Here is a 56,415-nt window from a genome sequence, read left to right as displayed (position 1 = left end):
GCTGGACAGGAGAACGAAAGCGGCAGTCGCGAGAAAACGCTTGGTCATAGCAAATATCCGGCAAGGGTTGAAAACGGTTCGACCGGCGCCAATGCTCCCTTGGGAGGCACGCCGACCGCTTCATGCGCCGGTTGTTTGACGGAGTTGTTACGGTTCTTCGTCAGTTCCGTGAAATCGTGAATGCTAAAATGCGGCGCGCCGAACCCGTGTCTATCCGACCGTTCGGCGAGCTCGATGGTATATTCTAGATATCGAGGTTTTCGGCGAAGGCTGCGCGATCCTGGATGAAGCGGAAGCGGGCTTCCGGCTTGGTGCCCATCAGATCGTCGACGGCGGCGCGGGTGCCTTCGAAATCCACCTCGTCGATCAGCACCTTCAGCAGGGTGCGCTTGGACGGATCCATCGTGGTTTCCTTAAGCTGGGCGGGCATCATTTCGCCGAGGCCTTTGAAGCGGCTGATCTCGACCTTGGCCTTACCCTTGAACTCCGTCTGCATCAACTCGGCGCGATGATTGTCGTCGCGGGCATAGGCGGATTTCGCCCCTTGGGTGATCTTGTAAAGCGGCGGCACGGCAAGGAAGAGATGGCCGCCGCGCACCAGCTCCGGCATCTCCTGATAGAAGAAGGTGATGAGCAGCGAGGCGATGTGGGCGCCGTCGACGTCGGCATCGGTCATGACGATGATGCGTTCGTAGCGCAGGTCTTCGTCGCGGTATTTCGAGCGGGTGCCGCAGCCGAGAGCCTGGACGAGATCGGCGAGCTGCTGGTTGGCGCCGAGTTTTTCGCGGCCGGCGCTGGCAACGTTCAGGATCTTGCCGCGCAGCGGCAGAATTGCCTGGTTGGCGCGGTTGCGCGCCTGCTTGGCCGAACCGCCTGCCGAATCGCCCTCGACGATGAAGAGTTCAGCGCCCTCGGCGGTGTTCTGCGAGCAATCGGCGAGCTTGCCGGGCAGGCGCAATTTGCGCACAGCGCTCTTGCGGTTGACTTCCTTTTCCTTGCGGCGGCGCAGACGCTCCTCAGCGCGCTCGATCACCCAGTCGAGCAGCTTGGCCGACTCGTTCGGATTGTCCGCAAGGTAATGGTCGAAGGGATCGCGGAGCGCGTTCTCGACGATGCGCTGGGCCTCGACTGTCGCAAGCCTGTCCTTGGTCTGGCCGACGAATTCCGGCTCGCGGATGAAGACCGACAGCATGCCGACGGCCGAGATCATCACGTCGTCGGTGGTGATCTGCGCGGCGCGCTTGTTCTGCGTCAGCTCGGCATAGGCCTTCAGGCCCTTGGTCAGCGCAATGCGCAGCCCCGCTTCATGGGTGCCGCCTTCGGTCGTCGGGATGGTGTTGCAATAGGAATGCACCTGCGGATCGCCGCCATACCAGGTGATCGCCCATTCCATCGAGCCGTGGCCGCTCACCTTCTCCGTCTTGCCAGCGAAAATCTCGCGGGTGACGGTGAACTCCTTGCCCATCGTCGCCTGGAGATAGTCCTTGAGGCCGCCGGGGAAGTGGAACACGGCCTTGTCAGGGACCTCGGAACCTTCGGGCAGCACGCCCGCCTCGCAGCTCCAGCGGATCTCGACGCCGCCGAACAGATAGGCCTTCGAGCGCGCCATGCGGAAGACGCGGGCGGCGTCGAACCTCATGTGATCCCCAAAGATCTGGGGGTCGGGATGGAAGCGCACACGGGTGCCGCGGCGATTGTGGACGTCGCCCAACTCTTCGAGCCCGCCCTGCGGCAGGCCGCGGGAGAAGCGCTGGCGGTAGAGCTTGCGGTTTCGCGCCACCTCGACCTCGAGGTCGTCGGAGAGCGCGTTGACGACCGAAACGCCGACACCGTGCAGGCCGCCCGACGTCTCATAAGCCTTGCCGTCGAATTTGCCGCCGGCATGCAGCTTGGTCATGATGACTTCGAGCGTCGACTTGCCCGGCACTTGCGGATGGTTCTCGACCGGGATGCCGCGACCGTTGTCGGAGACGGTGAGATAACCCTCGAGGTCGAGATAAACCTCGATGAAATTGGCATGCCCGGCGACCGCCTCGTCCATCGCATTGTCGATGACTTCGGCAAAGAGGTGGTGCAGCGCCTTTTCATCGGTGCCGCCGATATACATGCCCGGGCGCATACGCACCGGCTCGAGGCCTTCGAGGACGCGGATCGACGAGGCGCCGTAATCATCGGAGTTCGAGGCGGTAGGCGCCGGGCGTGCGGAGGCTCCGGCAGCAGGGGGCGCTGCCGCTGCGGCGGGCGCAGCCGTCACCGGCGGCCGTTCGGCGGGCGCCGTAGGCTTCTGCGCCTCCTCACGTTTTTCAGAGAGGGGCATTCCGGAAAAAAGGTCGTTGCTATCGTCCATGGAGCCGTTCAGATCTTCATCCTGTCTTAGGTCTGGCTTGGGCGGGCATCCGCCGCCGACCCAAAATCACCGCATTTCATGCCACGTTTGCGAATCAGGCAGATTTTGCCAGAAAGCACCTCTATACGCGACACCGCCTGATTTGGCGGGATTTTCCCAAATGATTTGCGTTGCCGGGCGCAGAATGGCAAGCGGCGGCAGGCTTCAGGAACCATCCGAATGCGAATGTCCACAAGTCATTGCACCATCATCACTGCAATTGCGGCGTTTTTCTTGTCCGCGGCCATCCTGTCCGCTGTTGGTCCGGCAGAGGCGGCCGACGCTTTGCCGCCTTTCAAGGACGATCTGTTTTCCAAGCAGTCCGTGTTGGAGACAGGCGACGGCGGCGCCTTCGAGGTCATCGACTATGACGAGATGCGCGATATCAACGGCCGCGATCAGATCCCGCAAAAGCGGGTGCAGCAGAAATATGTGGCGCTCGCCATCCGCAAGGCGCAAGCGGACGAGACGCTGTCTCTCGACGGCATCAAGCTCGATGTCACCAGGGTGGGACCGGCCGGAAATGCCGCTTTCACGGTGATTTTCATCCATGGGCGCGATGGCGACCGGCGGCTCGGCGCCAACGATTACAGCTTCGGCGGCAATTTCAACCGCCTCAAGAACCTCGTCGCCGGCAATGGCGGCGTTTATTATTCGCCGACGGTCAAAAGCTTCGACAGCAGCGGCGTTGCGGCGATCAGCGGCCTCATCCGCTATGCCAGCGCGCAATCGCCCGGCCGGCCGATCATCCTTTCCTGCGCCTCGATGGGCAGCCAGGTTTGCTGGGGCGTTGCGCGCGACAGCGACAGCGTCAAGCGGCTGAAGGGCATGCTGATCATGAGCGGGGTCACCGATCGCGATTTCACCAAGAGCGCCTTCTACAAGGCGAAGCTGCCGCTGTGGTTCGCCCATGGCAGCCGCGACCCGGTCTATGCCGCCGCTAACCAGCAGGCGCTGTTCGAAAGCCTGCACAAGGCAAAGTATCCGGCGCGTTTCACGCTGTTTCAGACCGGCAATCACGGGACGCCGATCCGGATGATCGACTGGCGCAGGGTGTTGAACTGGATTCTCGCCGGCTAGAGTGCATCGAGCCGATGCGCGGATTCAAAATGCTACCTTGGCGTGTCTGAAAAGACGCGCAGCGCTGTAGCGGACGATTTTCGGCAGAAATATGCGCGGGATCGCAGAGATTCCCCTTACGTCAAGGGCATGATGCTTTTCTTTGCTGCAAGCTTTTGATATTGCCCAAGGCATAAGCAGATTGCGGAAGGCCAGCATGACACCTGATGTACGCCCGCTTGTGGCGGGAAACTGGAAAATGAATGGCATGCGTGCCTCGCTGGATCAGATCAAAGTGATCGCCGAGGGTGTTCGCCCGCCGCTGGCCGACAAGGTCGAAGCGCTGATCTGCCCGCCGGCGACGCTGCTCTATGTGGCGACGGCGCTGTGCACCGACAGCCCGCTGGCGATCGGCGCTCAAGACTGCCATCAGAACCCCTCCGGTGCGCATACCGGCGACATCTCGGCCGAGATGATTGCCGATTGTTTCGGCACCTATGTCATCGTCGGCCATTCCGAGCGGCGCACCGACCATGCCGAAACGGATCATCTGGTGCGCGCCAAGGCGGAGGCCGCCTTCGCCGCAGGGCTGACAGCGATCATCTGCATCGGCGAGACCGCGGATGAACGCCGGACAGGCCAGGCGCTCGACGTCATCAAGCGCCAGCTTTCCGCCTCGGTTCCGGACGGCGCCACCGCTGAGAGCACAGTCATCGCCTACGAGCCGATCTGGGCGATCGGCACAGGCGTGACGCCGACATCAGGTGATGTCGAAAAGGCGCATGCCTTCATGCGGGCAGAGCTTGTGGCCCGCTTCGGCGACGAAGGCCGCAAGATGCGTCTTCTCTATGGCGGCTCGGTCAAGCCGGCCAATGCCCATGAGCTGATGGGCATTGCCAATGTCGACGGCGCGCTGATCGGCGGAGCGAGCTTGAAAGCGGCCGACTTCCTCGCCATCTACCGGGCCTATGAGGCGCTGCTCGCCTGAGGCATTTTTTATTCCTGGGTTTATTCCCGAGTTTATTCCTGGCTGAAGGGCTTGGAATAGATGAAAGCCTCATGTAAAGAGCCGCCAGAATTCTTAACTTTGTCCGTCTCCAGGCGGGCAGGACTGGACCCATGCAGACCGTATTGATTGTCATCCATCTCATGATCGTGCTCGCCCTTGTCGGCGTCGTGCTCATCCAGCGCTCGGAAGGCGGCGGCCTCGGCATCGGCGGCGGTTCCGGCTTCATGTCGGCCCGCGGCACGGCCAATGCGCTAACGCGCACGACCGCGATCCTTGCGACCCTGTTTTTCCTGACCTCGCTCGGCCTCGGCATCCTGACGCGTTACGAGGGCCGTCCGAGCGACATCCTCGACCGCATTCCGGCAACCGGCGGCCAGGGCAACGGTATTCTCGATTCGCTCGGCGGCGCGCAGGCTCCGGCAACCCCGCCGGCCGGCAACGGTGTTCCGAGCAGCGGCGCGGCAGCACCCGCACCGCAGGCGCCAGCAACTGGGGCGCCGGCAACTGGCACTCAGGCCCCGGCGGCCACCGCGCCTTCAACGCCTGCTCCGGCAACGACTGCCCCGGCAACGCCCGCAGCTCCGGCCGCGCCGGCACCGGCTCAGCCCTCCGGCGTCCCGACGGGACAGTAAGCCGGTCTTCGACATAAACCGCCGGCAGGCCCTCGGGTCTGCCGGTTTTCTTTTGTTCAGATTCCTGCGCCACGCATCGAAAGTTCTGGAAAAGAATTTTTGGGCTGGTGGAATCGTTTTTGAAAAGGTATCCGGTGAATCCCATGGCGCGATACGTATTCATCACTGGCGGCGTGGTTTCCTCTCTCGGAAAAGGAATTGCGGCCGCGGCTCTCGGAGCGTTGCTGCAGGCCCGTGGATATCGGGTTCGGCTTCGCAAGCTTGACCCCTATCTGAACGTGGACCCGGGCACGATGAGCCCGACCCAGCACGGCGAGGTCTTCGTCACCGACGACGGCGCGGAAACCGATCTCGATCTCGGTCACTACGAGCGCTTCACGGGGCGTTCGGCGACCAAGACCGACAACATCACCACCGGCCGCATCTACAAGAACATCATCGACAAGGAACGGCGCGGCGACTATCTCGGCGCGACGGTGCAGGTCATCCCGCACGTCACCAACGAGATCAAGGATTTCGTCATCGAGGGCAATGACGACTACGACTTCGTCATCTGCGAGATCGGCGGCACGGTCGGCGACATCGAAGCGATGCCGTTCATGGAGGCGATCCGCCAGCTCGGAAACGACCTGCCGCGCGGCACCGCCGTCTACGTCCACCTGACGCTGATGCCCTATATCCCGGCGGCCGGCGAGCTTAAGACCAAGCCGACGCAGCATTCGGTGAAGGAACTGCAGGCACTCGGCATTCATCCCGATATCCTGCTGGTGCGGGCCGACCGCGAAATTCCGGAGGCCGAACGCCGCAAGCTCTCGTTGTTCTGCAACGTTCGCCCGTCCGCCGTCATCCAGGCGCTCGACGTCGCCAACATCTACGATGTGCCGATAGCCTACCACAAGGAAGGCCTCGACGACGAGGTGCTCGCGGCCTTTGGTATCGAGCCGGCGCCGAAGCCGCGGCTCGATCCGTGGGAAGAGGTCTGCAACCGTATCCGGACGCCGGAGGGCGAGGTGACAATCGCGATCGTCGGCAAATATACCGGCCTCAAGGATGCCTATAAGTCGCTGATCGAGGCGCTGCATCACGGCGGCATCGCCAATCGCGTCAAGGTCAATCTCGAATGGATCGAGTCCGAGGTCTTCGAAAAGGAAGATCCGGCACCCTATCTCGAAAAGGTGCACGGTATTCTCGTGCCCGGCGGCTTCGGTGAACGCGGTTCGGAAGGCAAGATCCACGCTGCCCGCTTTGCCCGCGAGCGCAAGGTGCCGTATTTCGGCATCTGCTTCGGCATGCAGATGGCGGTCATCGAGGCGGCGCGCAATCTCGCCGACGTGTCAGGTGCCTCCTCGACCGAATTCGGCCCGACGAAAGAGCCGGTGGTCGGCCTGATGACCGAATGGGTCAAGGGCAACGAGTTGCAGAAGCGTACGGCAGCCGGGGATCTCGGCGGCACGATGCGCCTCGGCGCCTACAAGGCGGCCCTGAAGAAGGGCACGAAGATCTCGGATATCTACGGTTCCACCGATATTTCCGAGCGTCACCGCCACCGCTACGAGGTCAATATCGACTACAAGGACCGGCTCGAGAACTGCGGCCTGGTCTTCTCCGGCATGTCGCCGGACGGCGTGCTGCCGGAGACGATCGAATATCCCGATCACCCCTGGTTCATCGGCGTGCAGTACCACCCGGAACTGAAGAGCCGGCCGCTCGACCCGCATCCGCTGTTTGCCAGCTTCATAGAAGCGGCGACGGAACAGAGCCGTCTCGTCTGACGACTGACAGCACCAGATCGCGTTGTTTGAGGCGCGATCTGGATAACATCCATGCCTGCGCTAACTTGCCGGCATGACCCCTTCACGCAGCACGACCGTCTCACGATTCATCGCAGCGCCGCGCGAGCGCATCTACCGCGCCTTCCTCGATGCAGATGCGGTCGCCACCTGGCTTCCGCCTGATACCATGAAGGGCATCGTCCATGCCTTCGAGGGCAGGGAAGGCGGCGCCTTCAGCATGTCGCTTGTCTATCCCGACGACGAGACATCGCAGCCGGGCAAGACCTCCGACAAGACAGACAGGTTCGAAGGCCGCTTTGCCAAGCTCGTGCCGGATGAACGAATCGTCTGGGCAACGGTCTTCAATTCCGAGGACGAAGGTTTTTCCGGCGAGATGACCGTCAGCACGATGTTGTCGCCTGCGGATGGAGGCACCGATGTTGCGATGGTCTGTGACAATATTCCGTCCGGGATCCGCCTCGAAGACAATGAGGAAGGGTGCCGCTCGACGCTCGACAAGCTGGCCGCTTTCGTCAGCGGTTGAGAATCGGCGGCAGGACATGCTGCCGCCGAATTCAACCTTCACGCAGCCGCTGGCAACGGCCCGATATAGACCGAGCGTGGCCGGATCAACCGGCCGTCGAGTGCCTGTTCGCGCGCATGCGCCAGCCATCCGACGGTGCGGCCGATCGCGAAGACGCCGGTGAAGGCCTCACGCGGAAAGGCGAGCGCTTCGAGCAGCAGCGCGGTATAAAACTCGACATTGACGTCAAGCGGCCGGTTCGGCTTGCGCGCCTTCAGGATCGCCAATGCAGCGACCTCCACGGCTTCCGCCAGCGCACTGCGGGCGCTGTTTACCTGTCCGGTTGATATCAGCGGCTTCAGCGCGCCCTTCAGCGCATCGGCGCGCGGATCGCGGACGCGATAGATACGGTGGCCGAAGCCCATCAACCTGTCGCCGCGATCAAGCGCTTCACCGAGCCAGTGGCCGGCATTCTCCGCGGTTCCGATCGCATCCAGCATGTCGAGTACAGGACCGGGCGCGCCGCCATGCAGCGGCCCTTTCAGCGCGCTCAGTGCGGCGAGCACGGACGAAGTGAGGCCAGCCTGCGTCGAGGCGATGACGCGCGATGCGAAGGTCGAGGCATTGAGGCCATGGTCCGATATCGTCACGAGATAGGTATCGAGTGCTGCTGTCTGCTCCCTGGTCGGCAATTTTCCGGTCAGCATACGCAGGATATCGGCCGCCTGCGGCAGCGAGGCGTCGGGCGCGATCGGTCTTTTGCCGCGTTGCTTGCGAAGGATCGCCGGCAGGAAAACTGCGGGCGCAGCCAGAAGCCTGAGCGCGGTATCGAAATCCTCGCCGTCGGGCAGCCGGGCAATCAGCGCCCGCATTGCATCGACCGGAGGCAAAGCGAGCAGGGCGGCGTCAGCGGCCTTGATATGGTCGAAAACCCTCGTTCGCGCCTGCGCCAGCCAGGCGCGCAATTCCGCTTCGTCGAAGCTCTTTTCCATCAGCCCATCGAGCAACAGGGCGGCGACGCCTTCATAGGTGCCGTCTGCAACCAGATGTTCCAGCGATACGCCGCGGATGACCAGTCGTCCCGCTTCGCCATCGACATCCGAAAGCTGCGTTTCGGCAGCAATGACATCTTCCAAGCCGTTTTTCATGTTGTTTTCTCCTTTACGACCGGGATGATCGAACCTAGTCTCATTGACGTCAATCTTGATGCAATTGATCAATGTGAGGTTCCGATGTCGTGGCTGACTGCCGAGGAGGCGTTGCGGGCGCTGAAGACCAAGCCGCAGACGCTCTACGCCAATGTCAGTCGCGGGCGCATCCGCGCCAAACCCGATCCCGCCGACCCGCGCCGCAGCCTCTACCAGGCTGCCGACGTACAGCGGCTTGCCGAACGCCATGCCGGCCGCCGCAAGACCGAAACGGTCGCCGCCGAGGCGATCCGCTGGGGCGATCCGGTTCTCTCCTCGGCAATCTCCACCATCATCGGCGGACGGCTTTTCTATCGCGGAAAAGATACGGCCGTTTTCGCTGAAGTCGCGACGCTGGAGCAGACGGCGTCACTGCTCTGGAACGGCGCGGAGCCACTTTCCTCCAGCAGCGGGACCCGCCATGCCTCTCCGCCGCTTCAGGCGGCATTCCTGGCGCTGGCGGGGCGTATAACATCGGATTTGCCGTCGCTCGGCCGCTCGCAGGCAGCACTTCGTCGCGAAGCAAGCGGGGTTCTCTACACAGTCGCCGATGCGCTGGCGCCTGGGACGTCGGACCGACCGCTGCATCTCAGGCTTGCGGCAAGCTGGCAGCGGCCGGACGCCGCCGATTGTCTGCGCCGCGCGCTGGTGCTGCTTGCCGATCACGAACTCAACGCCTCGGCCTTTGCGGCGCGGGTCACGGCATCGGCGGGTGCAGCCCTTTCGGCCGCCGTGCTGTCCGGTCTGGCGACGCTGACAGGGCCGTTGCATGGTGCCGCCTGGCAAGGCGTCGGCGCCTTGATCGAGACCGCTTCCGCGCTTGGGGCGGAGCAGGCGATCCGCCGCACGCTCGCCCAGGGCAATCGCCTGTCGGCCTTCGGCCATCCGCTCTATCCCGATGGCGATATCAGGGCCTTGGCGCTGCTGTCGCACTTCTCCCTGCCGCCACAATTTGCCGAGGTCCGGGAAACCGGCGAGGAGATGGTCGGCGAGAAGGTCAACGTCGATTTTGCGCTTGCCGCGATGTCCGCCGCCTTCGATCTCCCGAGGGAGGCGCCGATCATCATTTTCTCGCTTGCCCGTTCAGTCGGTTGGCTTGCCCATGCAATGGAACAGATCGACAGCGGCGAATTGATCCGGCCGCGGGCACGTTATACCGGACCGGCTCCTGAAACGGATAATAGAACGTAAGAATTCCGCCGGCGATTTGCTTTTTTGGTCTAGGGAAATATTTGAATTCGGTTATCATGCTTCATATTAGAAGACGGTTGGGAAGAAGACGGTTGGCGGGCGCTTTCGAAAAGAGCTGTTCCGCACGGTCAAAGGGACTTCCATGAATACGACGTTTCGCAGCCTTTTTGCCGCCGCACTCGCTGCCGGCCTCATTCCACATGGGGCGGCCTTTGCGCAGTCTGCCGGCTGTACGGTATCGCGTGATGCCGGCGCCCGCCAAGTGCTCAGTTGTCCCGGTGGCGTGACGGTGACGGCGGAGACCGGCGCGGCCTACAGCCTTGTCGACCGCAACCGTGACGGCAGCCCCGATTCGGCATCGCTGCGCCGCAAGGCCATTCTCGTCGATGTCGATAACACCCAGCACGCCGGCGGTTTCCAGGTCGTGACGCCGCAGGCGATCGCGGCCGTGCGCGGCACCCAATGGGCTGTCGATGTCGCAGGCGGCCAGACCTCGGTGCTGGTCGTCAGAGGCAGCGTCGCAGTTCGCCGGCCGGCCGGCGAGCCGGTGGTGCTGTCGCCGGGCGAGGGCGTCGACGTTACCGCCGGAACCGAACCCCTCGTCGTGCGTCGCTGGCCGGCGCCGCGCGCCGCTGCCCTTCTTGCCCGTCTCGGCCAATAAGTCCCATGAATCATCGCCTGCTGACAGTGATCGCGCTGCTGCTCGCCGGTCTTTGGGGAGCTGCGCTCGGCTATGTCAATCTCCATGCCGGAAGCGGCCTTCTCGACCGGATGGAGGCCTCGCTTGCCGATATCCGCAGCGCCATCGTCGGGGCGAAGACACCGCCTCCCGTCGTCTCGATCGTCGCGATCGACGACCGTACCGCTAGGGTACACGGCTATCCGCTCGATCGGGCGACACTTGCGCGCCTCGCCGACGCGATCACCGCGTTGAAGCCGAAGGCCCTGGCGATCGACATTCTGCTGGTCGATCCGGGGCCGGAGGCGGGTGATGCGGCGCTGACATCAGCCCTTCGCCAGGGGCCGAGCGTGATTGCGGCCGCGGCCACTTTCGCGCAAAGCAGCCAGCGGGTCACCGATGCCGCCGAGGATCCGTTTGCCGCCATCCCGGAGGCAAACCAGCTGCTGCTGCCGCTTCCTCGCTTTGCCGAGGCCGCCGCGGTCGGCATCGTCAACGTCGCAACCGACCAGACCGGCACGCCGCGCTTTATCCCGCTGATCTCGCGTGCCGCAGACCGCCTGGATCCGGCTTTTCCGCTGCGTGTCGCGTCGGTGGCGCTTGGCGTCGATCCCACCATCGAACGTGACGCCATCATGCTCGGAAAGCTGCGTATTCCCACAGATATCGGCCAGCGTCTGCCGGTGACCTTCTATGGCGGGCACGGCAGCATCGCCACCTTCAGCGCCGCCGATGCGTTGGATGGCAAGCTTTCGGCGGATGCGGTCGCAGGCCGCATCGTCGTCATCGGTTCGACCGTCACCGGCGGCGGCGACGTCTTCCCGACGCCGTTCGATCCCGTCATGCCCGGCGTCGAGGTGATGTCGACGGCGATCACCCATCTTGTTACCGGCGACGGCATGGTGCGCGACCGCAGGATGCGGCTGATCGATGCCGCCACCGCCATCGGACTGCCGATCGTGCTCGTGTCGCTGGTCGCCTGGCGGCGGAGTGCGGCAGGCTATGTCATCATCGTGCTGACGCTGATCGTCTGGGCGATGCTCAACCTGTCGGCCTTCGCACATGGCTACTGGCTGAGTGCGGCGCTGCCGATCGCCGCAGCGCTGCCGCCGGCGTTGGCTTATGGCGCGGCCGAACTCTGGCTCGACCGCGGCCGCGCCCGTCATTTCGCCGAGCAGAGCGCGCTCTTGCAGCGCATCGAGGCGCCCGGGCTCGGCGAGTGGCTGGCGCGCGATCCGAATTTCCTTGCCGCGCCGGTGCGCCAGAACGCCGCCGTCATCTTCATCGATCTCTCGGGTTTCACCGGCCTCAGCGAAAATGTCGGGCCGGTGGCGGTGAGCGAGATGCTGAGCGGCTTCTTCGAACTGGTCGACGAGGAGGCGCGCGCCCATGGCGGCGCCATCACCAGCTTCATGGGCGACGGGGCGATGATCCTGTTCGGCCTGCCGGAGCCTGCCGATGACGACGCCGCACGCGCCGCTGCCTGTGCGGTTAGCCTGTGCGAGCGCACAAGGGCCTGGCTTCAAGCGCATGCGGGCTTTGCCCAGAAGAAGATCGGCTTCAAAGTCGGCGCCCATTGCGGCCCGATCGTCGCCTCGCGGTTGGGCACCGGCGACCGGCAGCAGATCACCGCGGCAGGCGACACCATCAATGTCGGCAGCCGGCTGATGGAGGTCGCCGCCCGCCATGGTGTCGAGCTGGCGCTGAGCGCCGAAATCGTCCGCGCTGCAGGTCCCGATAGCGTGCTCACACAGTCCGGCCGGATGGAAGGACCGTTGGAAACGGCGCTGCGCGGCCGGGCAAGCCGCATCGACGCCTGGCTGTGGCGTAGCCGCACGCTTTGACAATCGCCGCGGGAGCGGCTAGGAACGGCGCAAATACCCCGCCGGCTGGCTCCGGCCATGGCGCAGCAACGCGCCTGACAGCTCCGAAAGATCGAACTCATGACAGAATTTAACGGCGTCGTTCCGGCGATCGCCAAGGCGTTGCAGAAGCGCGGTTACGCCGAACTCACCCCGGTGCAGAAGGCGATGCTCGATCCGGCGCTCGCCGCTTCCGACGCGCTGGTCTCGGCCCAGACCGGCTCCGGCAAGACCGTCGCCTTCGGCCTGGCGCTGGCGCCGACGCTGCTCGAAGGCAGGGAGCGCTTCGGCAATGCCGCCGCGCCGCTCGCCCTCGTCATTGCCCCGACGCGCGAGCTTGCCCTGCAGGTGAAGCGCGAGCTCGAATGGCTCTTTGAGATGACCGGCGCGGTGATCGTCAGCTGCGTCGGCGGCATGGACATCCGCAGCGAGCGCCGCTCGCTCGAACGCGGCGCCCATATCGTCGTCGGCACGCCCGGCCGGCTTTGCGACCATATCCGCCGCAGGGCGCTCGACATGTCGGAACTGAAGGCCGCCGTGCTCGACGAGGCCGACGAGATGCTCGATCTCGGCTTCCGTGAGGATCTCGAATTCATCCTCGATGCGGCGCCGGACGAACGCCGGACGCTGATGTTTTCGGCAACGGTGCCGGCGGCGATCGCTAAGCTTGCCAAGAGCTACCAGCGCGATGCCGTGCGCATCAGCACCGCGGCCGAGGAAAAGCAGCATATCGACATCGAATATCGCGCGCTGATGGTTGCCCCGAGCGACCGCGAGAATGCGATCATCAACGTGCTGCGCTATTACGAGGCGACCAATGCCATCGTGTTCTGCTCGACGCGTGCCGCCGTCAACCATCTGACGGCGCGGTTCAACAACCGCAATTTCGCCGTTGTGGCGCTTTCCGGCGAGCTGACGCAGAACGAGCGCACCCACGCGCTGCAGGCGATGCGCGACGGGCGCGCCCGCGTCTGCATCGCGACCGACGTTGCCGCCCGCGGCATCGACCTGCCGGGGCTCGATCTCGTCATCCATGCCGACCTGCCGACCAATCCGGACACGCTGCTGCACCGCAGCGGCCGAACCGGCCGGGCCGGACGCAAGGGCATCAGCGCCATGATCGTGCCGCTGAATGCACGGCGCAAGGCAGAGCGCCTGCTCGAGAATGCCGGTATTTCGGCTGCCTGGGCGCGGCCGCCCTCGGCCGAGGAAGTGAGCGAGCGCGACGACGAGCGGCTGCTCGCCGATCCGATCTTCAACGAAACGCCGCAGGAGGAAGAGCAGGGGCTGGTACAGCAGCTTCTCGCCAGCCACGGCGCCGAAAAGCTCGCCGCCGCTTTCTTACGTCTTTACCGCACCAATCATTCGGCGCCGGAAGATCTGATCGAAGTTACCGTGCAGGACGACCGCAGCCGCAAGCGCCGTGACAATGCCGAGCCCTACGAGCCGGCGCAGAAGGGACCGCGCGAGGATTTCGGCGCCAGCGTCTGGTTCTCCGTCTCGGTCGGACGCAAGCAGAATGCCGAGCCGCGCTGGCTGATCCCGATGCTTTGCCGCAACGGCAACGTGACGAAGCGCGAGATCGGTGCGATCAAGATGCAGCCCGAGGAAACTTTCGTGGAGATCGCCGCGGCGAGCGCCGAAAGCTTCCTGGCGGCGATCGGTCCGAACAAGGCGCTCGAACGCGGCATCCGCGTGACCAAGCTTTCCGGCACGCCGGATTTCAGCCGGGCGCCTGCGCCGAAGCCCTATGCCGGCAAGCCATCGCGCGACGAGCGGCCGGATGATTCGTTCCGCGGCGAGCGGCCGAAGAACAAGTTCGGCAAGGGTCCGGGCGGCGGATATGTCGCGGCCGACAATAGCGGCGGGGAAAGACGGGATAGCAAGCCCTGGAGCAAGAAGCCGGGCAAACCCCCTTTCGATGGGCCGAAGTCCGACAAGCCGAAATTCGAAGGCGCCAGATCCGAAGGCCCCAAATATGAGGGCAAGGGCGGCGGCGCACCGAAGAACAAGTTTTCAAAGAAGAAGCCCGGCTGAATTTGCCGGCAGCCCTTCGCTGGTCCGGCGGAGGGCTTTGGGCCGTATCCCTGAGGGAGGCAAGGATGGTGATGGAAACGGCGATCCTCAGCGTCCCGGTTTTCAGTACGCTCTGCAATGAGGCCTTCCGGCTGCGGCGCGCTATCTTCGTGCATGAGCAGAAGGTTCCCGAAGCCGAGGAATTCGATGCCGACGATCTCAACGCCCATCATCTTGTCGCCGTCACGGCGGGCGAAGTCTCCGGCACCCTGCGGGTCATTTACGCCGAGGAACATGTGAAGATCGGCCGGGTTGCGGTTGCCGGCCGATGGCGCGGCCGCGGCATGGCGGCTGATATGATCGGGCGGGCGATGGAACTGCATCGCGGCGCCCGCGGCAACCGCTTCTATCTCACTGCGCAGGCGGACAAGCTGCCGCTTTACCAGCGTTTCGGCTTCGTTGCCTATGGCGCGGAATTTCTTGACGGCGGCATGCCGCATCTTGCCATGAAGAATTACTGAGCTTCGTCGGCAGGAGCAGACCTCGATGAAACGCCCCTGTATGCCGACTCCCGACCCGACCGCCTTCATCAAGGCCAACCTGCCGATATCACCGGTTCCCTCCATCCCCGAGATCCTGCTCCATACGCCAGGGCCCGCGAGCGGGCTCTGGCGGCTTGCTGGTCGCAGAGAGCCCGATCCGCCGCCTTACTGGGCCTATCCCTGGGCCGGCGGCGCGGTGCTTGCCCGCCATCTGCTCGATCGACCGGAAATGGTGACCGGCCGCCGGGTGCTCGATCTCGGCGCCGGCTCAGGGCTCGTCGCCATCGCGGCGGCAAAGGCCGGAGCAGCCACGGTGGCGGCGGTCGACATCGATGCCAATGCCATTGCCGCGATCGGGCTCAATGCAGCGATCAACGGTGTGAACATCCTGGCCTGGGCCGCCGATATCATTGGGGAGCCACCGCCGGCGACCGACCTCCTCGTTGTCGGTGACCTGTTCTACAATCCCTCGCTTGCCTTGCGGGTCATGGCCTTTCTCCGGCGTTGCCAGTCGAGCGGCATCGAGGTGCTGATCGGCGATCCCGAGCGGGCCTATCTGCCGCAGGGCGAACTCAGCCGTATCGCCACCCACGCGGTTGCGGATTTCGGCGGGGGCACCAGCGGCGGGGGAGTGCCGGCAGGTGTCTTTGTGCTGGCTGGCAACGGCTGAACGTCGGATTATGTCAGAAGGTCCGGCCGCAACAGCATGACCGGGCAGGGCGCTCCGGCCGGCAGCTCCGGTGCATGCGGCGGGCGGATGACGAGACAGTCGGCTTCGGCGAAGACCTTCATCATCGAGGAATCCTGCTTGCCGAAGGGTTCGGCGAGCCAGTGGCCGGCGGCGGATCTCGAAAGTTTCGCCCTGATATAGTCCTGCCGGTGGTCGTTGGCACGCAGCGTGACGGCTGCCTCTACCGTTACCTCGCGCTGCACCGGTGGCAGGGAGGCGAGCTTGCGGATCAGCGGCTCCAGGAAGAGCAGCGAACAGACGAGGCTGGAGACCGGATTGCCGGGCAGGCCGAGCGCATGCGTCTCGCCAAAGCTGCCGACCATCAGCGGTTTGCCGGGGCGCATGGCGATGCGCCAGAAATCGAGCTGCATGCCGGCCTCGATCAGCGTGGCCTGCACCAGATCATGGTCGCCGACTGAAGCGCCGCCAAGCGTGACGATCACATCGACCTTGGCGTCCCGCGCTGTGTCGATCGCCGCGGTGATCTTGGCCTTGTCGTCAGGCACGATGCCGAGATCCAGCACATCGGCGCCGGCTTTGCGGGCAAGGGCTGCAATACCAAACGTATTGGATGCGATGATCTGCGAAGGGCCGGGCGTGCTTCCGGGCGGCAGCAGTTCGTCGCCGGTCGCGAGGATGGCGATCAGCGGGCGCCGCAGCACTTCTACATCTGGCCGGTTCATGCCGGCAGCAACCGTCAGCCGCGAGAAATCGAGCACGGCGCCGGCCGACAGCACCGCTTCGCCTTCGACGAAATCCTGGCCGCAGGGCCGCACATGCTGGCCCTGCCGCACAGGGAAATTGGTTCGGATGCCGCCCTCGATCTTCTCGGCATCCTCCTGCAGCAGGACGCTATCAGCGCCTGGCGGAACAGGCGCGCCGGTGAAGATACGGACGGCCTCGCCCTGGCCGACGCTTCCCTCGAAGCCGTGGCCGGCGGAAGAGGTGCCGATGACTTTCAGCTCGGCGCCCGGCTCCGGCGCGTCTTCACGGCGCAGTGCATAGCCATCCATGGCGGAGGCATTGAAGGGTGGCTGGGTGAGGCCGGCGGTCAGATCGACGGCCAGGACGCGGCCCTCAGCCTCGGCAAGCGGCAGCGTCTCGGACGCCACGACGGGCCTTGCGCGAGAGAGCAAGCGGTTCAGCGCCTCGGCGACCGGGAGAAGATTCATCTTGCCTCCGGATGACGGAAATCGCCGGATTTTCCGCCGGACTTTTCAAGAAGTCTGATGCCGGCGATCTCCATTGCCTTATCGGCCGCCTTGGCCATGTCGTAGATCGTCAGACAAGCGATCGAGACGGCGGTCAACGCCTCCATCTCCACACCGGTTTTGCCGGTGAGCTTGGCGGTTGCCGTAACGCGCAGGCCGGGCAGGGCGGTATCTTCCTCGATCTCGACCGTGACCTTCGTCAGCATCAGCGGATGGCAGAGCGGGATGAGATCGGCGGTGCGTTTTGCCGCCATGATGCCGGCAAGGCGCGCCGTGCCGATCACATCACCCTTCTTGGCATCGCCTTGGCGGATGAGAGCAAGCGTTTCCGGCGCCATCTTCACATGGCCCTCGGCAGTGGCGATGCGCACCGTCTCGGCCTTGTCGGAGACATCGACCATATGCGCCTCGCCGGAGGCACCGATATGCGTGAGGCCTGGCTTTTGGCCGCTCATATCATTCGGCCGCGATGGCGGCTTCGCCAAAGAGCAGCGCGCGGGTGGCGGCGGCGACGTCCTCCTTGCGCATCAGGCTTTCGCCGACAAGGAAGGTATTGATGTCAACGGCCTGCAGGCGCTTGCAATCGGCATGGGTGAAGATGCCGCTTTCGCCGACCAGCAGCCGGTCGTCAGGCACCATGGGGGCAAGCGCCTCGCTGACGCCGAGGCTGACCTCGAAGGTGCGCAGATTGCGGTTGTTGATGCCGATGAGCGGTGAGGAGAGTTTTAGCGCCCGCTCCATCTCCTCGGCGTCGTGGACCTCGACCAGCACGTCCATGCCGAGGCCGAAGGCCTCGTCCTGCAGGCGTTCGGCTTCATCGTCGGACAGCGAGGCCATGATCAAGAGGATGCAATCGGCGCCCCAGGCGCGGGCCTCGTGTACCTGATAGGTCTCGAACATGAAATCCTTGCGCAGCGCCGGCAGCGTGCAGGCAGTGCGGGCGGCTGTCAGAAATTCCGGCGCGCCCTGAAAGCTCGGCCTGTCGGTTAGCACCGAAAGGCAGGCGGCACCGCCGGCCTCATAGGCACTCGCCAGCGACGGCGGATCGAAATCCGGGCGAATGAGACCCTTCGAGGGGCTTGCCTTCTTGATCTCGGCGATCAGGCCGAAGCGGCCGGCATCACGCTTGGCAATGAGCGCCTTGTGGAAGCCGCGCGGCGCGGACTGGCCGGCCTGCATCGCCTTCAGATCGGCAAGCGACACTGCCGCCTTGGCAGCGGCGATCTCCTCGCGCTTGTAGAGTTCGATCTTCTTCAGGATATCGGTCATCGAACAATCCTAATCGATATCGTTGGAAACGGCGATGAGTTTGTCGAGGGCGAGCGCGGTCGCACCGCTATCCAGCGACTGCGTGGCCAGCGTCATGCCGTCGCGGATCGTTGCGACCTTGCCGGCGATGACGAGCGAGGCGGCGGCATTGGCGAGCGAGACATCGCGATAGGCATTCTTGGCGCCGCCGAGCACTTCGCGAAGGGCCGCGGCATTGGCGACACCGTCACCGCCCTTGATGTCGGCGAGCACGCAAGGGCTGACGCCGAAATCGGCGGGCGAAAGCTCGAAGGTACGGATCTTGCCGTCTTCGAGGGCCGCGACTTGTGTGATGCCGGTGGTGGTGATCTCGTCGAGGCCGTCGCCATGGACCACCCAGACGCATTCGGAGCCGAGATCGCGCATGACTTCGGCAAGCGGCACCAGCCATTGCGGCGAGAAGACGCCGAGCAGCTGGCGGCGGACGCCGGCCGGACTGGAGAGCGGCCCGAGCAGGTTGAAGATCGTCCGCGTGCCGAGCTCAACCCTTGAGGGGCCGACATGGCGCATGGCGGAATGATGCAGCTGCGCGAACATGAAGCCGACGCCGGCTTCGGCAATGCAGCGGGAGATGATCTCGGGACCGACGTCGAGCTTGACGCCGAGTGCCGCCAGGTTGTCGGCTGCGCCCGATTTCGAACTCAGCGCCCGGTTGCCGTGCTTGGCGACGGGAACACCGGCGCCGGCGACGATCAGCGCCGCCAGCGTCGAGATATTGTAGGTGCCGCTGGCATCGCCGCCGGTGCCGACGATGTCGATCGCATCGGCCGGCGCCTCGACGGTCAGCATTTTCGAGCGCATCGCGGTGACCGCGCCGACGATCTCATCGACGGTTTCGCCGCGCACGCGCAGCGCCATCAGGAAGCCGCCGATCTGCGAGGGCGTCGCCTGGCCCGACATCAGGATGTCGAAGGCGGCGCGGGCCTCGTCACGCGTCAGCGGCTCGCGGCTTGCGGCCTTGGCCAGGAACGGCTTCAGATCGGTCATAAAATCTCCTAGCGGACCGTCGCCTTTTCAGCGAGCGTCTGGTTGATCTGCGCCCCGTACTGCGTCTGCAGCAGGTTGACCATCTGATCGAGAATATCGTCGCCGGCGGCATTGGCCATGGCGGTGATCTGGGCATCGCGGTTGTTCAGCACGTCGCCGGTCGGCTGGGTGTTGACCTCGGTGACCTTCAGCAGGATCTGCGTCGAGGGATCGGCGCCGACAGCACTCGCGACGGTGTCGACCGGACCCGAGAAGGCGGCGGTGACGCCGGCGCGGCCGAGGACTGCATCATCGGTGGAGCGGGTGACACCGCTCTTGCTTTCGACGGCAATGCCGAGCGGCGTTGCGATATCGGCAAGGGCCGTGCCTTTCTTCGCCTCGGCCTTCAATGCATCGGCCTTCTTGGCGAGCTCGGCCTTCTGCTGCTCCGCCGTCCAGTCCTCGACGGCCTTTTCGCGCACTTCGGCAACCGGGCGGTCACGGTCCGGCGTGATTTCGCGGACGTTGAACCAGACATAGCCGTCATTGCCGATCGGCAGCGGCGGCGCATCGACGCCAACCTCGGTCTTGAAGGCTTCGCCGAGCAGCTGCTGCCTGGCTGGGATATCCTTGACCTCTTGGCCATCCTTGTCGGCGCCGGTCATATCGACGGCATCGACAGTCACGGCCTTGAGATTCAACTGGCCGGCAATATCCTCGAGCGTCGAACCGCCAGCGCGCAGGTCCTCGATGCGGTCGTGAACGTTGATCACTTCCTGGGAGGCGTTGGAGAGCGCCAGCTGCTTGCGGATATCCTCCTTCACCTCGTCGAAATTCTTCGCCGTCTCCGACTTGATGTTGGTGACGCGCAGGATGACGGCGCCGAAGGAGCCATCGACGACAGGCGTCGTGCCGCCATCGCGCGAAACCGCGAAGGCCGCATCGGCAACGGCCTGATCGGGGACCTTGTCCTTGGTGAACTCGCCGAGCAGCACATCGCTTGCCGTCTTGCCCTGGTCGGAGACCAGCTGGTCGAAGCTGGTGCCGCTCTTCAGCGCCGTTTCGGCGGCAGCGGCGAGATCCTTGCTAGCGAAGGTCAGCTGTTCGATGGTGCGGCTTTCGGGCGTGCGATAGGTATCCTTGCTCTTGTCGAAGGCTTCGTGGATCTGGTCGTCGGTGACGGTCGCGGCATCGGCAATATCGCCAGGCTGCAGCTTGAGATAGACGAGCTTGCGGTATTCGGGCGCCCGGTAGCGCTGCTTGACACCTTCGAACCACGTCGCCAGCACGTCGTCGGCCGGTGCCTTGATCGGCTCGATATTGGCATTGGTGAGCAGCAGGTATTCGATACTGCGGCTTTCGTCACCATAGAGCTTCAGGGCGTCGACCAGCGTCTTCGGTGCGGTGAAGCCGTTGGAGATGGCATCGACCACCTGGCTGCGGACAGCGACCTTGCTGCGCTCCTTGATGTAGTCGTCCTGGCGGATGCCGGCATTTTGCAGGCGCGAGATGAAGAGCTCGCGGTCGAATCTGCCATTGACGGCCTTGAAAGCCGGATCGTCAGCTATCAGCTGGGCGAGGCGATCTTCGGAAAGGCCGAGGTTCATGTCTTCGGCGAGCTGGTCGAGCGAGGCGCCGGCGACGAGCTGGGCGAGCACCTGCTGCTCGACGCCGAAGGCGCGGGCCTGCTCGGGGGTGAGGCGCGTGCCGAACTGCTGGCTGAGGCTTGCCACCTGGCGCTGATAGGCGAGGTGGAATTCGTTGACGTCCACATGCTGATCGCCGACGGTCACGACCGTGGTGCTGTTGCCGCCTGACAGCAGCTCATGCGACACGCCCCAGACGCCGAAGGACGCGACGAGCAGAAGCAGGAGCAGCTTGGCAACCCAGGTCTGAGCAGCTCTTCTCAGGATATGGAACATAGAAACGCAAACCTCGCAGTATCATTAACCCGCGCGCGGGCGGACATTCGACGTTCCTTAAAACAAAGCCGACAGGAAATGAAGGGTTTGTCGCGCGAAAAGCTGCACAAGGCGGCCGCTCAGCCGTGGCGGCTTTGCGGCGAACAAAAGATCGGTTGCGGCGGAACCTTTCGGGCCGCCATTTCGTTGAAGCGGCATCCCATGAAACAGGAGCAGACCATGGCAGAATTGAAAACCGCTTCCGCCGAATCCACCGCTGCGCGCGTCAAGGCTGATATTGCAGCAGACGATCTGTCGGCGCAGGTCGCAGCCCTTCGCAACGATCTCTCCCGGCTGACGGAAAGCGTGGTCGCGCTGGGGCAGGGGGCGAAGTCGGCGGTGACCGACGAGGCTTCGCTGATGACGGAACGGCTGCGCGACAAGGTACGCGAAGAACCGCTCGTGGCACTCGCCGTGACGGCAGGCATTGCCTACGTGTTCGGCCTGCTCAGCCGTCGCTGAACGGGAATTCGGGGTAAGGAAAAGCCGGACGCCATGAACGCCCGGCTTTTAATATTTCCGACCACCGGCAAGGCGCCTGAGGCCAGCTATCGCGACCCAGTCAGCGACGGATGACACGCCCGATCGCGATCAAGATGCAGGCACCGACGAACCCGGTGATCAGATAACCCAGCCAACCGGCGAGCGGCTGGATGTTCAACAGACCCAGGACCCAGTTGGCGACAATAGCGCCGATGATGCCGAGCAATATGTTCATGAGCAGGCTCATGCTGCTGCGCATGGCCTTTTCCGCCAGCCATCCGGCGACACCGCCGATAATGATGGCTGCAATCCAACCCACGCCTGCGTCTTCCATGGTTATCTCCCTCCTGGCAAAACGAGTCACAGAATGCACGAAATGAAAGGAAGTTCCACTCCCAGTTACTGAGATTGCTTGCGGGTTCAGCAACTTACGTGACTCACGGCTGCAGCAGGGTGACCGGAGAGTGCAGTGCGTGGGCGATAATCTGAAACAATAGGCCAGCAATGGCGAGCATGGCGAAGCCCAAAGGCATAATCAGGCTCTTGCTAAACATCTTTCCTCTCCCCTTTTGCGTAAAAAGCATAAGCGGAAGCGGACGGAGCGCAACAATATTGTTAACGGATAGTTAAGCTTGGCAATTAATTAAAATTAAGTACATCGAAGTGCGTAAAAATACTTGCGGATGTTGAAATTTTTGTTTTGCACTTTTCCCGTGTTGTTGACGGATCATCTACGATCTAGACCCTTCAGACCTTCCATTTTCCGCCTTGCTGTCGAGGCGGAAACTGATGTTGCCATCTCTCCGGATCGCAAACAATGATGCCGCGGAACGCGGTCAGCACCGGTTTCAGTGATCGCGCGCCTTAGGGCCAATCCGTTTGGCGCGGGGGAATCAGGTCCGGTGGACGATCAGCATGAAGACGAGGAAGGACGCTGTTGCGACCGTCGCGGCGAAGGCAATCTGGTAGTCCATGTTGTTAACCCCGGTTAGATGGCTCCCGTAAACGCCTGTGTCGTCACCGAGTTCCATGTCGCGCGTTGCGCGCTCATCGCCTGCGGATTGATTTTGGCGAAGAATGCGTCATCTTCCCTTGATCACCTTTTCATTCGGGGACAACAATTGATGCCAAGTGCTGCAATCGCCATCGCCTGTATCTGCCTGCTGACACTTTCCGGCTGCGGCAATACCGCATACGGGTTGAAGAAGGATGGCCAGGAAGCGAGCCACGCCATGGACAATGCGACACATCGGGTGCTTTCGGCCGGCGCCAAGAAGTGATGCAGGCGATGGAATAAAAAAGCCCGCCTGGGGTGAGGCGGGCTTAGGACTAACAGGGAGAATGGACGGATAGACTCCGCCTCAACTAATACAGCATTTTCTTAAGCGCATGACTTTACGTCATTCGACGTAACGGCGACCGGCAACGACCGATGCGGCCATGATTCGGAATCGAATCGGAGATATCCGGATCGAATCAGAAGTTGCCCCAGTTCTGAGCGCGGGCACGAGCGCGAATAATCCGGTATTCGCGACCGCCATAGAGCGAGCCGATTGTCAGCAGAAGCGTCAGAACGTCCCAGATGATATGCATGTTATCCTCTTAGGTTGGACGGCCCTGCCGTCGATCGGTGAAGATACAATAGCAATCTTTCGAACGTGCTTATATGACAAGAAATCGGGATGAGCGGGAAAGCCGGCAGGGCGCTTCCGCAGAAGAGAGGCGGCATTTCCGCCTTGGAGCAGAAAATTGAACAGATTCGATGGCGGCTTATGACGATTTTCTCCGTCCGCCACATCACGTCCTATCGTTACGTCAGGGACGTCGATTTCGGCGAGCATCGTTTGATGTTCCGGCCGCGCGACAGTTTCGACCAGCGGCTGATGGAGGCGTCGTTGACGATCTATCCTGAGGAAAGTCATGTGCGCTGGATCCATGATGTTTTCGGCAATTGCGTGGCGCTCGTCGATTTTTCGAGGCCGGCGTCCGAACTTCGTTTCGAAACCTGGATCACGCTCGATCATACGCCCCAGGTCGCCCTGGATCTCAAGGTCGACGACGCGGCCCTGACCTATCCATTCTCCTACGACAAGGACGAGATCGCCGATCTGACGCCGGCGATGCAGCGCCATTACCCCGACCCGAACGACGAGGTCGGACGCTGGGCGCGCCAGTTCGTCCGCCAGGGGCGTCCGACGGAGACCGGGCATCTTCTGATGACGCTCTGTTACGCCATCCGCGAAAGCTTCGTTTATGCGCGGCGCCATGAACATGGCACGCAGACGCCGGTGCAGACCCTGCAGCTTCGCTCCGGCACCTGCCGGGACTTTGCGCTTCTGATGATGGAGGCGGCACGCATCCTCGGCCTCGCGGCGCGGTTCGTCACGGGCTATGTCTATGTTCCCGACCGGGACGGTTCGACCGTGCTCGGCGGCGGTTCCACGCATGCATGGTGCCAGATCTATCTTCCAGGCGCCGGCTGGACGGAGTTCGATCCGACCAACGGCATCGTCGGCAACCGCGATCTCATTCGTGTCGCGGTTGCCCGCGATCCGCGCCAGGCAGTCCCGTTGAGCGGCAGCTATGATGGGGATGGGAAGGATTTCGACAGCATGACGGTGCAGGTCAACGTCACCACGAGGTAACTCCGAAGTCATCTTGGATGACTCCGAGCCGGCCGCGCAGCGACAGTTCCGCGGCCACGGAACCGGGTAGCGCGATCAACGTTCCATACTCACCTCCACCGATGCGGAGACGCGACAAGGAAGCGACAATGAAGATACGCGCCGGGTTTCATCTGGGCTATGAATGCACGCAGCCGACGCCGATGCTGCTCGTCCTCAATATCCATCCCTCCCGTCGCGCCGATCTTCTCAGCGATCAGACCCTGACATTCGACCGGCCGATCGAGGCCTGGGGCTATACCGATGTGTTCGGCAATGCCTGCAGCCGGATCGTCGCCCCGCCGGGGCTGACGACGATCTCCACGGAATTCGAGATCTACGACAGCGGCCAACCCGACATCGTTCCCGACGATGCCGTCCAGCACGCAATCAATGACCTGCCGGACGATGTGCTGGTCTTCCTGCTCGGCAGCCGCTATTGCGACACCGACAGGCTTGCAGATTTCGCCTGGGCCAGGTTCTCGTCGACGCCGCTCGGCTGGGCGCGTGTCCAGGCGATCTGCGATTTCGTCCATGACCACATCACCTTCGATTACCTGAAGGCCGACGTGCTCAGGACCGCGCATGGCGGCTTCACCGACAAGACGGGCGTCTGCCGTGACTTTGCCCATCTCGCCATCGCGCTTTGCCGATGCATGAATATCCCGGCACGATATTGCACCGGTTATCTCGGCGATATCGGCGTTCCGATCGATCCCAATCCGATGGATTTCAGCGCCTGGTTCGAGGTCTTTCTCGGCGGCCACTGGCATACGGTCGACGCCCGCCACAACACACCGCGCATCGGCCGGATCCTGATGGGAACCGGCCGCGACGCCACCGACGTCGCCATGTCGACAGCCTTCGGTCCGGCAACGCTCTCCCGCTTCGAGGTGATCACCGAGGAAGTGCCGCAGGAGGCGGTGAAAGCCGATTAATTGGGCAGGCCTTACGATGCATCGACAACCAGCATCGCGGGCGAGGCAGATCCTATGCCTTCTTCAAAAACTCGGTTTTCAGCACGAGGCCTTTGACCTGCTTGGTGCTGCACTCGATCTCGCCTGGATTGTCCGTCAGGCGAATGCCCTTGACCAGCGTTCCACGCTTCAGCGTCTCTGAGGTTCCCTTGACCTTGAGGTCCTTGATCAGCGTCACGGAATCGCCGTCGTGAAGCTGGCTTCCGTTGCTGTCCCTTACAATGATGTCGGTCATAATGTCCCCGCTTGGTGATCCCGGACGGGAAATCGTGGCGACGCAGGATAGTCAATACGAACGGATCAATCGGCCTGACCTCAGATCCTACACAGCCCTCAATCAGCTCGCGTGCAGGCGTCCCGAACGCAGCCGCGCAGCCAGCGATGCGCGGGATCGGCATCCATCCTGGGGTGCCAGAGCAATGACACCGTGATCTCAGGCGTCGGGACGGGGAGGGGAAAACTATGCATTCCCGCGCGCAAGGCTTCGGTGTGCCGTTCGGGCACGCTGGCGATCAGATCGGAGTTCCGGGCAAGTTGCAGCGCTGTGGAAAAACCGCTGACGATGGTGGCGATCTGTCGTTCCAGCCCGAGCGCGTTCAAGGCTTCATCGATCGGTCCCTTATCAAGCCCGCGCCGCGAGACGTAGATGTGCTGGCCGGCGGCATAAAGGGAGGGCGTCATCTCGCGCTCGCAAAGCGGATGCCCCAAGCGCACGACGCCGACGAAACGATCGCGGAACAAGGCCTGCGCCCGCACCTCCGGCCCGGTCGTCCCGCCGACGACGCCGGTTTCCAGATCGACGGTCCCATCGCGAAGCGGGGCGCTGTCCTTGTCCGGCTTCTGCATGAAGCGCAGCCGCACACCGGGCGCTTGCCGGCCGAGGCGGGCGATGAGATCAGGCCCGAAGCTCTCGGCAAAACCTTCGCTGGTGCGCAGCGTGAACGTCCGAACCAAGCGTTGAAGGTCAAGCGCCTCAGCAGGACGCAGGACCGCCTGCGCGTCCTCGACAATCCGGCCGACCCGCTCGCGCAGTTCGAGCGCGCGCGGCGTGGGGACGAGGCCGCGGCCGGCGCGCACCAGCAGCGGATCGCCCGTCGTTTCGCGCAATCGCGCCAAGGCCCGGCTCATTGCCGACGGGCTGAGCCGCAGCCTTTCCGCCGCACGCGCAACGCTGCCTTCGGCAAGCAGCACATCGAGGGTGACAAGAAGGTTGAGATCGGGCGTCGACATGCATCAAGTATAACACGCTTTCATCGTGATGTGGCGTCGGACGCATGAATTAAGTGCAAAGCATGCGCCTTCCGCCATATCAAGCAGAGAACTAGGTTTTCACCAGTTCCATTCGGGGAACTAAGAGAAAACGGAGTTCACGGGGTGAAATCGATCATTGCAGAGCGAAGCGAGGCCATCGCCGAACAGGCACCCTCCGTACGATGGGCGCTTGCCAGTCTTTCCCTCTCGATGTTGCTGCCGTCACTCGGCACCAGCATCGCAAATGTCGGCCTGCCGAGCCTGGCGCAGGCGTTCGATGCGGCCTTCCAGGACGTGCAGTGGATCGTTCTCGCCTATCTCCTTGCCATCACCACCCTGATCGTCAGCGTCGGACGGCTCGGCGACATCACCGGCCGCCGCCGGCTGCTGCTCATCGGCATCCTGCTCTTCACGCTGGCCTCGGTCCTCTGCGGCGTCGCGCCGACGTTATGGCTGATGATTGCCGCGCGCGCTGTGCAGGGCCTGGGTGCGGCCATCATGATGGCTCTGACCATGGCCTTTGTCGGTGAAACGGTGCCGAAGGAAAGAACCGGGAGCGCCATGGGGCTGCTCGGAACGATGTCAGCGATCGGCACCGCTCTTGGGCCCTCGCTCGGCGGCGTGCTGATCGCCGGGCCTGGCTGGCCGGCAATCTTTCTCGTCAACGTGCCGCTCGGCGTTCTGACCTTCTTTCTCGCCTATCGCCATCTGCCCGCCGATATCAGTAAGGGGAAGACGGATCGGAAGGGCTTCGACATGGCGGGCACACTGCTGTTTGCGCTGACGCTTTCGGCCTATGCGCTGGCGATGACGATCGGGCACGGTCGCTTTGGGCCGCTGAACATCGCTCTGCTCTCGGCCGCCGTCTTCGGCACCGGTTTGTTCGTCTTCGCCGAGGCGAGAGCGGCATCACCGCTGATCCAGTTGACGGTGTTCCGCAATCGCGTGCTCACCGCCAGCCTGGCGATGAACGCGCTGGTGTCGACTGTGATGATGGCGACGCTGGTGGTGGCGCCGTTCTACCTTTCCCATGCGCTCGGACTCAATCAAGCGCTCGTCGGTATCGTCATGTCGATCGGCCCCGTCATCTCCATCTTGAGCGGGGTCCCGGCCGGTCGCCTGGTCGACCGTCTGGACGCACCATTCGTCGTCGTCGCGGGGCTCCTCGCCATGGCGGCGGGCTCCGTCGCCATGGCCATGCTTCCCGGGATATCAGGCTACATCGCCGCCATTGCCATGCTGACACCCGGCTATCAGCTGTTTCAAGCGGCCAACAACACTGCCGTCATGGCGGACGTCCGACCGGACCAGCGGGGCGTCATCTCGGGCATGCTCAACCTGTCGCGCAATCTCGGGCTGATTACCGGCGCATCCGTGATGGGCGCCGTCTTCGCGTTCTCTTCGGGAACACCCGATATCACAGTGGCGCATCCCGAGGCCGTTGCCTCAGGCATGCGGACGACCTTCGCCGTCGCGGCAGCACTGGTTATCGCCGCGCTCGCCATCGCGGCCGGGTTTTATCGACGCCGAGCGCTCGGGGAGAGTTGAGTCCGGCACTGGTCGCCGCGCGAGCGAAGCTCAGACCAAGGTCCGATTCCATCTCGGACTTCGTGCCCATAGCAACTCTCGGTCAATGCGATAGGTTCTCGCGGCATGTGTGGAGATATTCGGAGTTTTACTGTGACTAAGATCATCGTTGCGGGGATGATACTGACGCCGGTTATCTTCTGGGGTTCTATTGGCGTCCTGATATACTTATACTTCTCGTGAGGGCTGCTCGGTGAATCCTCGACTTCGCCGAGTCCCTATTTCGAAACATTCTGCGCCGTGACGATGCCGGCCGATGGCGCCGAAGAGATTCCGAACTGCCGCCTGGCCGCCGACATATCGGGATCAGATCGCGTGGCCACGGAAGATCGCGACGGCCGCAGTGACCAGCGCGGCATTGTCGTTGGCAATCGTCCCATCCGGGAGGTGCTTGCCATCTTCCAGGCCGATACGGGTGGAGTAGCGCCGCTCGCGCGCCAACCTGACGAAGGGCCAGACGGTGTCGTCGAAACCGTGCAGAAGAATGGGCCGATTGACCCGGCTATCCCTGAGCACCTTGATAATGCCGTCCGCGATGCCGCATGCGCGCTGCAAATCCTGTTCGTCATCGAGCTCGATGAGCACGCGAAAGACCCGCTCATGATCATCGAGGCCGATGTAGCGCTCCGCATCGGCGACCGATGCCAGTCCGACTTCAATGCCGACACCCTTCTGCCGGAGCAGCTGCATGACACCGGGCGCATCGTCTTCCGACAGGTTCACCGAGGCATAATCCGGCAGAACGGACCAGCGGCGGATGGCCTCCCTCGTTTTCTCCCGATTGCCTTCGATCCAGGCGCCGGTGGATACGCCGATCAGCGTTCCCGGACAGACACGGCCGATCGCGCCGACAGTGTCGTCGACGGCGGCAAGGCTTTCCTTGCCATCGGCTCCGCGCGGATGGACGTGGAGCTCCGCAGCGCCGGCTGCGACCGAAGCCGTGGCATCACGCACCATGGCATCGATCGTCAGCGGAAGGAGGGGATGAAAATCGCTCGGCCGCGCGCCGTTGATGCAAGCTTGAACGATCATAAAACGAGCCTCGCGCTTGTTGAGCCGCTTAAGACGCCGGGCATACCAAATTGGAAACCTGAAGACTTAGGGGCGCTGCCGACAAAATCATTTCCCTTGTCGTTGGAGCCCCAATAATATCAAATCAGTCGAGATGGGCGACTGCTGCTCTCATGCAGGGTCAAGCTGCGCGCACGCCGACCAGAGGACGGCCACGTGATCTCGTGGCAGCGACGTGACGTCAATCTGCCGCCCGACCCCATTCTTAAGTTAATGGCAGTCGCGTCCTGTTGCTGCCTGTATATCATCTCATAGTCAACGCAAAGGAGGGGGCGTGAAACTCATCTATTGCCCTCAGGGAAGGCCAACCTTCTCGACGATTGCGATGACGGATGGATCTCGTGCAAATTTTCGGCATATGGCGGAAGAGGTGGGATTCGAACCCACGGTACGGTTTCCCGCACGCCGGTTTTCAAGACCGGTTCCTTAAACCACTCGGACACTCTTCCATCTGATTGAAAAGGTCGAGAAATCCACATTTTGTCGATTTCTGCGAACCGGTCGTTGCTACCGATTTGCGACCCAATCAGTCGATGGCTGGCGTTTTAGCAGCTTTGATAGCAGCGTCAACGTGCCCTGCAGCATTTGCCCGCCTCCTTGGCATGACGTAGAACAAATTCGAGCGTGAGCTGAGGAGGCCCGTTCCGCTCATTGGAAATGACTGGCGTTCTCCCCGGCTTGAGCGTTTACTGTGTTGTTCTGGCGGAGGAAACAAACCATGGCAATGTATCTCACGCGCTTCAGCTACACGCCCGAGACCTGGGCGCGGATGATCGAAAACCCCGAGGATCGCCGAGAGGCGGCACGCAGTTACATTGAATCTGTGGGCGGAAAGCTCCATGGCTTCTGGTACGCCTTCGGCGAGCATGATGGTTGGAATCTGTGGGAGGCGCCTGACAACGTATCGATGGCGGCTGTCGCACTTGCGATCGGCGCAGGAGGCGCGCTCAGCTCTATGGAGACCACCGTCCTCCTCAGCGTCGAGGATACGATCGCGGCCTTGGAAAAGGCGAAGTCGGTTCGGTACCGTCCACCGGCAGGGTAGGTGCGGCACACCACTTCCGATCATGTCGGAGATGAGCGCTTCGCGCGCATCTTTCCGTGAATTGCGGCGGAGGCAACCAGGTGTCCCTATTGGGGCAGCACAGCCGTTTGTAGCCGACGAAGCCGTCTATCTCCGATTTGAATCCCTCAGCCAGTGAAATCAGCGGCTCGCTGTTGCATTATGAGCGGACAATACATCGGAAGCCTAGATGGCAAGTTGCTGTATCGACGGGTTGCGCCATGCGTGCGGCCGGCCGGTAACGGCGGCAATAATTGGGCGCGCAAAGATGTGAGCCGCCCTTCATGACTTTGCGTGGAATGCTGATCTGCGGTTGGCGCGGATCATAGCTGTTGGAGAGTTCAGCGCCGACAGGATTCGAGATCGTGCAGCACGGGCTGTCGATCATGCCATGCTCTTGATACCAGTCGGTCGTCCATTCCCAGACATTGCCGGCCATATCGAACAAACCGTAGCCGTTGGCCGGAAATCTCCCCACGGGAGATGTGCCCTCGAAACCGTCCTCCCGACTGTTTTGGACGGGAAACTCGCCCTGCCAGGTGTTGGCCATATGCCGACCGCCGGGCAACATTTCCTCTCCCCATACGTAGTCCGCCGCCTCAAGCCCCCCGCGTGCGGCAAACTCCCATTCTGCTTCGGTTGGCAGTTCCTTGCCGGCCCAGGCCGCATAGGCTTGTGCGTCGTCGAAGGTGACATGGACGACCGGGTGCTCCAATAAGCCCTTGATCGTGCTTGCCGGCCCTCGCGGATGCCGCCAGTTTGCTCCGCGCACATATTTCCACCAGTCGTAGTGGTTCGTCAGATCAACGGGCGATTTTGGCTTGATGAAAACGACTGATGATGGTGCCAGCATCTCCATGATGGCACCCGGATAGTCAGCCGGGTTGGCCGGCCGCTCCGCCGTGGTGACATAGCCGGTCGCCTCGACAAAGGCGGAAAAATCCCGGTTCGTCACCGGGCATGTGTCCACCCAGAACCCATCGACACGAACCCTGTGCGCCGGGGCTTCCTCCCGATAGTGGCGATCCGAGCCCATCAGGAAATCGCCGCCGGGGATCCATAACATACGACCGCTCGCACGCGCTTTCACAATCGGTGGTTCCAACATGGCTTCGCCTTGCATTCGACCTTCACTGATCATTTATTCGCAAAGACCTTCACGCAATTGACCCCGGCTGGTTGCCGTCATCAACGTCTGGAAGAGAACTCGTCTTTGCCGGCCTTCGCCCGCAATTACTGCACCTCGCGATGTGCGAAAAACAGACTCCAAAGCCTTCCTTTGCCGAGTGCCACTCCCAATTCCCTCGATGCCAGGTAAGGGATCAAGATCAACAGCATGATTGCGCTCATGGCCAGGAGCTCGGGCAGCCGACTGGCTATATCGCCGATCACAACCGAGAGTGCCCGGCCATGAAGGAACCCAACGACGCACTCTTCAGCAAGCGACATGACGAGGATCAGCGACAGATAGAGTGCCCCTTGTAGGCCACGACGCCGACGAGTCTCGAACTGCCGGACCGCTCTCCGAGGCCGATCGTATGACCGAGCAGGATGAACTTTCCGAGAATGAGAGCCTTGATCGCGGGTATGCCGAACACAAGAAATTCCACACCCTGACTACCGAGGACGGCCATTTTGTAGAGGAGGATTGCCGCGAAGCAGACATAGAGATAGGCGCAGAGGAAGGCGTACTCCTTTATCTCGTGCTTGGCTCGCTGGAGGATAGTCGTCGCTTGTCCGTTCTCATTCGCATTCATCGATCTTTTTCCGATCATAGTCGGGATGCCGCCGAACATTAACGGCGCCATCCTGGCCTTCGTCAACGTCTGATCACTGTCCGCCACCCCGCTGGAGTTTCTCAAGCACATGGTCCATCGAGAAGCTGCCCGGCGACTGGCGGGGCGGATATTTTACATAGGTTTGAAGATGTTTGGCCACGTATGCCTGGGCCGGAACCAGCGCGAAGGCATGTTCTACGCGCCATCTTGTATAGTCTCCCGCTGCATGCTGGGCAATTTCGAACGGATCGGCGCGCAGATCAATTAATTTCGGAAATCGCAGTGTGATCAGAGGATCCTGCCACACGTCCAACCCTTCTGCTCGTTGTTCCATGAACACCAGCTTCCAGCGGTCGTAGCGCAATCCTGCCAGGCTTCCGTCATCAGTCCAGTAAAAATACTCCTTGCGCGCGCCAGGCCCTGTGCCGTCAAGCAGTTTGCGTTGATTGTAGCCGTCAAGATGCACGTTGAATGTCTTGCCGGCCGCTTCATAGCCGGTCAGAAGCTTGGCTGCGATGTCAGGCTCGCCGGCTGCCGCAACCAAGGTCGGCAGCCAATCCTCGTGGGAAACAATCTCGTTGATCTCGGTTCCCGGTTTGACAACGCCCGGCCAGCGCACCATCCCAGGCACGCGGTAACCACCTTCCCAATTGGTATTCTTTTCGCCATGAAACGGCGTTGTGCCGCCATCAGGCCAGGAAAACACCTCCGCACCGTTATCGGTCGTCCAGACAACGATGGTGTTTTCGGCGATGCCAAGTTCGTCGAGCTGGTCGAGCAGCTGGCCAACCATACCGTCGAATTCAGCCATGCCGTCGGCAACGATCCCCAGGCCCGTTTTGCCTTTCGACTCCGCTTTAAGATGCGTATAGATATGCATCCGGGTCGAGTTGAACCAGCAAAAGAACGGCTTTTCGGCTTTGGCGCTGCGGTCGATGAAGTCCTTGGCAGCGCCGAGAAATTCCTCGTCAGCCGTTTCCATGCGTTTTCTGGTGAGCGGCCCCGTATCCTCAATCGTCTGCTTGCCTACTCTTCCGAAACGCGGATCCTCGGTCGGATCGTCTGTCTCGCTCGCTTTGCATTTCAACACGCCACGCGGTCCGAATTTTGCGAGAAACTGTGGATCCTTCGGGTAATCAGGGTTCTCCGGTTCTTCTTCGGCATTGAGGTGATAGAGGTTGCCGAAGAACTCATCGAAGCCGTGGACGGTCGGCAAAAATTCGTTGCGATCACCGAGATGATTCTTGCCGAATTGGCCGGTCACGTATCCTTGTGGCTTGAGCAATTCGGCGATCGTCGGATCCTTCTCAGACAGACCCTCCTTGGCTCCGGGAAGCCCGACTTTGAGCAGCCCCGTGCGAAAACAGCTCTGGCCAGTAATGAAGGCCGCTCGCCCCGCCGTGCAGGATTGCTGCGCGTAGAGATCGGTGAAGATCGCACCTTCGTCGGCGATACGGTCAATATTTGGCGTCTGGTATCCCATCTGCCCGCGATTGTAAGCGCTGGTGTTCCACCAGCCGATGTCATCGCCGAAGATCACAAGAATATTCGGCTTCTTTGCTCCTGCCTGGGCAAGCGCCGGAATGCTGGCGACCGGACAGAATGCCGCTAATGCGATTGCCGAGCCGCCGCCCAGCAGGATTTGGCGCCGGGTACTATTGAGTTCCGTCTTTCCCGTTTTATCGCTCATCTCATGCCTCCCTAACTGTCACAGAGATTTTGGCGTCAGAAAGCAACCTAACGCATTCGAATATCCGCGCTATTGCACTTAGGGGCAGTTGCCTTGGCCATGGATATCGTTCGAGGATAATCAGACGCCGGAGGCTGAGCTTGCTGCGCCTGCGTTATGAGCACGATGAAACTAAGTTCCTGGTCCAAAACGGAAGTTTAACGGGGAATTGTCCAACGCAGATCTGCCCCACGCGGCTGCTACTGGAATGCCACGCGCATCTCCCGCGCAGATTATGCGCATTTCGACCGGGGTCACCGCCGTAAGCAAAACCGCTGGCCTCTCAATGGTAGAAGCTCAGCTGGCACTGCAATGATGAGGTGGCCTACAACCGGAGACTTAAGAAACCTGGCTTCCGTCAGATCCAAGGCCCTTCGGGCCGTTGAGCTGGTTCATATCCTCGCCGAGGGATCGAACCGCCTCCATCGTCACGGCGAGGGCCGACATCAGGATTGCGATGTCGTTGTCTTTATCCGGCTGGGAAAGCGCGCGAGATCGAGCGTGCAACTGCTGGCTGATCGTATCGAGCCGCGACAGGGTTTCATGCTTCATGGTGATCCTCCAAAGGTCTAAACCTTCAAAGCCCGCGGCGGACAATTCGTTCCCATACTGAAGGAAGAGCCGCACCGCTGCGGCATATCAAATACGCGCCGGCCGTGTTTCGGTATGGCGCTTTGGGGGCGTCCGGAAGCGCCCCGGATGTTCACCATATGCCCCGCATCGGCACGATGATTCGGGCCTCATTGCGGCGGCGGAAGGGCAGGCGGAAAGGGTTTTCGTTAGTGATTTATAAACCATAATCATTAGAATTGTCGCTATCGCTGCGAAATCGTTCGTAAATTTGCCACGAACTTAGCAAGATTAAAGCCTCGTTAGGCGGGCGGGAATAAGGCGCTATTGCCCCAGGATGGGGCAGGGTTCCTTTAACCATAACGATCTTTGAGCGGCGTGGGGCATATGAAACTGGATTACGGGGCGGCGTCTTTCGCAACGACAGCACGGTGGCTGGCGATCTCGGCGATGTGTGCGACGGTTGCGGCTTGCGGCACGACGCAGGCGGTGCCGAAGAAAAAATCCCACGGCAAAGAATATTTCTCCGAATCCGAATATGGCGTGAAGGCGAGCCCGCGGGTCGCCACCGGCAACAATATCCCGAAGGGCGGCGGCCGCTACATCGTCGGCAACGCTTACGAGGTGAAGGGCAAGTGGTATTATCCGAAGGAAGATTTTGCTTATAACAAGGTCGGCGTCGCCTCCTGGTATGGCTCTGCCTTTCATGGGCGCCTGACGGCGAACGGCGAAGTCTACGACCAGATGCATCTTTCCGCCGCACATCCAACCTTCCCGCTGCCGAGCTATGCGCGCGTCACCAATCTCGAAAGTGGTTCTTCCGTCATCGTACGCGTCAATGATCGCGGTCCCTATCACGAAGGCCGCATCATCGATCTTTCCAACAAGACGGCCGATATGCTGGATCTGCAGCACAGTGGCACCGGCAAGGTGCGCGTGCAATATGTCGGCCGCGCCCGCATGGACGGCCACGACATGCCCTATCTGATGGCCTCCTACGCGCCGAAGGGCAGCCGCATTCCCGGCGTCAACCCAGAAGGCCAGATCGCAACCGGCGTGATGGTCGCCTCCAACAGCCGAAAGATCACCCGCGACCAGTTGCAGAGTTCGGAAGACTACGAGACGCCGGCCAACGTGCCGGTGCCGAGGTCGGCCACCTCTTATGCCGGCTCGACGCCGAGCGCCCACAACAATGCGGCAGGCGCCGCAGCAACCGCTCAGGCACCGGCTGCCCATGTTCTGGTCGCGCCAACAGCGCCGTCCTTCAACAATGGCGCTCAGGCGATGGACCAGATGGTCGTGCTGCCGGAGATCGGTCCGATGCCTTACGAGCGGCCCCAGAATTCGCTGGCGCTCGGCTACCAGAACGAAGAGGTGAAGACGGTGACCGTCGATCTCGCCTTCGACGCGGTGATGGTGCGCAATGACGGGCTGACCCAAGAGTCCATCCTTGCCTCGGCCAAGCGCCAGCAGGCAAAGTTCGCCGCGCGCTGAGCATGGCATTGCATCGGATTCCCCCTCGCTCTAACCTCCCGACATACGCCGCTCCATAAGTGGAAATTGCGATGCTGAAGCCCGCGCTTCGCCTGCTTGCATGCCTGATGCCGTTCGCCACCGGAGCCTTTGCAGCCGATGGCGGTGCCGCCGGTTTCGCCACCAAGGCGGCGCAGGCCTATATGATCGAGGCTACCACCGGCACTGTGCTTCTCGCCAAGAACGAGGATCAGGGCTTTTCGCCGGCTTCGCTCGCCAAGCTGATGACGATGGATCTCGTTTTCGACGCGGTGACCAAGGGCCAGATCACGCTCGACACCGAATATCCCGTTTCCGAATATGCCTGGCGGACAGGCGGCGCGCCGTCGCGGACGGCAACGATGTTTGCCAGCCTGAAATCACGCGTGCGCGTCGAGGACCTGATCAAGGGTGTCGCCATCCAGGGCGCCAATGACAGCTGCATCATCCTCGCCGAGGGCATGGCCGGAAGCGAGCAGCAATTTGCCGGGTCGATGACGCGGCGTGCCCGCGAGCTCGGCATGGAGAAGGCGGAGTTCGGCAATTCCACCGGCCTTCCCGACGGCAAGAGCAAGGTGACGGCACGCGAGATGGTGACGCTCGCCGCCGCCCTTCAGCAATCCTATCCGAACCTTTACCCCTATTTCGCGCAGCCGGATTTCGAGTGGAACAAGATTTTCCAGCGCAACCGCAACCCGCTGCTCGGGCTCGATCTCGGCGCCGATGGGCTTGCGACCGGCTTTACCGAGGGCGAGGGATATTCGATCGTCGCTTCGGTTCAACGCGACGGCAGGCGGCTGTTTCTGGCGCTTGCCGGCATCGCTTCCGACAAGGAGCGGACGGAGGAGGCCAAGCGCGTACTCGAATGGGGGCTGACGGCCTTCGAGAACCGGCAGATCTTCGGCGACAACGAAGTGATCGGCGCCGCCAGCGTCTATGGCGGCACGGCGCGCACCATCGATCTCGTCGCCAAGGCGCCGGTCAGCGTCTATATTCCGATCAGCAATCCCGACCGGCTGTCGGCGCGCATCATCTATCGCTGGCCACTGACGGCGCCGGTCAAGCCGGATAGCCAGGCGGGAACGCTCAGGATTTTCGCAGGCAGCCGGCTGCTCAGGGAGGTGCCGCTCTATACGGTGCAGGCAGTCGGCGAGGGCTCGCTCAGCAGCCGGGCGGTCGATGCCATGCTGGAACTCGGCGAATCGCTGTTCTTCTCCTGGCTCTGGGACAAGCCCGCGCCCGTCTGACGCCCGATTTCTGGTACAATTTGCCGGGAAAGGTGAATATGTCGCCGCGGCGAAAGGTTTTCCTCCCTGATATCTTCGGATAGATAGAAGGAGCGGGGCGCGTGCGGCGCCTGGAATGCGGGAAGTTGTCATTGTCATCCAGTACGGGATTGTTCGTTACGTTTGAAGGCGGGGAAGGCGCTGGGAAATCCACGCAGATCCGCCGCCTCGCCGAGGCGCTGAAGGGCGAAGGTCATGACGTGCTGATGACGCGCGAACCGGGCGGATCGCCGGGCGCGGAGGCCGTGCGCCACGTGCTGCTGTCGGGTGCTGCCGAAGCCTTCGGCACGCGGATGGAGGCGATCCTTTTTGCAGCGGCGCGCAACGACCATGTCGAAGAGGTGATCCGGCCGGCCTTGGCCGCAGGCAAGGTCGTGCTCTGCGACCGCTTCATGGATTCCTCCCGCGTCTATCAAGGCATCACCGGCAATCTCGAGCCCGACTTCATCGAGACGCTGCAGCGCATCGCCATCAACGGCGTCATGCCGGATTGCACCGTGATCCTCGACATCCCCGCCAAGGTCGGGCTGGAGCGGGCGCAGAAGAGGGCTGCTGCCGACGGTCCCGATCGCTTCGAGAAGGAGCGGCTGGAAACGCACGAGAAACGGCGCGATGCCTTTCTCGATATCGCCGCCCGCGAGCCGGAGCGCTGTCACGTCGTCGACGCCATGCAGACGGAGGAGGCGATCGCCGCCGAGATCCTGGCGATCGTCAAACAGCTGCTGTCGCCGGCAGGCCGTGCCCGAATGCCGGAAGCCGCTCATCATGAATGAGGCCCATCATGAGTGAAGAGAGGCCCGGACTGCTCGACGGCGCCATCTGGCCAGGGGAAAACACCAGGCTGTTCGGACATGCGGAGGCTGAAGCCTTCCTTGCGCAGTCCTATCGGTCCGGCAAGGGCCACCACGCCATCCTGATCGAGGGGCCGGAGGGCATCGGCAAGGCGACGCTCGCCTTCCGCTTTGCCAATCACGTGCTCTCGCATTCCGATCCAGAGACAGCGCCGGAGACGATCGGCGATCCCGATCCAGCCTCTCCCGTCAGCCGGCAGATCGCGTCGGGCGCCTCGCATAATCTGCTGCACCTTGCCCGGCCGGTGGACGAAAAGACCGGCAAGGTGAAATCGGCGATCACAGTCGACGAGGTGCGTCGCGCCGGCAAGTTCTTCTCGCAGACATCTGGCACCGGCAACTGGCGGATCGTCATCATCGATCCGGCCGACGACATGAACCGCAATGCGGCCAACGCCATCCTGAAGATTCTGGAAGAGCCGCCGAAACGGGCGCTGTTCCTGGTGCTCTCGCATGCGCCGGGACGGCTGCTGCCGACGATCCGCTCGCGCTGCCTGCCGCTGAAACTGTCGCCGCTTGCCGATGATGAACTCGTCGCGGCCCTTGCTCATCTCGGCATATCGGGCGAGGGTGGAGCAGTGCTTTCGGCCGCCAAGGGCAGCGTCGGCGAGGCACTGAAACTCCTGAACTACGGCGGCGGCGAGATCATCGCCGCTTATGACGAGATGCTTTCCGCGGAGGGGCCGACGGCCCGCAAGGCGATGCATCGGCTGGCCGACGCGCTTTCGGGTCGGGAAAGCGACACGATCTTCGATTTCTTCGTCAGCCATGTCGGCGACGACATCATGAACCGGGCGCGCTCGGCGGCCGGCGAGGGGCAGATCGCCGCAGCGGATCGGCTGGCGCGGCTCTATTCCGAGATCACCGAGCGGCTCACCATTTCGGATGGCTACAACCTCGACCGCAAGCAGACGATCATCAGCATTCTCGCCGATATCAAGCAGCCGGGCCTTTAAAGCGCGTCACCGATGACACTTTTGGCACCCTGCTCTGATCAGCCGGTCAACAGCTTCAATGCGACGACAGCAAGCGTGACGGCGAGGACGATGCGGATGGTGCGTTCGTGCAGCTTCGGCGCCAGAAGGCTGCCGATGATGATACCGGGGATAGAGCCGATCAACAGGGCAAGCAGCATCGGCCAGTCGATCTCGCCGATCAGCCAATAGCCCATGCCGCCGATCAAGGTCAGCGGTACCGCGTGGACGATATCGGAACCGACGATCTCGCGCACATCGAGCCTGGGATAGAGGACCAGCAGGATCGTCACCCCCAGCGCGCCGGCGCCGACCGAGGTCAAGGTGACGAGGACGCCGAGAACGAACCCGAGAATGACGGTGAGGGCGAGGATGGTCGTCGGCTTTGGCGGCGTTCGATCGCCGATGGCGCGCCGCGCTAGTTCGAGGATCGGGCCTCGGAAGACCAGCATGATCGCGGTCATGACGAGAAGCCAACCGAGCGCCGTGGTGATCGTGTTGGTCACGCCGATGCTTTTGCGATCGACCCCGGCCAGCAGCCAGAGCATCAGCAGGGCGGCCGGCAGGCTGCCGGCTGCGAGGCTGCCGACGATCTTCCAGTTGACGCGCCCATGCATGCCGTGAACGGCGGTGCCGGCCGTCTTGGTAATTGCCGCGTAGAGAAGATCGGTACCGACGGCAGTGGCGGGATGGATGCCGAAGAGCAGTACCAGCAGGGGCGTCATCAGCGAACCGCCGCCAACGCCAGTGATGCCGACGAGGGCGCCGACGAACAGGCCGGAAAGCGAATAGAGCGGCTCGAATGTCAAGCAAGCGCCCCTGACGACGCCCGGCCACGACCATTCCGGTAGATGAAAACTCGCACTTCGTTCTTGTCCTGCCCTCTTTCCCAAGACGGGTAGATTGGGCGAGAAGCTGAGTCAAGTTCACGCCCCCATCGTCCCGGAAATCATCGACGGCGGCGAAACTTGAGGTTTCGCTTGACGGTGACATGCGCTAAGAGCGGCTGACCATTTTTATAGAGTTAGCCGGACATTGGCCGCCATGACAGACAAGACACCCTTCTACATCACTACCGCGATTTCCTACCCTAACGGCAAGCCGCATATCGGCCATGCCTATGAGCTGATCGCGACGGATGCGATGGCGCGCTACCAGCGCCTCGACGGCAAGGATGTGTTCTTCCTGACGGGCACCGACGAACATGGCCAGAAGATGCAGCAGACGGCGCGCGCCGAGGGCATCACCGCGCAGGCGCTCGCCGACCGCAACTCCGGCGAGTTCCAGGCGATGGCGACGCTGCTCAACGCTTCGAACGATGACTTCATCCGCACCACGCAGGAGCGCCATCACGAGACGTCGCGCAACATCTGGAAGCTGATGGCCGACAATGGCGACATCTACAAGGACAGCTATGCCGGCTGGTATTCGGTGCGCGACGAGGCCTATTACCAGGAAAACGAGACGGAGCTGCGCGCCGACGGCGTGCGCTACGGGCCGCAGGGCACACCTGTCGAGTGGGTGGAAGAGGCAAGCTATTTCTTCAAGCTCTCCGAATATCAGGAGAAGCTGCTTGCCCATTACGAGGAAAACCCTGATTTCATCGGCCCGGCCGAGCGCCGCAACGAGGTGATCTCCTTCGTCAAGTCGGGCCTTAAGGACCTCTCGGTCTCGCGCACAACCTTCGACTGGGGCATCAAGGTGCCGGACGATCCGGCCCATGTTATGTATGTCTGGGTCGACGCGCTGACCAACTACATCACCGCGACAGGCTATATCGAGGACAGGAACGGTCCGCGGGCGAAATACTGGCCGGCCGACGTGCACATCATCGGCAAGGACATCATCCGTTTCCACGCCGTCTACTGGCCGGCCTTCCTGATGTCGGCGAAGCTGCCGCTGCCGAAGCGGGTCTTTGCCCACGGCTTCCTGCTCAACAAGGGCGAGAAGATGTCGAAGTCGCTCGGCAACGTCGTCGATCCGGTCAATCTGGTGAACCATTTCGGCCTCGACCAGGTGCGCTACTTCTTCCTGCGTGAAGTCTCCTTCGGCCAGGACGGCAGCTATAGCGAAGAGGCGATCGGCACGCGTATCAACTCGGACCTCGCCAACGGCATCGGCAATCTGGCCAGCCGCTCGCTGTCGATGATCGTCAAGAATTGCGCCAGCAAGATCCCGGAATGCGGGGCGCTCAGCGACGAGGACAAGGCGATGCTGGCTGAGGTCGATGCGCTGCATGCCTCGACCCGCGAGGACATGGGCAAGCAGCAGATCCACCGGGCGCTCGCCTCGATCATTTCGGTCGTTTCCGAGACCGACCGTTATTTCGCCGGCCAGGCGCCGTGGGCGCTGAAGAAGACCGATCCCGAGCGCATGGGCACGGTGCTTTATGTGACTGCCGAAGTCGTGCGCCAGATCGCCATCCTGCTGCAGCCCTTCATGCCGGAATCCTCGGCCAAGCTGCTCGATCTGGTCGCAGCACCTGCAGACAAGCGCGACTTCGCCGCTCTTGGGCAAGCCGGCCGTCTCGTTGCCGGAACGGCACTCGAAGCGCCGACGCCGGTCTTCCCGCGCTACGTGGCTCCGGAGGCTTGAGGCCGTGCTGATCGACACGCATTGCCATCTTGATTTCGCCGACTTCGAGGCGGAGCGGGACGAGATCGTCGCGCGCGCGCATCAGGCTGGCGTCGCGCAGATGGTGACGATCTCGACGCGGGTACGCAAGCTCGAGACGCTGCTTGCCATCACTGAGAAATATCCTTCGGTGTTCTGCTCGGTCGGCACGCATCCGAACAATGCCGACGAAGAGCTGGATATTGAGACGGATGAACTGGTGCGTCTCGCCAATGCCCATGAGAAGGTGGTGGCGATCGGCGAGGCCGGTCTCGACTATTTCTACGACACACAGAAACCTGAGGATCAACAGACCGGCTTTCGCCGGCACATCGCGGCGGCGCGCGAGACCCAGCTGCCGCTCGTCATCCACAGCCGCAGCGCCGACGAGGACATGGCAGACATCCTGACCGAGGAAAGCGGGAAGGGGGCCTTCCCTTTCATTCTCCACTGCTTCTCCGCAGGCCCGGAACTTGCCAAGAGCGGCGTCGCGCTCGGCGGCTATATCTCCTTCTCGGGCATCCTGACCTTCCCGAAGTCGGAAGAACTGCGCGAGATCGCCAAGACGGTTCGGCATGATCGGCTGCTTGTGGAAACGGACGCGCCCTATCTGGCGCCGAAGCGCTGGCGCGGCAAGCGCAATGAGCCGTCCTATGTCGTCAACACGGCCGAAGTGCTCGCCGATACGATCGGCGTTTCCACCGAAGAGGTCGCGCGGATCACGACGGAGAACGCTTTCCGACTGTTCTCGAAGATGCCGAGGATCTAGCGGCGTGCTCTACCGGCGGCGTTTCACCATTCTCGGCTGTTCGTCGTCACCGGGCGTGCCCCGCATCACCGGCGACTGGGGCGCCTGCAATCCCGACAATCCGAAGAACCGACGCACGCGTGCTGCCTTTATGGTGCAGCAATTCGCACTCGATGGCGGCGTGACGACCGTCGTCATCGACACCGGCCCGGATTTCCGCGATCAGATGATCAGGTCAGGGGCCGACCATGTCGATGCCGTGCTCTACAGCCATCCGCATGCCGATCATATTCACGGTATCGACGATCTGCGCGGCTATTTTCACAACACCCGCCGCCGAGTGCCGATCTTTGCCGACCAATTTACGATGGACAGGTTGCGGGAAGCCTTCGGCTATTGCCTGGAAACGCCGCCGGGCAGCAATTACCCGCCGATCGTGCTGCCGATCGTCATCGAAAACCTCGACGCGCCCGTCGAAATTCATGGTCCAGGCGGGACGATCGCCTTCCATCCGCATATCCAGCAGCATGGGGATATCCACTCGCTCGGCTTCCGCATCGGCGATGTGGCTTATTGCAGTGATATCAGCGATTTCCCACCGCAGACCGTCGAGAAGCTTCAGAACCTCGACATGCTGATCATCGACGCGCTGCAATATACCTACCATCCGAGCCATCTGTCGCTGGAACAGTCGCTCGACTGGATCGGCCGGTTGAAGCCCAAACGGGCGATCCTCACCCATATGCACACGCCGCTCGACTACGACGTGGTGATGGCTGAGACGCCGGACCATGTGGTGCCGGCGTATGACCAGATGAGTTTTGAGACCGAGGTCAGGCTCTAAAGCTTGAACCCGCTCGCTTGCACGTAGGGCAGCAGTTCGACGCCGCCGCGGTGGATCATGTCAAGCGAGACATAGAGGATGATCAGCAGGCCGACATAGGCGATCCAGCGATGGTTGGTGAGCAACCGGGCGATAAAGTTTGCGGCAATACCCATCAGCGCGATCGACAGGGCAAGACCGATGACCAGCACGCTCGGATGTTCGCGCGCAGCACCGGCAACGGCCAGCACGTTGTCGAGCGACATCGAGACGTCGGCAATGACGATCTGGGTCGCCGCCTGGAAGAAGGTCTTTTTCGGCGCACCTTCGGCACCCACCGCTCCGTGATGCTCGCCATGGCCGGCGCGAAGCTCGCGCCACATCTTCCAGCAGACCCAGAGCAGCAGCAGACCGCCGGCCAGCAGCAGGCCGACGATCGCCAGCAGGTAGACTGCGACGCTGGCAAAGAGAATGCGCAGAACGGTCGCGGCCACGATGCCGACGATAATCGCCTTGCGGCGCTGTGTCGCCTCGAGGCCGGCAGCAGCAAGACCGATAACCACGGCGTTGTCGCCGGCGAGAACGAGGTCGATAGCAATGACCTGCAGCAAAGCCGTCATACCGGCTGCCGTAAACATGTCCATATGAATATCCCCAATACGTCAAAGCCGTGCTAGCGTCTCGAAGGTTTGACGTCAACCGCTGAGCGATTTCGCAGGCGGCGTAATTTGCGCGTCTGCGCGTCGAAATGGCTGGCGGCAATGAAACAGCAGGCGATACAGCGGAGCATCGCCATTCCCTTGGAACATTCAACACAGCCGCCGGTTCTTCAAGTCAGGAAACCAGACTTCGGCCAAACTTCGGCTTGGCGGCTGGATCCAGATACCGAGAGGAGAGTCCCATGGGCAGCATTTACAATGATACCAACCCGGCCTTTTCAGGCCCGACAGGCGGCAGCAGCCTTGCTGCATTCTTCGACAGCCGATCTGACGCCGAATCCGCCGTCTCCCGTCTTGAGGACGCGGGCGTGCCGGTTGCGAGAATAAGGCTGATGCCCGGATATGAGGCGGGCGCAAAAAATACCGGCGCGATGAGCGACGACCGCAGCGGCTTCTTCGACGCGCTGGCAGACTTCTTCTTCCCCGACGAGGATCGCGCGGTCTACGCAGAAGGGCTGCGGCGAGGCGGTTTCCTCGTCCAGGTCAATGATGTCGATGACGCGCTCTACGAGACCGTCCACGATATTCTGGACGACGAAGGCAGCATCGACATGGATGAGCGTGCAGATCTCTGGTCGTTGGAGGACAGGCAACAAGGCGCGTCCAATACCGGTTTTGCCGGCCAAGCCTCCGGCGGCAAATCGTCGGACGATCTCGCCGTGTCCGAGAGCGCATTCGACGACGCCCGCCCAGTGGCAATGCGCGACACCACGCATGGAAGCGCCAAAGTGCGCGCCTATACTTTGCCCGGCAGTAACGAGCCATCGGACGATGCCGATCGGCAATCGCAAAGCCAGTCGCAATCCCAGGGCGGGTCTCACCAGAGCCAGGGTTTCCGGCGCGACCATTGATCTTATGAGGCCCGGCCCCAATGCCGGGCTTCATTTTTCTCGCTTACCCTATTCGAGGAGATGTCGATGCAATCATCCATCAACCGCCACGGCCTTCCGCCTGAACCCGACGAACTGATCGCGGAAGGCGATCCGCCCTTTGCCGATGCGGCTGAGCAGACCGCGCGTGAAAAGGCCGACGAGAGCCTGCATGCCCTGCAGCATGAGGTCAGGCTGCTGAATGCCCGTATAGGCGTGCTGCGCGAGGATGCCGAAGCGGCGCTGAAAGCCAAGGCGGTATCGGTCGATGCAAGCGCTCATGTCCAGCTTGGCGATTATCCCTGGCTGAAACTTGCCGCGGCGATCGGCACAACCTTCATTGCAGCCAGACTGGTTCGGCGTCTTGCGCTCGGCGTACTGCTTGCGGGATTTGTTGGTCATATCCAGGAGGTGAGACGGCAGTGACGGATCGTCGTTGATGATGGCTGTCTGGTGCGGGGGGCGAGTTTGATACGCGAATAAGCGCTCATGCTAGAAGCAGGCCAGCAATTCCGGCAAACGTCCGACACCGCCAGGATCGCGAAACGAACCGCATAAGCGATACTCGCCATACTTGCTGCAAGGACGGCTTTCGCAAGAAGATTGGCGAAGCCCAGCGCAAAGACCGCCAATGCCGCAATGGTGCCGGTGGCGCTGCAATCCTCTTCTTGTGCCGCCTGCATCGATCTTTGCCGCTTCGCCCAACGAATTCCGCTTGCTTCCTGATGAGGACCGTCAATATCACGTTCGCACTTTCGGGTGGAACGACCTTGATCTTCGTCAAAGCGCGGGAGACACCTCTGCGCTATGATAACCTCCACCATTCGGAGGACATCAGCCGTGAAAGCGCAATTCCATTTACCGCTGGCCACCTATCCAGACGCAAGCTCCTTCTCGCTCCTTCAGAACGCTGTCGCTGTTTCCCTTCACCAGAAGGCCGGTTTGACGGCAAGCATACCGCTGGTCAGGGTCGAACCCTTTCAGCCGCGATTTCCATCACTCATTGACGTCGACAGAATGCGTGCGGAGGCGGAGCGCTTGAGTAAGGACAATGGAACCGTTCTCGGGCAGACGCTCCGTGATTATGCGAAAAAAGCCGAGGTCGAGGTCGATATCCAGCCATTCGATGCGAGGGAGCCATTTGTCGCACAAACTCTTGCCGAACTGTCGCGCGCATATGATCTTTCCATTTTGGAAGCATCTGTGCTGATGAGGCCGCTGATCGAGAGCGTGCTGTTTGGAAGCGGTCGACCGCTCCTGCTTTTTCCCCCGGATAATTTCTCCGGCCGGATCGATGCTGTTGCCGTCGCCTGGGATGGAGGAGCCACCGTGGCGCGGACACTGGCGGGTGCCAGGTTCTTGCTGGAACAGGCTTCGCGTGTCGTCCTGATTTCCGTCACCGATGATAAGCAGATTGACGAGCGCAGCCGAGATCACCTTGCGGCTGCGCTTCGGAAGGCTGGTCTTGCCGTCGATGTCGCAGCCGTTCAAGCGAAGGGAAACTCACCGGCCAGCGTCATTCAAGCTGCCGCCCTGGAACGCAAGGCAGATTTGCTCGTCGCCGGCGCATTCGGCCATTCGAGACTACGCGAATTCCTCTTGGGAGGGGTGACACGGTCGCTGTTGACCCACCTCGAAATGCCCACTCTCCTTTGTCACTAATTCAGAGTGCGCGCGTCGCGTCGACGATAGTAACAATATCGCCATCACCGAAAGTCTGATGCCGCAACCAACGCTTTGGAAGGAATCAATGAACCTGCGCGACGTCTGAAGGCATCGGCTTGGCCAGCTCCTTGACGATCGCTTCAAGCGCATCGGCCGTCGTCCGCAGGCCGGATGACCGCGCAATTTTCAGTGCCGCTCTGCAGTGAGCGGACAATTCGTCTTGCTCCTGGTAATCATTCGTCGGAAATACGATGCCCGCATATTGCGATGGGTTTCCGGCTTCATCCCTAAAGCAGCGGCCCAAGGCCGCCACGGCGACTATTTGCCCGCTTCGATCAAATACCCGATAGTCACAGCGATACGGATTTCCTGTGATCACCGAATCTGAAATCGCCCTGGCCACGGACGGCTTGTCGTCCGGATGAATCCGGTCGAGGTATCTGATGACCGGCAGCCCCGTGAGAGTCTCTTCGGGATCAAGCCCAAAGAGGTTTGCCAGCGCCGAATCCGCATAAACCTTGTCGGTCGCCAACTCCCAGGTGAAAATGCCCGGCTCGTCGGTAAAAGAAAATTCGGACGTTCCCAAAGCTCTGTTGACAAGACTCATTCCGCATCCCCGGTCTGCACGCCAATGCTGCCGGGTGGTTACGTCACCTGGCTCTTGAAAGAATGCGACGCGCTCGATCAATGACCGGGCGGTCGACCATTTCACCCCCGATTTTAACTGCGTTTCCATCAGACGCAACTGCAAGGACAATCTGAGGGCCCGCGATCGCCACACCAGCTCGTTGTGCGCAGCCAGCAGCGTCGTTTTCTTGACGTGTACAGCGAAGGTGTGCTCCACCTCGGCTTCGACGTTCCAGAATGCGACGAAGCTGACAAGGCCGGCGCGAAGGGTTGACGGAAATCATGACGAAAATCGATCTCAATTCTGATCTGGGGGAGGGGTTTGGGCCCTGGCGCATGGGCGACGACAAGGCGATCCTTGACGTCGTCACTAGTGCGAACATCGCATGCGGCGGCCATGCCGGAGATCCAGCAACCATGGTGGAGACGCTGGCGCTCGCAAGCGAGCGGGGTGTCGTCGCCGGCGCTCATCCGGGCTTTGCAGATCGCGAGGGCTTCGGACGACGCCTGATCCCCTTGAGCATCCGGGAGGTGGAGCAGCTTGTCGCAACGCAAACAGGGGCGCTGATGGGAGCTGCGGCTCTGGCAGGCGCCCAAGTCCGTTACATCAAGGCGCACGGCGCACTCGCCAATTGGGCGGCCGACGAACGGCCGGTCGCCGACGCCATCATCCGCGCAACCCGAGCGGTCTCGCCGGAACTTGCCATACTGGCGATCTCCGGGACAGAGCTGGAACATGCGGCCCGCGTTGCCGGGATGACCGTCTTCAGCGAAATTTTTGCCGATCGCGGCTATCTCTCCACGGGTCGGCTCGTTCCGCGTACCTTGCCGGGAGCGATGATCCATGACCCCGCGGAGGCGGCATCTAGATTGATCGGGTACCTATCCAGCGGCCTCATGCCGACGGTCGACGGCGTCCCGATCCCTCTCGATGCGCACTCGATCTGCGTTCATGGGGACAGCCCGGGAGCGCTTGCCATGGCCGTCCACGTGCGCCGGGAACTGCAAAAGGCAGGCATCGAGGTGGGTCCATTCCTTCAACAGACAAAGGAAAACAGGTGATGGCCAAAGGCTATCTTATCGCCCAGGCTGCCGTCACCGATCCGGAAGCCTACGGGACCTGCGCGCGGGCTGCGGATGCGGACTTCATTCTGATCGAAGGCGCCGACTGACGTGTCAGAGGACCCGTCCGCATCGTCCGGCAGCGTTCCGACCTACCGCCCGGTGGGCGGGCACGCGGTGCTCGTCGAATTCGGCGCGACCATCGATAAACGGATCCACGATCAGGTCGTCAAGCTGGATGCCGCCTTGAAGGCGGCACCCTTTGAAGGATTCGTCGAAGCCGTTCCGGCCTATGCCAGCATTCTCATATGCTTCGACCCGCTCGTGGCCGATCATCGGACGACGGAGGCGGCCATTGCCGAGCGTCTGACGGCCGAGGCTCCACAGACGATCGGAGCGATGCGCGAAGTCGACGTCTGCTACGATCCTGATCTTGCGCCCGATCTTGCCGCCGTCGCCGAGGCGAGTGGATTATCGCCGGAAGACGTCATATCCACCCATCTCTCCGGCGACTACAGCGTCTTCATGTACGGCTTCGCTCCAGGATACGCTTACCTCGCAGGCGTGCCCAAAGCCATTCAGCAGCCGAGGAAGCCGGCGCCTATTCGTGGCATCGCTGCCGGAAGCGTGCTGATCGCCGGTCCGCAATGCCTGGTGAGCACGCTCGCCATGCCGACCGGCTGGTGGATCATCGGCCGCTCGCCGACAAAGATCCTCGACGCCGCGTCCAACGACCGTCCGTTCCTTTTCGACGTCGGAGACGCGGTGCGTTTCCGCCGCATATCGAGGGCCGAATTCGACGCGAGGTGCCCCGCATGAGCGAAGCCGTCCTTGCAATCAACTTCGCGGGTCCTCACGTCGCTGTCCAGGACGAAGGACGTCACGGATTCATGCGGTATGGCGTTCCGGCCTCCGGTCCGATGGACAGGACCTCGTTTGCAGCCGCCAACGCCGCCGTCGGCAATCCTGCCGGTCAGCCGGCAATCGAAGTCTCCATGGGCGGCGTGGTTCTCGACTGCGTGTCGGGGGACGTTACATTCGCCGTCGCCGGAGGAGGCTTCATCGTAGAGCATGCCGGCGACAAGCGCGGCGCATGGATGGTCGCCACCTTGAGAGCCGGGGAGCGGCTGGCGATCCGTCCGGGACACTGGGGAAGCTGGACGTATCTGGCCTTCGCCGGTCATATCGAGGCGAAGACCTGGCTGGGCAGCATGTCGACTCACAGTCTCTCCGGCCTCGGCGGCGGGCGCCTTGCAGCCGGACAGACGCTCACTATAGCCGATCCGGACGTGCGGGATGATCGAAATGGTCCGATCACATGTCCGGTCATCGCAAGACCGCGATCCGAGCTGCGTGTGGTGGTCGGTCCGCAGGATCGGTTCTTCTCGAAAGAAACCTTGTCGAATTTCCTTTCGTCGCCTTTCCGCCTGAGCGACGCCTATGACCGCATGGGGGTACGCCTCCAAGGTCCGTCGCTTGCGCCAAGTGCGGCGCTGGACATGCCGTCGGAAGCGATCGTGCGGGGCTCGGTGCAGGTGGCCGGAGACGGTGTTCCCACCATTCTGCTGGCCGACCATCAGACGACCGGAGGATATCCCAAGATCGCCACGGTGGTGGATTCGGACCTGGACGCCTTCGTCCAGCTACGCCCACGCGACCATGTCGGTTTCCTGGCCGTGACGCCGCAGCATGCGATCGAGCACATTCGGCTTCGGGCATCGACGATGTCCCGTTACCTCGCGGCAGTCCGCGACGGACCATGACGCCCGAACATAGGCGTGTCGATCTGAAGGGTAGGGCGGCGATAGTCGCTTGGAGCTGCGGTTAGCTCGAAGTACTGTTCAGAAAAAATCCACATTCGGTTCGGGGGCACCATGGATTTTCTGAACATCGCGGCGATCATTTTCTTCCTTCTCGTCTGGGTGGCCGTCGAGCCTTTGATGGCAGCGGGGTGGCCGAGGAAGAACGACAGCCTTTCCGTTGACATGGTGCGCATTCGCGCCGCCTGGATGCGGGAGGTGCTGACGCGAGACAACAACTTCATCGGCGATGCCGCGATCCTCGGGCACACGATCAATTCGGCGTCCTTCTTCGGCTCCGCCAATCTCATCGTCATCGTCGGGCTCAGCGGCGCGCTGTTCATGGAGCCGAATTATGGATCGGGCGGTGGCCTGATCGCGATGTTTGCGGCCCAGGACCCGGCGTGGTTTTTCCAATGTAAGGTCCTCCTGATCATGGCGACGCTGCTGCGGGGCCTATCCGATTTCATCTGGGCGGTCCGGCAGATCAACTACTGCCTGGCGTCGATCGGGGCGAGCCCATCCCGCGATGAGGAGAGGGACATCGCCAGCTGGACGAACGCCCTGACCCTGGTTTTGAACCCTGCGCTTCGATCGTTCAGTGTCGGCGTCCGGTCTTATTACTTTACCTTCGCTGCCGCCTTCTGGTTTCTCGGGCCAATCCCCTTCGCTGTTGCGACCATCCTCAGCGTCGGCATTTTGATCTGGCGTCAATCCTGGTCGGATGCTGCAAAGGGGATCATGGCCATACGCAAGCTGCTTGACTAGAACAGGACGATTTCAGGCGCGGTCGGCCTAAAATTTGAATCCTGTTCTAAATTTAAGAGTTAGAGCATGATGTCGTCCGAAAAACGCGCACACTTTTCGGCATCATGTTCTAAAGCCTGGCCTTAGGCTGGGTTGCACACAAGCGGTATTGGCGGTGTCCGATGGATCGTCTCGAAGCGATGCGCATGTTGCTGGCGGTCGTCGACGCCGGGAGCATCTCAGCCGGCAGCAGGAAGTTGAACGCGCCATTGCCTAGCGTCAGCCGCAAGGTGGCCGAACTTGAACGCCATCTTGGGGCAAACCTCATCGTCCGCACCAGCCGCAATCTTCAGCTGACTGATGCCGGGCGCGATTATGTCGACGCCGCCCGAAAGATCATGGCGGATCTCGATGAGGCCGAACGAAGAGCGTCCGGGGAATACCAGACGCCCAGAGGCGTGCTGACGATCACGATGCCGATCGAATACGGGAGCCGATACGTGCTGCCCATTGCGCTGAGTTTCATGGATAAATACCCGGAGGTGTCATTGAACCTCCTCTCGCTCGACCGCACGGTCGATCTCGTATCCGAGCAGGTGGATATCGCAATCCGTCTCGGCGACCTCGCCGACAGCGCCCTCCATGCCGTCAAGATCGGCGAATTCCGCCTGCTGACCTGCGCGAGCCCCGCCTATCTCAAGCGGCATGGCATGCCCGAGCGTCCCGGCGATCTCATCGATCGCGACGGGATCATCTTCAACAAGCGGACATTCTTCTGGACCTTCGACGTCGATGGTACGCCGATGGAGGCGGTGCCCCGCAACCGGCTGGAAGTGAATACCGCGGCAAACTGTGTTGCGGCGGCCGTCGGCGGGGCGGGGATCGCGCGGCTGTTCGACTATCAGATTCCAGACGAGCTGGCGTCCGGCGCGCTCGTTCCCATCCTCCGCGATTTCGACGGCCCACCCCAGCCCATTCATATCGTCTACGCGAGACAGGGGCTTCTCGCGTTGAAGGTACGGGCTTTCGTCGACTGGGCACTGCCGCGGCTGCGCTCGCAATCTGTCTGTGAAGATAATCCAATATTATCTGGATGATGCGATGATTTCTTCAACCGTATGTTTCGGGTTTTGAAGATGCGGGAAGTGACCAATTTCCGGCAGAATGTCGAGTTTCGCTCCGATCTTGCCGGCGAACTCAATGCCCATTTCCCTTGCGATGTAGATGTCCTTCTCGCCCCAGATCACTTTCACGGGCGTCTTGAGCCGGTCGAGGTTGGCCTCCAGGTGATGCTGGTCGCGGGTGAAATTCGCGTAGTAGTGGGCAAAGGCGTCCGCCGACGTGACGCCGTCAAGGCTCCACGAATGGAACATGTCTTGCTGGACCTCGATCGGCAGATCGAATTGCTCGACGGGTGAGAGGCCGCGCCTGTGCACGTTCTGAAGGATCTCGTCGCTGGTCTTGTTCATGTAGGCTCGGGTCGGCGAGGCGGTCGGCTCGGCTTTGAGGTTCTGCAGATTCTCCCACATGTATTGCGGCCGGTCGAACGGCGCGAAGTCTCCGACGATAATCTGTCTGGCGATCGTTGGCTCGTCGAGAGCAAGCAGCAGGACGGGGAGGGCAGCGATATCAGTCGCGTAGATCACGAGCTTCGACCGGTCGATGCCTGCCCGTTCGATATAGGCCTTCAACACCTGGGCGTACGCCTTCGGCGCGTAGGAAAACCGCACGAAGGCCGGGCGCGACGATTGCCCGTAGCCCGGCCAATCGAAGGCGTGGACGTCGTAGTCGTGAGCAAGCGTTGTCGCGATGCCCTTCCAGACCATCAGCGTTTCCGGAAATCCATGCAGGAAAAGCACGGTGCCTTTTGGAGCGGGGGCGCGGACAACCTTCCTCCTCAGCGTCAGGAGATCGTTGATCTCGATGAAGTCGACGGCGTCTTGCGCGGCTTCTCCGGAAGCGGAAGCGAAGGCTTCATCCGTGTGGGAAGACGGAGTTGCTGCGACTGATGCAGCATTTGCGGTTCTGTCCTTAGACATAGGACGTCCTTTCTGAACGGCGGTCAGCCAAAGCCCAAAAGCCGGCTGTCTCCACAAATAATTGAGCATGGCGTCAGCCCGCGGTAGCCGGAGAAAGTGAGAGGAACCCTCTCGACGGCGGCAGCGCTGCAACCCGGCTGCCCAAGACTGACATCTGAACGAGAGGGTGCCTCTCACTTTCCCGAGGTGCCGGCCGTCCGTCGACCCGCCCAAATATCCACCAGCCGCCGATTTGAGACAGCTCGTTGGCGTTTGCTTGCGGACGGCAGAGCGTCGGCCGCGACAATATAAGGAAGAACTGATATGACTGACATTACCCAAAGCAGACAGGTTGCGGCCGCCCCCGACAAGGTCCGCGGCCTCCCGGGCCACGCCACTGTCGGCACGAACGATCTGGATGCCGCCTCGGTATTCTACGACAAGCTTCTGGCCGTGTTCGGGATCGGACGAGTCCTCGTCCAGCCCAACCGAGCCATCTACTACGGTCATCGCACGCTCGAATTCGGCATCATCAAGCCGTTCGATGGCCGCCCTGCCACCGTCGGCAACGGTGGAATGATTGCTTTCGAAGCGCCGTCCCGTTCAAAGGTCGACGAAGCCCATGCAACTGCATTGGCGGCGGGTGGCTCGGACGAAGGGGCTCCTGGTCCGCGTGGCGAGAACGGCACGGGTCCTTACTGCGCCTATTTTCGTGATCCCGAAGGCAACAAGTTTCTGATCTTTCGTTCCGGCGCGGACGCGGCCTGACATTTTCGGCATTGAAGCGGGCAGGGCATCTTTTCCTCTCCTCGATATCACCAAAGGACACGGCATCATGGCAACGCTGAACGTTTTGAAACACCGCGACGTATCGCGCCGCTCGCTGCTGTCAGGCTTTGCCGCGGCCGGCATAACCGCCGTTCTCCTTCCGCGCACGCCCAACGCCGCTGATGTTGTTGGCGCCGCATCCGAGGAAATCCGACCTTTCAAGGCTGATATCTCCGGCGCGGCGCTTACAGATCTCAGGCGGCGTCTTGCCGAGACCCGGTGGCCCGACGGCGAAACCGTCATGGATCGTTCGCAGGGCGTCCAACCCGACAGGCTGAAGGAGCTGGTGCGCTACTGGCAGTCGTCCTATGACTGGCGGAACGCAGAGAGCAGGCTGAACAGTTTTCCGCAGTTTCTCGCCACTGTCGATGGACTGGACATCCATTTCATCCATGTCCGCTCCCGTCATGAAAACGCGCTGCCGCTGATCATGACCCACGGCTGGCCAGGTTCGGTCTTCGAGCTGCTTAATGTCATCGGGCCGCTCACCGATCCGACGGCGCATAGCGGCACGGCTGATGATGCCTTCCATCTGGTGATCCCGTCGATCCCGGGATTCGGCTTTTCCGGCAAACCTCCAGCTACGGGTTGGAACCCCCAGCGGATCGCGGCTGCCTGGGACGTGCTGATGAAGCGTCTGAACTATGACCGCTATGTCTCGCAAGGCGGCGACTGGGGCGCGATCATCAGCGACGCCCTGGGTCGCCAGGCACCCGATGGTCTGCTCGCAATCCACGTCAACAGGATCGAGCGGGCTACGACGTTTCCAGCGGACGCAGCCCAGGCTCTCAAAAATGGAGGGCCGGCTCCCGATAGCTTGTCTGCGGATGAGAAAGTCGTCTTCGACGAAGCTCGGAACTTCCTCAACAACGGCTTCGGCTACGCAGCGATCATGAGCACGCGGCCGGAGACGGTCGGCTACGGTATTGCGGATTCTCCGGTCGGCCTCGCCGCCTGGCTTTACGACAAGATAGCCGACTGGGTGTATACACGCGGCGATCCCGAACAGGCCCTTGGCAAGGATGCCATCCTCGACAACATCACGCTGTATTGGCTGACGAACACCGGCCCTTCCAGCGGTCGCATCTATTGGGAAAACGTCATGTCGGGCGCCAAGCTCACGCCCGTCCAAGTCCCGGTCGCCGTCACGGTGTTTCCCGGCGAGGTCTACAAGCCGCCAAAGCACTGGCTGTCGAAGGCCTATCCGAAACTTATCTACTACAACCGCGCCTCCAAGGGCGGTCACTTCGCTGCCTGGGAGGAGCCAGAACTTTTCAGTCAGGAGATCAGGGAGGCCTTCAGAAGCTTGCGGTCTTAACGCCGCCGGCCCTTGGTTCACAGTCAGCGTCCCCGAGACCGGTTCGTCGATTGACGTTGGTCGTGCAACGCTTCACAAAGTCCGAAGTTTCGACCAACCCAGCAAAAGCGACGACACCATCGCGGGGACCACGGCCACATGCACATCATCGACGACCGCCATCCTCGCCGCAGAGTGTGCGCATTCCTGACACTGGTACTTTCAACGCTACTGCTGGCGAGCGCAAGCCCCGCCTCGGCGGCTGAGTCGACCAATTCCTCGGCGCCAATCCGGGTTATTATCGAATTGCCGAATGATGATTCCGGACGAGCGCTGGTCAATCGGATCGTCCCCGGCAATCAGGAACCGGCGCAGCCGGTGACAGTCTCGCAAGAGGCGGCACCGACGTCGATTGCCACGTCGCTACAGGATTTGCGCCAGAGGTTGCTCACACTCGTCGACGCAGTTCCGACCTTGCCCGGGCAGATCCAGTCGGCGATCCGGGTCTTCCAAACGGATGATCGTATCGAACCTGTCGGCCTGATCTTGGCGGTCGTGCTCTTCGTCGCAGGCGGGTTCGTTGCCCAGCGCCTTGCCTGGTGGTCAGGGCGAGGGCTACTCCATTTTGTTCTGAACGCGCCCGCCGACACCGTCCGGCAGCGGATCAAGCTCCACGCTGCCCGGCTTTCAATGGGTCTTCTCGCCTTGGTCGGCTACCTGATCGGAAGCCTCGGCGCGTTTATCCTCTTTCCATGGCCTGCCGTGTTTCGCGATATTGCACTCATTCTGCTATCGGCTGCGCTCATGGTGCGCCTTGGCGTGCTTGTGGGCCGCATTGTCATCGCGCCAGGCGCCCGCCTGCCGCATATGCGGCTTCTGACGCTTGTCACCACGCTTGCCTGGTTCTGGTACTACTGGCTCCTCGGAATCGTCGCGGTGCTGGCGGCTGGCTGGGCCACCATTGAAGTGATCGGGACGATCCGGGCTTCACCGATCTTGGTCGACCTCTTTACCGCAGCATGGCTTGGTGTCGTTTCAATCGCTTTGATCGTTATGATCTGGCTGCGGCACTTTCGTTCCGACGGGCCGTCGGTGAGCCGGCTGGTCTGTGTCGGCTTCAGCGCGAGCATCATAGTATCGTGGCTGTTATGGGTGTCCGGGCTCCACGGGGCATTCTGGACAGTGATCGTCATCACGCTTCTGCCGCTTACCGTTTCGGTGGCTCGTGATATCATCCGTCGCATTGTTCAATCCGGGGAGAGGCAGGCGGTCGAAGATCCGGCCATCGTCGGATGGTCTGTTGTCATCATGCAAACGCTGCGGAACGGCCTCATCGTGGTCGCTGCGCTGCTCATTGCCCGGGCGTGGAATGTCAATCTCAGTGACCTTGCCGCTGCCGAAACAGTCACCACGCGTTTGATCCGCGCAGGAATCCGCATTGTTATCGTGCTGCTGGTGACCGACGTTATTTGGAAGCTCGCAAGCACGCTGATCGATAGCCAGATGGCGGTGGCGTCGCGAAGCGAGCAGGGGGGGCATCACGAGGGTCCCGACGCGCGCCGGCGTCAGCGGTTGAATACCCTCCTTCCCATTCTTCGCAATGTGCTGTTCCTGGCGATCGGAGCCGTCGGCTTCCTGATGATCCTGGATGCAGTTGGCATCCAGATCGGACCGCTGCTGGCGGGCGCCGGTGTCGTCGGCATAGCCGTCGGCTTCGGCGCGCAAACACTCGTCAAGGACATCATCTCCGGCGTCTTTTATCTGTTCGACG

The 56,415-nt window shown here is 62.0% G+C and carries 56 protein-coding genes, 1 tRNA gene and 1 pseudogene; 36 read left to right on the top strand and 22 right to left on the bottom strand.

Annotation, left to right across the window (positions count from 1 at the left end):
• The coding region (locus FY112_RS37210; RefSeq protein WP_210384808.1) for a hypothetical protein at positions 1-180 on the top strand (180 nt) is incomplete at its 5' end.
• 64 nt (positions 181-244) lie between these two features.
• Here FY112_RS37210 and parE read toward each other — a convergent pair.
• Positions 245-2,347, bottom strand: coding sequence for a DNA topoisomerase IV subunit B (gene parE / locus FY112_RS22535; RefSeq protein ID WP_151519323.1), 2,103 nt, complete (start codon positions 2,345-2,347; stop codon positions 245-247).
• A 219-nt stretch (positions 2,348-2,566) separates the two neighbouring features.
• Between parE and FY112_RS22530 the strand changes: the two genes are divergently transcribed.
• From FY112_RS22530 to FY112_RS22510, 5 genes are all read left to right on the top strand, one after another.
• Positions 2,567-3,466: an alpha/beta hydrolase gene (locus tag FY112_RS22530; protein ID WP_131629931.1), complete on the top strand. Its 900-nt coding sequence runs from the start codon at positions 2,567-2,569 to the stop codon at positions 3,464-3,466.
• A 196-nt stretch (positions 3,467-3,662) separates the two neighbouring features.
• Complete coding sequence (gene tpiA, locus FY112_RS22525; protein ID WP_062944293.1) at positions 3,663-4,433, top strand: triose-phosphate isomerase; 771 nt, start codon at positions 3,663-3,665, stop codon at positions 4,431-4,433.
• Positions 4,434-4,564: 131 nt separating this feature from the next.
• A complete protein-coding gene (gene secG, locus FY112_RS22520) occupies positions 4,565-5,086 on the top strand; it encodes a preprotein translocase subunit SecG (RefSeq protein ID WP_151519322.1) in 522 nt (173 codons plus the stop codon).
• A 143-nt stretch (positions 5,087-5,229) separates the two neighbouring features.
• Entirely contained in the window at positions 5,230-6,858 is a 1,629-nt protein-coding gene (locus FY112_RS22515) for a CTP synthase (protein WP_012757532.1), read from the top strand.
• A 73-nt stretch (positions 6,859-6,931) separates the two neighbouring features.
• Complete coding sequence (locus FY112_RS22510; RefSeq protein WP_017960542.1) at positions 6,932-7,402, top strand: SRPBCC family protein; 471 nt, start codon at positions 6,932-6,934, stop codon at positions 7,400-7,402.
• Between the two features lie 38 nt (positions 7,403-7,440).
• On the opposite strand, the gene FY112_RS22505 is transcribed toward FY112_RS22510, so the two are convergent.
• On the bottom strand, positions 7,441-8,529 hold the full coding sequence (locus FY112_RS22505) for a citrate synthase/methylcitrate synthase (protein WP_017960541.1): 1,089 nt from the start codon (positions 8,527-8,529) through the stop codon (positions 7,441-7,443).
• 84 nt (positions 8,530-8,613) lie between these two features.
• On the opposite strand from FY112_RS22505, the gene FY112_RS22500 reads away from it, so the two are divergent.
• The 6 genes from FY112_RS22500 to FY112_RS22475 all read left to right on the top strand — a co-directional run bounded on the left by FY112_RS22500 (position 8,614) and on the right by FY112_RS22475 (position 15,528).
• Positions 8,614-9,759 carry a citrate synthase gene (locus tag FY112_RS22500; protein WP_151519321.1) on the top strand — a complete coding sequence of 382 codons (1,146 nt, stop codon included), beginning with the start codon at positions 8,614-8,616 and terminating at the stop codon, positions 9,757-9,759.
• A 142-nt stretch (positions 9,760-9,901) separates the two neighbouring features.
• Complete coding sequence (locus FY112_RS22495) at positions 9,902-10,420, top strand: FecR domain-containing protein (protein ID WP_151519320.1); 519 nt, start codon at positions 9,902-9,904, stop codon at positions 10,418-10,420.
• 5 nt (positions 10,421-10,425) lie between these two features.
• Positions 10,426-12,282: an adenylate/guanylate cyclase domain-containing protein gene (locus FY112_RS22490; RefSeq protein WP_151519319.1), complete on the top strand. Its 1,857-nt coding sequence runs from the start codon at positions 10,426-10,428 to the stop codon at positions 12,280-12,282.
• Positions 12,283-12,381: 99 nt separating this feature from the next.
• The gene (locus tag FY112_RS22485; RefSeq protein ID WP_151519318.1) at positions 12,382-14,337 is read left to right on the top strand and encodes a DEAD/DEAH box helicase; all 1,956 of its coding nucleotides are present in this window, start codon (positions 12,382-12,384) and stop codon (positions 14,335-14,337) included.
• 65 nt (positions 14,338-14,402) lie between these two features.
• Positions 14,403-14,837, top strand: coding sequence for a GNAT family N-acetyltransferase (locus FY112_RS22480; protein ID WP_151519317.1), 435 nt, complete (start codon positions 14,403-14,405; stop codon positions 14,835-14,837).
• 25 nt (positions 14,838-14,862) lie between these two features.
• Positions 14,863-15,528, top strand: coding sequence for a 50S ribosomal protein L11 methyltransferase (locus tag FY112_RS22475; RefSeq protein ID WP_017960535.1), 666 nt, complete (start codon positions 14,863-14,865; stop codon positions 15,526-15,528).
• 8 nt (positions 15,529-15,536) lie between these two features.
• On the opposite strand, the gene glp is transcribed toward FY112_RS22475, so the two are convergent.
• The 5 genes from glp to FY112_RS22450 are packed head-to-tail and all read right to left on the bottom strand — an operon-like array spanning position 15,537 to position 20,995.
• Positions 15,537-16,760 (bottom strand): gephyrin-like molybdotransferase Glp, encoded by a 1,224-nt coding sequence (glp, locus tag FY112_RS22470; RefSeq protein WP_131644139.1) that lies wholly within the window; start codon positions 16,758-16,760, stop codon positions 15,537-15,539.
• Entirely contained in the window at positions 16,757-17,254 is a 498-nt protein-coding gene (gene moaC, locus FY112_RS22465) for a cyclic pyranopterin monophosphate synthase MoaC (protein ID WP_131619881.1), read from the bottom strand. Before moaC ends, glp begins: the two co-directional genes overlap by 4 nt.
• Before the next feature lies 1 nt (position 17,255).
• A complete protein-coding gene (trpC, locus tag FY112_RS22460) occupies positions 17,256-18,068 on the bottom strand; it encodes an indole-3-glycerol phosphate synthase TrpC (RefSeq protein ID WP_151519316.1) in 813 nt (270 codons plus the stop codon).
• 9 nt (positions 18,069-18,077) lie between these two features.
• A complete protein-coding gene (trpD, locus tag FY112_RS22455) occupies positions 18,078-19,094 on the bottom strand; it encodes an anthranilate phosphoribosyltransferase (protein WP_151519315.1) in 1,017 nt (338 codons plus the stop codon).
• 8 nt (positions 19,095-19,102) lie between these two features.
• Positions 19,103-20,995 (bottom strand): peptidylprolyl isomerase, encoded by a 1,893-nt coding sequence (locus FY112_RS22450; RefSeq protein ID WP_151519314.1) that lies wholly within the window; start codon positions 20,993-20,995, stop codon positions 19,103-19,105.
• A 219-nt stretch (positions 20,996-21,214) separates the two neighbouring features.
• On the opposite strand from FY112_RS22450, the gene FY112_RS22445 reads away from it, so the two are divergent.
• A complete protein-coding gene (locus FY112_RS22445) occupies positions 21,215-21,496 on the top strand; it encodes a hypothetical protein (protein ID WP_025394620.1) in 282 nt (93 codons plus the stop codon).
• 100 nt (positions 21,497-21,596) lie between these two features.
• Here the strand turns inward: FY112_RS22445 and FY112_RS22440 are convergent, their stop codons facing one another.
• Both FY112_RS22440 and FY112_RS36895 read right to left on the bottom strand, forming a co-directional pair.
• Positions 21,597-21,851, bottom strand: coding sequence for a GlsB/YeaQ/YmgE family stress response membrane protein (locus FY112_RS22440; RefSeq protein WP_017960528.1), 255 nt, complete (start codon positions 21,849-21,851; stop codon positions 21,597-21,599).
• Between the two features lie 559 nt (positions 21,852-22,410).
• Entirely contained in the window at positions 22,411-22,548 is a 138-nt protein-coding gene (locus tag FY112_RS36895) for a hypothetical protein (protein ID WP_017960526.1), read from the bottom strand.
• Positions 22,549-22,641: 93 nt separating this feature from the next.
• Between FY112_RS36895 and FY112_RS22435 the strand changes: the two genes are divergently transcribed.
• The 3 genes from FY112_RS22435 (at position 22,642) to FY112_RS22425 (ending at position 25,118) form a co-directional block, all read left to right on the top strand.
• Positions 22,642-22,797 (top strand): entericidin, encoded by a 156-nt coding sequence (locus FY112_RS22435; RefSeq protein ID WP_131629926.1) that lies wholly within the window; start codon positions 22,642-22,644, stop codon positions 22,795-22,797.
• Positions 22,798-23,289: 492 nt separating this feature from the next.
• Positions 23,290-24,162, top strand: coding sequence for a transglutaminase family protein (locus FY112_RS22430; protein WP_064648131.1), 873 nt, complete (start codon positions 23,290-23,292; stop codon positions 24,160-24,162).
• A 128-nt stretch (positions 24,163-24,290) separates the two neighbouring features.
• Positions 24,291-25,118, top strand: a complete 828-nt coding sequence (locus FY112_RS22425) for a transglutaminase family protein (RefSeq protein WP_151519313.1) — start codon at positions 24,291-24,293, stop codon at positions 25,116-25,118.
• Between the two features lie 52 nt (positions 25,119-25,170).
• Here the strand turns inward: FY112_RS22425 and FY112_RS22420 are convergent, their stop codons facing one another.
• Together FY112_RS22420 and FY112_RS22415 are read right to left on the bottom strand one after the other, a co-directional pair.
• The gene (locus FY112_RS22420) at positions 25,171-25,392 is read right to left on the bottom strand and encodes an alkylphosphonate utilization protein (protein ID WP_017960522.1); all 222 of its coding nucleotides are present in this window, start codon (positions 25,390-25,392) and stop codon (positions 25,171-25,173) included.
• A 98-nt stretch (positions 25,393-25,490) separates the two neighbouring features.
• Positions 25,491-26,387: a LysR family transcriptional regulator gene (locus FY112_RS22415; protein WP_151519312.1), complete on the bottom strand. Its 897-nt coding sequence runs from the start codon at positions 26,385-26,387 to the stop codon at positions 25,491-25,493.
• Positions 26,388-26,531: 144 nt separating this feature from the next.
• On the opposite strand from FY112_RS22415, the gene FY112_RS22410 reads away from it, so the two are divergent.
• Positions 26,532-27,956 carry an MFS transporter gene (locus FY112_RS22410; RefSeq protein ID WP_151519311.1) on the top strand — a complete coding sequence of 475 codons (1,425 nt, stop codon included), beginning with the start codon at positions 26,532-26,534 and terminating at the stop codon, positions 27,954-27,956.
• 345 nt (positions 27,957-28,301) lie between these two features.
• On the opposite strand, the gene FY112_RS22405 is transcribed toward FY112_RS22410, so the two are convergent.
• Together FY112_RS22405 and FY112_RS22400 are read right to left on the bottom strand one after the other, a co-directional pair.
• On the bottom strand, positions 28,302-29,027 hold the full coding sequence (locus FY112_RS22405) for a 3-keto-5-aminohexanoate cleavage protein (protein WP_131718505.1): 726 nt from the start codon (positions 29,025-29,027) through the stop codon (positions 28,302-28,304).
• A 398-nt stretch (positions 29,028-29,425) separates the two neighbouring features.
• Positions 29,426-29,515: transfer RNA gene (locus FY112_RS22400), tRNA-Ser, on the bottom strand.
• A gap of 269 nt (positions 29,516-29,784) precedes the next feature.
• On the opposite strand from FY112_RS22400, the gene FY112_RS22395 reads away from it, so the two are divergent.
• Complete coding sequence (locus tag FY112_RS22395) at positions 29,785-30,111, top strand: GYD domain-containing protein (protein ID WP_017960518.1); 327 nt, start codon at positions 29,785-29,787, stop codon at positions 30,109-30,111.
• Positions 30,112-30,289: 178 nt separating this feature from the next.
• Here FY112_RS22395 and FY112_RS22390 read toward each other — a convergent pair whose 3' ends face one another.
• The 4 genes and pseudogenes from FY112_RS22390 to FY112_RS22375 form a co-directional block, all read right to left on the bottom strand.
• Positions 30,290-31,252 carry a formylglycine-generating enzyme family protein gene (locus FY112_RS22390; RefSeq protein ID WP_151519310.1) on the bottom strand — a complete coding sequence of 321 codons (963 nt, stop codon included), beginning with the start codon at positions 31,250-31,252 and terminating at the stop codon, positions 30,290-30,292.
• 110 nt (positions 31,253-31,362) lie between these two features.
• Positions 31,363-31,886: pseudogene (locus tag FY112_RS37975) on the bottom strand (hypothetical protein).
• A gap of 73 nt (positions 31,887-31,959) precedes the next feature.
• The gene (locus FY112_RS22380) at positions 31,960-33,597 is read right to left on the bottom strand and encodes an arylsulfatase (protein ID WP_151519309.1); all 1,638 of its coding nucleotides are present in this window, start codon (positions 33,595-33,597) and stop codon (positions 31,960-31,962) included.
• A gap of 378 nt (positions 33,598-33,975) precedes the next feature.
• On the bottom strand, positions 33,976-34,188 hold the full coding sequence (locus FY112_RS22375) for a hypothetical protein (RefSeq protein ID WP_131718503.1): 213 nt from the start codon (positions 34,186-34,188) through the stop codon (positions 33,976-33,978).
• A gap of 405 nt (positions 34,189-34,593) precedes the next feature.
• Between FY112_RS22375 and FY112_RS22370 the strand changes: the two genes are divergently transcribed.
• From FY112_RS22370 to FY112_RS22355, 4 genes are all read left to right on the top strand, one after another.
• Positions 34,594-35,700 (top strand): septal ring lytic transglycosylase RlpA family protein, encoded by a 1,107-nt coding sequence (locus tag FY112_RS22370; RefSeq protein WP_131718502.1) that lies wholly within the window; start codon positions 34,594-34,596, stop codon positions 35,698-35,700.
• 71 nt (positions 35,701-35,771) lie between these two features.
• On the top strand, positions 35,772-36,965 hold the full coding sequence (locus FY112_RS22365) for a D-alanyl-D-alanine carboxypeptidase family protein (RefSeq protein ID WP_151519308.1): 1,194 nt from the start codon (positions 35,772-35,774) through the stop codon (positions 36,963-36,965).
• A 131-nt stretch (positions 36,966-37,096) separates the two neighbouring features.
• Positions 37,097-37,777 (top strand): dTMP kinase, encoded by a 681-nt coding sequence (gene tmk, locus FY112_RS22360; protein WP_151519307.1) that lies wholly within the window; start codon positions 37,097-37,099, stop codon positions 37,775-37,777.
• An 8-nt stretch (positions 37,778-37,785) separates the two neighbouring features.
• A complete protein-coding gene (locus FY112_RS22355; protein ID WP_151519306.1) occupies positions 37,786-38,811 on the top strand; it encodes a DNA polymerase III subunit delta' in 1,026 nt (341 codons plus the stop codon).
• A 38-nt stretch (positions 38,812-38,849) separates the two neighbouring features.
• On the opposite strand, the gene FY112_RS22350 is transcribed toward FY112_RS22355, so the two are convergent.
• Positions 38,850-39,638, bottom strand: coding sequence for a sulfite exporter TauE/SafE family protein (locus FY112_RS22350; protein WP_151519305.1), 789 nt, complete (start codon positions 39,636-39,638; stop codon positions 38,850-38,852).
• 235 nt (positions 39,639-39,873) lie between these two features.
• Here FY112_RS22350 and metG point away from each other — a divergent pair, with 235 nt between their 5' ends.
• The 3 genes from metG to FY112_RS22335 are packed head-to-tail and all read left to right on the top strand — an operon-like array spanning position 39,874 to position 43,034.
• Positions 39,874-41,424 (top strand): methionine--tRNA ligase, encoded by a 1,551-nt coding sequence (gene metG / locus FY112_RS22345; protein WP_151519304.1) that lies wholly within the window; start codon positions 39,874-39,876, stop codon positions 41,422-41,424.
• 4 nt (positions 41,425-41,428) lie between these two features.
• A complete protein-coding gene (locus tag FY112_RS22340; protein ID WP_151519303.1) occupies positions 41,429-42,211 on the top strand; it encodes a TatD family hydrolase in 783 nt (260 codons plus the stop codon).
• 4 nt (positions 42,212-42,215) lie between these two features.
• Positions 42,216-43,034: an MBL fold metallo-hydrolase gene (locus tag FY112_RS22335; RefSeq protein WP_151519302.1), complete on the top strand. Its 819-nt coding sequence runs from the start codon at positions 42,216-42,218 to the stop codon at positions 43,032-43,034.
• Here FY112_RS22335 and FY112_RS22330 read toward each other — a convergent pair.
• On the bottom strand, positions 43,031-43,657 hold the full coding sequence (locus tag FY112_RS22330) for a TerC family protein (protein ID WP_025394600.1): 627 nt from the start codon (positions 43,655-43,657) through the stop codon (positions 43,031-43,033). The genes FY112_RS22335 and FY112_RS22330 overlap by 4 nt on opposite strands.
• 257 nt (positions 43,658-43,914) lie before the next feature.
• On the opposite strand from FY112_RS22330, the gene FY112_RS22325 reads away from it, so the two are divergent.
• Both FY112_RS22325 and FY112_RS22320 read left to right on the top strand, forming a co-directional pair.
• Positions 43,915-44,583, top strand: a complete 669-nt coding sequence (locus tag FY112_RS22325) for a hypothetical protein (protein ID WP_077978166.1) — start codon at positions 43,915-43,917, stop codon at positions 44,581-44,583.
• A 66-nt stretch (positions 44,584-44,649) separates the two neighbouring features.
• A complete protein-coding gene (locus FY112_RS22320) occupies positions 44,650-45,027 on the top strand; it encodes a hypothetical protein (protein ID WP_151519301.1) in 378 nt (125 codons plus the stop codon).
• Here FY112_RS22320 and FY112_RS36890 read toward each other — a convergent pair.
• A complete protein-coding gene (locus tag FY112_RS36890; protein WP_165504447.1) occupies positions 45,000-45,284 on the bottom strand; it encodes a hypothetical protein in 285 nt (94 codons plus the stop codon). The genes FY112_RS22320 and FY112_RS36890 overlap by 28 nt on opposite strands.
• 157 nt (positions 45,285-45,441) lie before the next feature.
• Between FY112_RS36890 and FY112_RS22315 the strand changes: the two genes are divergently transcribed.
• Positions 45,442-46,263: a universal stress protein gene (locus tag FY112_RS22315; RefSeq protein ID WP_151519300.1), complete on the top strand. Its 822-nt coding sequence runs from the start codon at positions 45,442-45,444 to the stop codon at positions 46,261-46,263.
• A gap of 85 nt (positions 46,264-46,348) precedes the next feature.
• Here FY112_RS22315 and FY112_RS22310 read toward each other — a convergent pair whose 3' ends face one another.
• Positions 46,349-46,873: a PAS domain-containing protein gene (locus FY112_RS22310; protein ID WP_151519325.1), complete on the bottom strand. Its 525-nt coding sequence runs from the start codon at positions 46,871-46,873 to the stop codon at positions 46,349-46,351.
• 302 nt (positions 46,874-47,175) lie between these two features.
• Between FY112_RS22310 and FY112_RS22305 the strand changes: the two genes are divergently transcribed.
• The 5 genes from FY112_RS22305 (at position 47,176) to FY112_RS22285 (ending at position 51,598) form a co-directional block, all read left to right on the top strand.
• Complete coding sequence (locus FY112_RS22305; RefSeq protein ID WP_151519299.1) at positions 47,176-47,955, top strand: 5-oxoprolinase subunit PxpA; 780 nt, start codon at positions 47,176-47,178, stop codon at positions 47,953-47,955.
• Positions 47,956-48,066: 111 nt separating this feature from the next.
• Positions 48,067-48,774, top strand: a complete 708-nt coding sequence (locus tag FY112_RS22300; protein ID WP_181018263.1) for an allophanate hydrolase subunit 1 — start codon at positions 48,067-48,069, stop codon at positions 48,772-48,774.
• Entirely contained in the window at positions 48,762-49,718 is a 957-nt protein-coding gene (locus FY112_RS22295) for a biotin-dependent carboxyltransferase family protein (RefSeq protein ID WP_151519298.1), read from the top strand. Before FY112_RS22300 ends, FY112_RS22295 begins: the two co-directional genes overlap by 13 nt.
• A 111-nt stretch (positions 49,719-49,829) precedes the next feature.
• Positions 49,830-50,522, top strand: coding sequence for a DUF599 family protein (locus tag FY112_RS22290; RefSeq protein WP_151519297.1), 693 nt, complete (start codon positions 49,830-49,832; stop codon positions 50,520-50,522).
• Between the two features lie 161 nt (positions 50,523-50,683).
• Positions 50,684-51,598, top strand: a complete 915-nt coding sequence (locus tag FY112_RS22285) for a LysR family transcriptional regulator (RefSeq protein ID WP_151519296.1) — start codon at positions 50,684-50,686, stop codon at positions 51,596-51,598.
• Here the strand turns inward: FY112_RS22285 and FY112_RS22280 are convergent.
• Positions 51,587-52,540, bottom strand: a complete 954-nt coding sequence (locus FY112_RS22280) for an alpha/beta hydrolase (protein ID WP_151519295.1) — start codon at positions 52,538-52,540, stop codon at positions 51,587-51,589. The two genes, FY112_RS22285 and FY112_RS22280, sit on opposite strands and share 12 nt — an antisense overlap.
• Before the next feature lie 303 nt (positions 52,541-52,843).
• On the opposite strand from FY112_RS22280, the gene FY112_RS22275 reads away from it, so the two are divergent.
• The 3 genes from FY112_RS22275 to FY112_RS38485 form a co-directional block, all read left to right on the top strand.
• The gene (locus FY112_RS22275) at positions 52,844-53,287 is read left to right on the top strand and encodes a VOC family protein (protein ID WP_029874119.1); all 444 of its coding nucleotides are present in this window, start codon (positions 52,844-52,846) and stop codon (positions 53,285-53,287) included.
• Positions 53,288-53,354: 67 nt separating this feature from the next.
• Positions 53,355-54,665, top strand: coding sequence for an epoxide hydrolase family protein (locus tag FY112_RS22270; protein ID WP_151519294.1), 1,311 nt, complete (start codon positions 53,355-53,357; stop codon positions 54,663-54,665).
• Between the two features lie 138 nt (positions 54,666-54,803).
• The coding region (locus tag FY112_RS38485; protein ID WP_151519293.1) for a mechanosensitive ion channel domain-containing protein at positions 54,804-56,415 on the top strand (1,612 nt) is incomplete at its 3' end.

The sequence above is a fragment of the Rhizobium sp. PEPV16 genome, from assembly GCF_008919455.1.
Lineage (GTDB): Bacteria > Pseudomonadota > Alphaproteobacteria > Rhizobiales > Rhizobiaceae > Rhizobium > Rhizobium leguminosarum_Q.
The sequence above is the reverse complement of the archived record's forward strand: the minus strand, read 5'-3'. Positions and strand labels throughout refer to the sequence as shown.

Coding starts and splice junctions, on each gene's coding strand:
- FY112_RS22505 (WP_017960541.1), bottom strand. CDS start 8,529: ATGAAAAACGGCTTGGAAGATGTCATTGCTGCCGAAACGCAGCTTTCG.
- metG (WP_151519304.1), top strand. CDS start 39,874: ATGACAGACAAGACACCCTTCTACATCACTACCGCGATTTCCTACCCT.
- FY112_RS22510 (WP_017960542.1), top strand. CDS start 6,932: ATGACCCCTTCACGCAGCACGACCGTCTCACGATTCATCGCAGCGCCG.
- FY112_RS22395 (WP_017960518.1), top strand. CDS start 29,785: ATGGCAATGTATCTCACGCGCTTCAGCTACACGCCCGAGACCTGGGCG.
- FY112_RS22420 (WP_017960522.1), bottom strand. CDS start 25,392: ATGACCGACATCATTGTAAGGGACAGCAACGGAAGCCAGCTTCACGAC.
- FY112_RS22445 (WP_025394620.1), top strand. CDS start 21,215: ATGGCAGAATTGAAAACCGCTTCCGCCGAATCCACCGCTGCGCGCGTC.
- tpiA (WP_062944293.1), top strand. CDS start 3,663: ATGACACCTGATGTACGCCCGCTTGTGGCGGGAAACTGGAAAATGAAT.
- FY112_RS22325 (WP_077978166.1), top strand. CDS start 43,915: ATGGGCAGCATTTACAATGATACCAACCCGGCCTTTTCAGGCCCGACA.
- FY112_RS22435 (WP_131629926.1), top strand. CDS start 22,642: ATGCCAAGTGCTGCAATCGCCATCGCCTGTATCTGCCTGCTGACACTT.
- secG (WP_151519322.1), top strand. CDS start 4,565: ATGCAGACCGTATTGATTGTCATCCATCTCATGATCGTGCTCGCCCTT.
- moaC (WP_131619881.1), bottom strand. CDS start 17,254: ATGAGCGGCCAAAAGCCAGGCCTCACGCATATCGGTGCCTCCGGCGAG.
- FY112_RS22380 (WP_151519309.1), bottom strand. CDS start 33,597: ATGAGCGATAAAACGGGAAAGACGGAACTCAATAGTACCCGGCGCCAA.
- FY112_RS22305 (WP_151519299.1), top strand. CDS start 47,176: ATGACGAAAATCGATCTCAATTCTGATCTGGGGGAGGGGTTTGGGCCC.
- FY112_RS22490 (WP_151519319.1), top strand. CDS start 10,426: ATGAATCATCGCCTGCTGACAGTGATCGCGCTGCTGCTCGCCGGTCTT.
- FY112_RS22310 (WP_151519325.1), bottom strand. CDS start 46,873: ATGAGTCTTGTCAACAGAGCTTTGGGAACGTCCGAATTTTCTTTTACC.
- FY112_RS22500 (WP_151519321.1), top strand. CDS start 8,614: ATGTCGTGGCTGACTGCCGAGGAGGCGTTGCGGGCGCTGAAGACCAAG.
- FY112_RS22320 (WP_151519301.1), top strand. CDS start 44,650: ATGCAATCATCCATCAACCGCCACGGCCTTCCGCCTGAACCCGACGAA.
- FY112_RS22275 (WP_029874119.1), top strand. CDS start 52,844: ATGACTGACATTACCCAAAGCAGACAGGTTGCGGCCGCCCCCGACAAG.
- FY112_RS22330 (WP_025394600.1), bottom strand. CDS start 43,657: ATGGACATGTTTACGGCAGCCGGTATGACGGCTTTGCTGCAGGTCATT.
- FY112_RS22440 (WP_017960528.1), bottom strand. CDS start 21,851: ATGGAAGACGCAGGCGTGGGTTGGATTGCAGCCATCATTATCGGCGGT.
- FY112_RS22485 (WP_151519318.1), top strand. CDS start 12,382: ATGACAGAATTTAACGGCGTCGTTCCGGCGATCGCCAAGGCGTTGCAG.
- FY112_RS22405 (WP_131718505.1), bottom strand. CDS start 29,027: ATGATCGTTCAAGCTTGCATCAACGGCGCGCGGCCGAGCGATTTTCAT.
- FY112_RS22430 (WP_064648131.1), top strand. CDS start 23,290: ATGACGATTTTCTCCGTCCGCCACATCACGTCCTATCGTTACGTCAGG.
- FY112_RS22290 (WP_151519297.1), top strand. CDS start 49,830: ATGGATTTTCTGAACATCGCGGCGATCATTTTCTTCCTTCTCGTCTGG.
- FY112_RS36895 (WP_017960526.1), bottom strand. CDS start 22,548: ATGGAACTCGGTGACGACACAGGCGTTTACGGGAGCCATCTAACCGGG.
- FY112_RS22480 (WP_151519317.1), top strand. CDS start 14,403: ATGGTGATGGAAACGGCGATCCTCAGCGTCCCGGTTTTCAGTACGCTC.
- FY112_RS22270 (WP_151519294.1), top strand. CDS start 53,355: ATGGCAACGCTGAACGTTTTGAAACACCGCGACGTATCGCGCCGCTCG.
- FY112_RS22370 (WP_131718502.1), top strand. CDS start 34,594: ATGAAACTGGATTACGGGGCGGCGTCTTTCGCAACGACAGCACGGTGG.
- FY112_RS36890 (WP_165504447.1), bottom strand. CDS start 45,284: ATGCAGGCGGCACAAGAAGAGGATTGCAGCGCCACCGGCACCATTGCG.
- parE (WP_151519323.1), bottom strand. CDS start 2,347: ATGGACGATAGCAACGACCTTTTTTCCGGAATGCCCCTCTCTGAAAAA.
- FY112_RS22355 (WP_151519306.1), top strand. CDS start 37,786: ATGAGTGAAGAGAGGCCCGGACTGCTCGACGGCGCCATCTGGCCAGGG.
- FY112_RS22375 (WP_131718503.1), bottom strand. CDS start 34,188: ATGAAGCATGAAACCCTGTCGCGGCTCGATACGATCAGCCAGCAGTTG.
- FY112_RS22495 (WP_151519320.1), top strand. CDS start 9,902: ATGAATACGACGTTTCGCAGCCTTTTTGCCGCCGCACTCGCTGCCGGC.
- FY112_RS22415 (WP_151519312.1), bottom strand. CDS start 26,387: ATGTCGACGCCCGATCTCAACCTTCTTGTCACCCTCGATGTGCTGCTT.
- trpD (WP_151519315.1), bottom strand. CDS start 19,094: ATGACCGATCTGAAGCCGTTCCTGGCCAAGGCCGCAAGCCGCGAGCCG.
- FY112_RS22390 (WP_151519310.1), bottom strand. CDS start 31,252: ATGCAAGGCGAAGCCATGTTGGAACCACCGATTGTGAAAGCGCGTGCG.
- FY112_RS22425 (WP_151519313.1), top strand. CDS start 24,291: ATGAAGATACGCGCCGGGTTTCATCTGGGCTATGAATGCACGCAGCCG.
- FY112_RS22280 (WP_151519295.1), bottom strand. CDS start 52,540: ATGTCTAAGGACAGAACCGCAAATGCTGCATCAGTCGCAGCAACTCCG.
- glp (WP_131644139.1), bottom strand. CDS start 16,760: ATGAATCTTCTCCCGGTCGCCGAGGCGCTGAACCGCTTGCTCTCTCGC.
- FY112_RS22285 (WP_151519296.1), top strand. CDS start 50,684: ATGGATCGTCTCGAAGCGATGCGCATGTTGCTGGCGGTCGTCGACGCC.
- trpC (WP_151519316.1), bottom strand. CDS start 18,068: ATGACCGATATCCTGAAGAAGATCGAACTCTACAAGCGCGAGGAGATC.
- FY112_RS22530 (WP_131629931.1), top strand. CDS start 2,567: ATGCGAATGTCCACAAGTCATTGCACCATCATCACTGCAATTGCGGCG.
- FY112_RS22475 (WP_017960535.1), top strand. CDS start 14,863: ATGAAACGCCCCTGTATGCCGACTCCCGACCCGACCGCCTTCATCAAG.
- FY112_RS22365 (WP_151519308.1), top strand. CDS start 35,772: ATGCTGAAGCCCGCGCTTCGCCTGCTTGCATGCCTGATGCCGTTCGCC.
- FY112_RS22515 (WP_012757532.1), top strand. CDS start 5,230: ATGGCGCGATACGTATTCATCACTGGCGGCGTGGTTTCCTCTCTCGGA.
- FY112_RS22450 (WP_151519314.1), bottom strand. CDS start 20,995: ATGTTCCATATCCTGAGAAGAGCTGCTCAGACCTGGGTTGCCAAGCTG.